The sequence below is a fragment of the Streptomyces sp. NRRL S-1813 genome (assembly GCF_000719605.1).
GTDB classification, from domain to species: Bacteria; Actinomycetota; Actinomycetes; order Streptomycetales; family Streptomycetaceae; genus Streptomyces; species Streptomyces decoyicus.
In genome coordinates this window covers 1-57671 of sequence record NZ_JOHB01000003.1, presented here as the reverse complement: position 1 = coordinate 57671, position 57671 = coordinate 1, and the positions used below count along the sequence as shown (strand labels likewise).

Genomic DNA, 57671 nt, shown 5'->3' with positions numbered 1-57671 from the left:
CAGCGTGCCGTGCCCCAGGTCCAGGGTCTGCCGGTGCTCCGTGAGGTGCGCGTGGTCGGGGGAGAGCCAGGGGCCGGGAGCCGCGTCGGCGGGGCAGATCCGGTAGCGCAGCGGGAGCCAGTTGGGCAGGTTGACCATGTCCTCGTTCTCGACGGGGCGGCCCCCCACGGTGGAGACGAGCCGGTTGTAGCAGCCGGCGGCGTAGGTGCCCGGGTAGTGCGCGGGCCCGGCCGGCACCTCGGACGCCGCGCCGCGGGTGGCGAAGTAGCCGTTGCCGAGCGCGCACAGCGATTCGCGCAGCCGTTCCGTGTCCGGGTCGTACCCCTCGTACGACCAGGTCCACGCCCGCGTCATGCCCCCTCCCCGGACGTCAGCAGCTCGCCCGGGTCGCTCACGACCACATCGGCGCCACGGCGGCGCAGCGCGGTGGCACTGTACGGGCCGGCGGTCCGGTCCACGCCCACCACCAGCCCGAATTCGCCGCGGCGGCCGGCTTCGACACCGGCGAGCGCATCCTCCACCACGGCGGTGTCCTCGGCCGGGACGCCGAGCCGCCGTGCCGCTTCCAGGAAGAGCGCGGGGTCGGGTTTGCCCGGCAGATGCAGCCGGCGCACCTCGTTGCCGTCCACCACGGCCTGGAAGAGCCCGAGCAGATCGGCGGCGGCCAGCAGCTCGGTCGCATGGCGGGACGCCGAGACGGCGGCGCACGGCACCCCGTGGTCCCGCAGTGCCCGCAGCAGGCGCACGGTGCCGGGCCAGGTGGCGACGGCACGGTGGTGCAGACTCGCGGTGAACAGCTCGTCCTTGCGGGCCGCGACGGCGCCGACGGTGTCCGTGCCCGGCGCGTCGTCCGGAGAGCCGAGCGGCAGCTCAAGACCCCGGGAGTGCAGGAATGCCGCTGCCCCGTCCTGCCGGGAGCGGCCGTCGACATACTGGAGATAGTCGTCCACCGGGTCGAAGGGCCGTTGTCCGCCCGCGGCCGACAGACACGCGTCGAAGGCGCTCTTCCAGGCCGCGGCATGCGTCCGGGCGGAGTCGGTGATGACCCCGTCGGTGTCGAGGACCACGGCCCGCATCGAGTGCAGGCAAGGGGCCAGGGACGGCGCGCCGGTCATGGTGACGGTTCCGTTCGTCGGTGTCTCCCTTCCATGGCACCACGGCCTGGGGCGCCGGGCGCGCCGCACGCCCCGGGGCGAGCGCCGCCCCGCCCCCCCGTCCCCTGCGCGCACCGCAACACGGTGCGACGGTGGCAGTACGGACCTCTTCGCCGAGGAGCGGAAGGGAGTGGGGACGATGGAGCATCCGCTGACCGTGGGGACCGACGGATCGGCTTCCGCCCTCCGTTCGCTGGACTGGGCGGTGGACGAGGCGGCACGGCGCGGGCTCCCGCTGCGGATCGTCCACGCCTCCCGGTGGGAGCGCTACGAGGGAACGGCGCCGCAGGGTCCGGAACGTCCCGGTGAGCAGGTGCTCGCGGAGAACATCGTGGCGTCCGCCGTCGAACACGCCCGCAGCCGTCACGCGGACCTCACGATCTCGGCGGAGGTGCTTGCCGACGACCCGGTCACCGCCCTGCTGAACGAGGGCCTCCATGCGACGGCGCTGGTCCTGGGCTCGCGGGGACGCGGGGAGGTCGCCGGACTGCTGCTGGGGTCGGTCGGTCTGACGGTCGCGGCCCGCGCCCGGTGCCCGGTGATCGTGGTGCGCGGCGACGAGGCCGCGCTCGCGGGGACCCACGAGCGCGTCCTCCTCGGCGTCACCGACCCGGCCGACGACCTGCCGGCCGTCCGCTTCGCCTTCCGCGCGGCCGAGGCCCGCGGTTGCACGCTGGAGGCGGTGTGCGCCTGGCACCGCCCCGCCCATGAGCCGCCCGATGCGCCGCCGCTCCCCGCGGATGCCCGCCGCTACCACGAGCAGCAGGCGGCGGAGGTGCTGGCCGACGCGCTGACGGAGGCGGCCGGTGAGCATTCCACGGTGCGGGTGCACCGCGCCCTGGTCGAGGGACCGGCACACAAGGTGCTGGTGCACCGCGCCGCCGCCGCGGATCTGCTGGTGGTCGGAGCGCAGCGCCGCCACGGTCACTTCGGCCTGCGGCCCGGCCGGGTGGCGCACACCGCTCTCTGCCACGCCGCCTGCCCCGTGGCGGTGGTGCCACGGCATGCCTGAGCCGGCCGCCACGTGCCCCGCCCTACTCCTCCAGCTCCGCCGCGTGATCGGGAACGTAGGTCTGGAGATCCCGGGGCGGGCGCTGGTAGCCGGTGGCCGGCGGCCGCGGCGGCAGGGTGAGCTCCGGCGGGGTGATGTCGCGGTAGGGCACCGTCGACAGCAGGTGGGCGATCATGTTCAGCCGGGCCCGGCGTTTGTCGTCGCTCTCGACGACGTACCACGGTGCCTCCGCGATGTCCGTGTGGACGAACATCTCGTCCTTGGCCCGTGAATACTCCTCCCAGCGGGTCAGCGACTCCAGATCCATGGGGGAGAGCTTCCAGCGCCGCGTCGGATCCTTCAGCCGGCGCCGGAACCGCTGTTCCTGCATCTCGTCGCTCACCGAGAACCAGTACTTGCGCAGCAGGATCCCGTCCTCCACCAGCATCCGCTCGAAGACCGGGCACTGCCGCAGAAACCGCTGGTGCTCGGCCGGTGTGCAGAATCCCATGACCCGCTCGACACCGGCCCGGTTGTACCAACTGCGGTCGAACAGCACGATCTCGCCGACGGCGGGAAGGTGCTCCGTATAGCGCTGGAAGTACCACTGGCCGCGTTCCCGCTCGGTGGGCCGGGGCAGCGCCACGATCCGCGCCACCCGGGGATTGAGGTACTGGGTGACGCGTTTGATCGTGCTTCCCTTGCCGGCCGCGTCCCGCCCCTCGAAGACGACGACGAGCCGGGCACCCTCGGTACGCACCCACTCCTGGACCTTCACCAGCTCCGTCTGCAACCGGTACAGCTCCCGCTCGTACAGCGACCGCGGCAGCTTCCCGGGGCCGATGCCGTGCTGCTTGTCCGCCATACGACGACGGTACGGAGAAAAGCCTCCGGTGGCTCAGGCGTGCGAGCCGAACGGAGCCAGGACCTCGCGCTCGATCCGCCGCCGGACATGCTCGGTCAGTGCGGCGAGCCGCTTGGAGACCTTCGCCCGCACGGGGTGCGGCGACCGGATGTGCCGGGCCGCGGCGGGCAGCCCCGCGACATCCGCCGCGACCCGCCGCCGGGCGTCCGCCAGACGGTCGTGCGGGGTGCTGCGCTCGCCGCCGCGCATCAGCGTCTCCAGCAGCGGCGTACTGCCCACCGGGACCGGCTCGTCCGCCAGGCCGAGCACATCGACGCACCCGGGCCGGCGGAAGACCTGCTTGCGCCCCGGGGCGGTCGCCTTCGCCGACGACAGCTTCATCATGGGGCGGCCGTCGTAGGCGACGAGCTTGTAGGCCGAGTCCAGCGCGGGAGCGTCGGCGCTCACCCCGACGAGGGTGCCCACGGCGTAGACGTCGATCGGTGCTCCCGCCCGCGCCAGATCGTGCACCGCGAACTCGTCCAGCCCGCCGCTGGCGACGATGCGCACCTGCGGCAGCCCCGCGTTGTCCAGGATCGAGCGTGCGCGGAAGGCCAGCCCGGCGAGGTCCCCGCTGTCCAGCCGGATGGCCGACCCGTCACCACGGCCCAGCCCGTTGAGCACCCGGGCCGCTGCCGCGACGCCGGATTCGGTGTCGTAGGTGTCCACCAGCAAGGTCACCGGTCCGGGATGGCAGAGCGCGAAAGCGGTGAACGCCGCCTCCTCGTCCCCGAACGCCTCGATGTACGAGTGCGCCATCGTGCCGACCGCCGGCAGATCCTCGGCGTGGGCCGCCGCCACATTGCTGGTGCCCGCGAAACCGGTCATGGCACCCAGCCGCGCCACCTGGTGGGCGGAGGCGGTGCCATGGGTGCGCCGCAGCGAGAAATCCACTACGGAGCGTCCCCGCGCGGCGAGCACGCATCTGACGCACTTGGACGCGATGGTCGTCTGATGACTGAGGTGGTGGAGCACATACGACTCCACGAGCTGCGCCTGCGGCAGCGGGGCGGTGACCTCCAGCAGCGGCTCACCGGCCAGCACCACCCGTCCCTCCGGCACGGCCCGGACCTCCCCGGTGAAGCGCATCCCCAACAGCGGAGCCAGGTCCCTCGCCGGCCGTTGCAGCACCTCCGCGAACACCTCGACATCCTCGCGGTCGACAGCGAAGCCGGAGAGAAAGTCGAGCACCGTCTCGGCCCCGGCGGCGACCAGAAATCCCCGGTCCGGCGGCAGGGCGCGTACGAAGCAGCTGAACGTCGCCGGTTGCGTCATGCCCTCGTGGAGGTACGAGAGGGCCATGGTCACTTCGTACAGGTCGGTGATCGTCGCATCCGACATGGCCGACTCCTTCCGCGGACCGCCGCGCCACCGGCCGGCCGGCGACGGCGTCCGCACCGGACTCACGCCATCGCGCTCGTCCAGCCGTAGGCGGCGCGATGCTCATGCCGGGGCGGTGCGGCTCCGACGCCTTCGAGATCGAGGTCCGCCACCCGCTGCAACTGCCCGGCGAGGTCCCGCATCGCGCGCCCGGCCGCGATCTCGTCCCCGATCTCCGGTACGTCCGGGTCCTCGGGGCTGCACCGGGCCGTCCCGTGCCCGGTCAGCGTGGTCGTTCCGGTCCGGAGCACCACGCGTGCCTTGGTCGTTCCGTCCTCCTCGAAGAGGTACAGACGGACGGGCCACTCGACTGTCGTTGCCATGGCTCACCTCTGCCTTCCTGCCGGGGGCCGCCTCCTCAGGCCGCACACGGGGCCGTCGTGCCCTTGGCAGCCGGTCCCCGCCGCATGAGCCCTCACCGTCATCATCCGCCTTCTCCCGCGGGTCGTCCTGGTGCCGGCCACCGGCCGTCTCAGACCGTGGACGCCCGCTGTCCCACGCTCACTCGTGCGGCACCACGGCCACCGGACACGGCGCGTGGTGGACGACCGCCTGCACGACATGGCCGATACGGCGCGTGGGCAACCGGAGCCGGTGCCGTCGCCCGACGACGAGCAGGCCCGCGTCCGCCGCGCTGTGCAACAGGGCCGGTGCCGGGCTCTCCATCACCACCCGCTCGTCCACCCGCAGGTCCGGATGCTTCTCCCGCCAGGGCTCCAGGGCCGCGGCCAGTTCCTGCCGCGCGTCCCGTGCGGCCTCCTCGGCAGCGATCGGCTCCACGCCGCCGCCCCGGTTGTACGCGTACGCGGGCAGGTGCCTGCCGTGTACGACACGCAGGGTCACGCCCCGCCGTGCGGCGCTGTCGAAGGCGAAGGCGAGCAGTGCCTCGCACGGCTCGTGCAGGCTCAGCCCGACCAGCACCTCCCCGTCCCGCTCGACCGCCGGCGCGCTCTTCCGGGCGCGTACCAGAACCGTGGGGGAGGTGCTGTGGGCCACCAGCTTCAGACCGAGCTCGCCGAGGGCGAAGCGGCCCACCGGGCCCAGGTCCCGGGAGCCGAGGGCCAGCAGGTCCGACTGCTCCGAGGCTTCCTGTAGGGCCTCCAGCGGGTCCTTGGGCACCAGGAGCTCGTCCACCGGAAGGTCCGGGAAGCGGGTGCGCACCGCCGTGCGGGCCTCGCCCATCATCCGATGGGGCCAGTAGTTCTGGTCTCCTTTCTCAGGGGGGTGGCGCTCCGGTTCCGCCGCCAGCATCACCCACGCATGCAGCAGCCGCAGGCGTGCCCGGCGCAGCTGTGCTTCCTGTGCCGCCCACAGGGTCGCGGACAAGGACTCGGGCGTACCGTCCACACCGGCGGTGATGACATCCTTCATGGCCTCGCTCCGTTCCTGGCGCGCTCGGCGCCTTCGCGCCCCTACCTCAAGGGTGCTCGACCTCGCGCGCTCCGGCACGAGCCGATCGGCCCCCACCCGCCGATGCCGGTCAGTGCGGGCCGTGCCCGGTGCCGTCGTCCGTGGTGGGCGTCCGCCGGCCGGCGTGCGGGGTGCCGCCCATCATCCGGAGCATGGCCGGGCCCCCGGTGCGCAGAAAGCGGTGGACCAGCGCGGCGGCAAGGAGGAGGAAGACGATGTTGAGCCAGGTGGTGTAGTCCCAGGAGACCCCGGACATGGGGATCTTCGCGTCGGCCCGGTGGGGGATCAGCCCCAGTGCGCCGAAGCCGAATTCGACCGCATAGCCCGCGACGACGGCGGCCGCATAGAACGTGGCCGGCAGGAACAGGGCCATCCGGGCTCCGTAGTATTTCCGGTAGATGTTCAGGATCGGCAGGATCAGCAGGTCGGCGAAGATGAAGGCGACCACTCCGCCGAAGCTGATACCGCCCTTCCACAGGACCACCGCCAGCGGCACATTGCCGATGGAGCAGACGAACGAGGCGAGCGCCACCAGCGGCCCGATCAGCGGGCCCCAGAGCTTCTCGGCCAGTGGGTGTCCGTCGAAGAAGAAGGCGCGCCAGAAGCTGTCGGGGACCCAGGCGGCGATGGCACCGGCGATCAGCAGGCCGATCACCAGATCCTTGATGATCGCGGCCCATTCCATGACGAAGACGTGCGCGGTCGCGGTGTGGCCCTCGGCGGAGAACAGCCGCCGGGCGAAGGACCCCTCGCGGCGTACGGACATGTCCATCGCGGCATGGCCTTCCATGGAGCCGGCCAGCCCCCGTTCGGCCTGCTCACGGGCCTCGCGCAGCAGCTTGTCCCGCAGGAAGAGGCGGAACAGCACGGCCAGGACCACGATCATGACCGGCCCGCCGATGAACTCGGCGGCCGTGAACTGCCACCCCATCAACACGGCCAGGATGACGCCGAGTTCCACCACCAGGTTCGTGGAGGCGATCTCGAACGCCATGGCCGCGGTGAAGTCCGCGCCCTTGCGGAACAGGGACCGGGCCAGCGCGACCGCGGCGTACGAGCAGGAGGAGGACGCGGCGCCCAGCGCGGAAGCCAGCGCCAGGGTGCGGGGACGGTCGTCGCCGAGCAGACCGGCCACGGTGGACCGGCGTACCACGGCCTGGACGACCGCGGACAGCGCAAAGCCCAGGATCAGCGCCCAGGTGATCTCCCAGGTCATGGATCCGGCGATGGACAGTGCGTGCAGGATCGCGGGCATCGGCTGAGGTGTTCCGTGGCGTACGGCAGCCGAAACGCCCGCCCGCGCGTCGGACCGCCGGCCGTCCCCTCGGCGTCAGCCCGCCGGCCGTCCGCTCAGCCCGTCAGACCCGTCCGTGCGCCTTCTGCGCCCGCCTCGCCAGCGAGTCGATGACCACGGCGATGAGCAGCACACCGCCCGTGATCATGAACTGCACGGCCGTCTGGATGCCCATGAGGGCCACCCCCGAGGCGATCGACTGGATGACCAGGACACCGAGCAGGGCCGACCAGGTCCGGCCGCGTCCGCCGAACAGACTGGTGCCGCCGATCACCGCGGCGGCGATGGCATCCATCAGCAGCAGGCCCGCCCCCGACGTCTGACTGGCCGAGGTGACGCGCGAGGCCAGGAACAGGCCGCCGACCGCGGCCATCGTGCCGGACATCATGAAGACCGAGATCCGGACCAGATCCACATTGAGGCCGGTGCGGCGGGAGGCCTCGACGCTGCCGCCGAGCGCGAAGATCATGCGTCCGTAGCGCGTGCGGCGCAGCACGAAGTCGAGACCGACGAGCACGACGAGGAAGATCAACAGGGCCAGGGGGAGCCCCAGGAACTGGTTGAGCACGGCGGCGGAGGCCATGGTGATCACCGCCAGCACGCCCGTGCGCAGAAGGATCTCGCTCAGCGGAGGGGCGGGCACGCCGGCGGCCCTGCGCCGCCGCGCGTCGTGGTACGAAGCGAGGAAGTACCCGGCGGTGCCGAATGCCGCCAGGCCGTAGGCGGCGGCCACATTGGTGAAGTAGTAGCCGGTCAGCATCGCGAGCAGGCCCTTGTCGTCGAGGTTGATGGTCCCGCTGGAGCCCAGGATGTAGAGCATCAGGCCGTTCCAGCCCAGCAGGCCCGCAAGGGTGACCACGAACGCCGGCACCCCGACCTTGGCGAAGAAGAAACCCTGGATCGCCCCGATCACCATGCCGCCGAGCACCGCGAACAGCAGCGCGAGCCCCTCCGGCACGCCGTGTTGCACGTTCAGCACCGCGAAAGCGGCCGCCGCGAGGCCGCTCACCGAGCCGACCGAGAGGTCGATCTCGCCGAGCAGCAGCACGAAGACGACGCCCACCGAGATCATGCCGGTGCCGACGATGTCCACGCTCAGACCGGACAGATTGCGCGGCGAGAGGAAGTTCTCATTGAGGCTCTCGAAGATGATCCACACCACGACCAGGCCGAGGGCGACCGGGACCGAGCCGAGTTCGCCGCTGTGGAACCTGCGCTTGAACAGGTCGAGGACGTTCCGCGGGCCGAGCCCGGCCTTGAGCCGACGCAGGCCGGCGGCGGCCCCGCTCTCGGGAGTGCCGCCTTGCCCGCCGGCCGGCCTGTGCTTCCTCAGCGCCCATGTTCTGCTCACAGCTCCCCCTCCCGCCCGTGCGCCTTGCGGCGCGTCACGGCGTTGTCCGTGGCTCCGGTGATCGAGGAGATGATCTGTTCGTGGGACGTCGTCGTCACATCGAAGAACCCGTTGTTGCGTCCGAGTCGCAGTACGGCGATCCAGTCCGCGACGGCCTTGACGTCACCCATGTTGTGGCTGATGAGCAGCACGGCGAGACCACGTTCGCGCAGCCGCTCCACCAGGTCGAGCACCTGGGCGGTCTGCTCGATCCCCAGGGCGGCGGTGGGCTCGTCGAGGAGCACCAGCCGGGGTTCGCCCAGCAGCGAGCGGGAGATCGCCACGGTCTGCCGCTGGCCTCCGGAGAGCGAGGCGACCGGGAGGCGCACATTGGGCATCCGGATGGAAAGGGTGTCGAGCAGGCCCAGGGTGAGGCGCTCCATCTCCACCTCGTCGAGGATTCCGGCCCGGTGGATCTCGCGGCCGAGGAAGAGATTGCCGACCACGTCGAGGTTGTCGCACAGCGCGAGGTCCTGATAGACGGTCGCGATTCCCAGGTCCTGGGCCTCATGGGGGCGGGTGATCTGTACGGGACGGCCCTCCCACTCGACCACGCCCTCATCGGCGGGATCGACACCGGCGATCACCTTGATCAGCGTGGACTTGCCTGCGCCGTTGTCGCCCACGAGCGCGACGACCTGACCGGCCCGTACCTCCAGATCGACATCCGCCAGCGCCTGGACGGCGCCGTACCGCTTGAAGATGCCGCGCAGCGCCAGCAGGGGCGGTGCCGGCCTCGGCCGCCGGAGTGTTGCGCCGGACTCCATGGGCACCTGCCTTATCCGGTGAGCCCCGCCGCCCGGCAGGCGGACGCGAACTTGGGGGTGCAGATCTGATCGATCGTGTACATGCCGTCCTTGACCACCGTGTTCCTGATGTTGTGCACGGTCACGGAGACCGGGGTGAGCAGCACGGCCGGGATGCCGCGGGTGGTGGGGCTGTTGACCGTGTGTGTGGTGATGCCGTCCAGCTTCTTGCCGCGTCCCAGCGCGACGGCCATGGCGGCGGCGGTGTCGGCCTCGGGCTCGAAGGGCTTGTAGACGGTCATGTACTGATCGCCCTTGACGATGCTCTGAATGGCGCTGAGTTCGGCATCCTGCCCCGTGATGGGAGGCAGCGGGTCGACCTTGGCGGCCCGCAGGGCGGAGATGACGCCGGCGGCGAGCCCGTCATTGGCGGAGTAGACGCCGTCGATGTGGTCGGCACCGAGCGCCGAGATGGCGGCGGACATGTTGAGGTTGGCATTCTCCGGGCGCCACCCGGCGGTCTCGTAGGCCTTCCCGATCTTCACCCGGCCCTTGAGTACGGCCAGTGCGCCCTGCTCGAACCAGGCGGAGTTGGGGTCCGTCGAAGCGCCGTTCATCATGACGATCTGGGCGCCGTGCGCCTTGTCGCCGAGGGCCTTGAGAAGCGCCTCGCCCTGGAGCCGGCCGACCCTCTCGCCATTGAAGGAGACATAGGACGAGACCGGTCCCTCCACGAGGCGGTCGTAGGCGACGACCGGGATTCCTGCCGCCCGTGCGCTCTCCACCGGAGCGCGGAGCGACTTGGAATCGACGGCGTCGAGGATCAGTACCCGGACCCGCTTGGTGATCATCGCGTCCATCTGCTGCTGCTGGGTGGCCACATCGTGCTCCGCGCTGACGGTCTCCACCGTGCACTCCGGGCACAGCTGGCGGATCTTCTTCTCGATCAGGGGCTTGTCGAAGTGATAGAGGCGCGAGGTGTTGTCCGGGAGCAGCACACCGATCTTCACCTCGCCGCCGGAGGCAGGCCCGCTCGGCTCACGCGCTCCGCCGGCCTGCCCGCAGGCGGCCGGCCCGGCCACCATGCACAGCCCCGCCAGGAGGACGGCAGCGCCACGCGGACGAGCACGCATCATCGGGCCTCCTCACCCTCCGGCCGACCGTCCGGAGCGGCCGGCAATTCCTCGGCGCCTGGCTGCTCGCCCGGCCGCAGCGGGACCTCGCTCCACACCTGCTTGCCGCCGCTGAGCGGCACCGAGCCCCAGGACGCCGACATCGCCTCGACGAGCAGCAGCCCGCGGCCGCCGGTCGCCTCCCAGTCCACGCTGGCCGGTTTGACGGGTGAACGGGGCGAGGCGTCGTTCACCGCGATCCGCAGCCGGTCCGCGGCCAGTGTCAGATCCAGCCGCACCTCCCCCTGGGTGTGCGCAATGGCGTTGGTGACCAGCTCGGACACCACCAGCAGGGCCACGTCCAACTCCTCGGTCACGTTCCAGGAGCGCAGGGTGCGCGCGGTGAAGCGGCGGGCGTGCATGACGGCGTCGGGCAGCCGCCACACCGTCCAGCGCACCCGGGTCGGGCGGACGCGCATCCCGTCGTAGCGCAGCACCAGCACCGCCACATCGTCGTCGCGCCGCTTCGCGTCCCCGAGAAGCTCGTCGGCCAGCCGCCCGGCATCGGCCGGATCGGCCGCGGCGAGCAGCTCGCGCACCCGGCCGATGCCGTCCTCCAGACGGAGCGTGGCCGACTCCACCAGGCCGTCCGTCAGCAGCGCGAGAACCGTGCCGGGGGTCAGACCCACCTCGGTCAGCGGGAACTCACCCTCCGCGGCCACCCCCAGCGGAGGCCCGCCCTCGACCGACAGCGCCTCCGTACTGCCGTCGGGGAACCGCAGCAACGGCGGCAGATGCCCGGCCCGGACGAACCAGGCAATGCCCTCCTCCATGTCCAGATCCACATAACAGCAGGTCGCGAACAGATCGGTCTCCATGCCGAGCAGCAGCCGATTGGCATGGGAGACCACCACATCCGGCGGATGGCCCTCCACCGCGTAGGCCCGGATGGCCGTGCGCATCTGGCCCATGATCGTGGCGGCGCCGGCGCTGTGGCCCTCCACATCGCCGATGACGAGCCCGACATGGCCGTCGGAGAGCGGGATGACGTCGTACCAGTCGCCGCCCACTTCGAGCCCCATCGTGGCGGGCAGATAACGGGCGACGGCCACCCCGCCGGGCAGCGCCGGCAGCTTGCGGGGCAGCAGACTGCGCTGGAGCATCGTGGCGAGTTCATGCCCGGCGTCCAGTGCGTGGGCGCGTACCAGGGCCTGGCCCACCAGCCCCGCGGTCGCCGTCAGCAAGGACCGCTCCTCCGGCCCGAACGGATGCTCCTCCTCCCAGCCGATCAGGCACATCCCGACGATCCGGCCGTCGGCGGGCAGCGGCAGGACGGCGAGACCGCCGGGCCCGATGCCCGCCAGGCCGGGTTCGAGGGCCGCGCCCGGAGGCCACAGGGCCACATGGCCGCCCCGCAGCACGCTCTCCAGCGTGGGCAGGGAGTGGCACGAGGTATCCGGCCACTCGGACCGCCACTCCGACCGCCATGCCGCGGGCCAGGCATCGGGCTCCGGCGGGTCGAGGACGGTCACCACGAACCGGTCGGCCTTCAGCTCGGCCACCGCCACCCGGGTGGCCGCCAGCGGCATCCGCAGGGCGGAGACCACCACCCGGCTGACGTCCCGGATGGTCGTGGCACCGGCCAGCGCGGCGGACAGCCGCTGCACGACGGAGACCTCGTCCGCACCGGGGCGCAGATAGGAGGCGTCGGCAACCACTCCCAGCACACGCTCCGGGGCGCCGTCGGCGTCGACCAGTACCCGGCAGCGCAGGCTCAGCCAGCGCAGTTCGCCGTTGGGCCGGCGGATACGGATCGACAGCTGCTGGCCGGCGGTGGGCAGCCGGCCCGGCTCGACGAGCGACATCAGCGCGGGAACGTCGTCCGGAGCGGTGCGCTCCAGCAGGGTCTCCACCCGCCGGTCGAACTGCTCGGGAGCGATGCCGAACAACTCCATCACCTGGGCATCCGCGTCGATGCGTCCGGTGCCCAGCGTCAGCGTGAACGCGCCGCCCCGGAGGGTGTCCAGCCCCGGCCCCAGCAGCGACCGCCGCTCCGTCCGCGCCATGACCCGGGCCGCGACGGCCTCCAGCCCCGCGGCCACCTGATCGGCGTGCAGCTCCAGCAGATGGCGGCGGTCGGCGTCGAAGGCGTCCGCGGCCTTGTCCATGACCACCAGGCATCCCAGCCGCTTGGCCTCCCCGCCCAGCGGCAGCACACCCATCGAAACGTCGGCCGGCAGCGCCCCGGCACCGTCCCAGGGCTCCGCACCAGGACTGCCGGGGGGACCCGTGACGCCGTACTGCGCCAGCTCCGCCGGGCTCAGCCACAGCGGGACGCCGGTGCGGAAGGCGGCGGCGACCGGTGAGCTGCCGGACATCGCGAAGCCCGTCGGCAGGCCGTAGGGAGCGCCGGAGCCGCCGACCATCTCGGCCAGCTGAAGTTCGCCGCCTCCTGCGGCAGGCACGTAGACGGCGGTCAGCTCAGCCCCGGTGGATCCAGGGACTCGTGCGGTCACTGCCTGTACCGCCTCCGTATGCCGGAAGCCGTCGTCGTAAGCCACGGTCGCCGTGTCCGCCCTCGGGGGCCAGAGCGTCCACCCCGCCACCGCCTCACCGGATATGTCGTCATTCACGGCCTCCTCTCCATGGTGCGGCACGCAGGGAGGCGGGAGCGAGTCGGTGAGCGGATCACGGTGGGTGACCAGGGGAGACCTCCACGGCAGCGGACCGGACGGATCGTCCCCGAGGGGCGGCGCGGTACGGATCAGCGGGTGACCGGCCGGATGGACTGGGCGTGCCGGAACACATTGCGCGGGTCCCAGTAGTCCTTGACCGCCTGTAGGCGTGCGTAGTTGTTGCCGTAGTACAGGCGGTGCGAGGGCTGGCCGGAGCGGTTCCACTCGGGGTCGTCGAGGTCGGTGTCGGGGTAGTTGATGTAGCACCCGTCGGTCACCGGCATCGGCTGCTCCCCGGCCGGGGTGGTGGTCGGCGACAGCACGGGCACCCCGCCGGTGTCCTTGTAGACATCGCGGTAGAACTCGCGGATCCAGCGCAGGTGCGGTGCCGCGATCGAGGGGTCGATGTCGGCGTCCTGGTAGTCGGCGACACCGTCGTCGTTGGAGTCCTTCTGCCAGTTCCAGTACGTCTGGTACTGGAGCTTCAGCACGGAGCTGCGTTGGTAGACCGCGGTGTCGGCGCTGTCGGGGAGGTTGATCGCGGCGCCGTAGGAGTCGACCTGGAGCAGCGCCTGGGGGTTGTTGTAGCCCTTGCCCGACAGGTGGGTGAAGATGGCGTCGAGCTGCGGTTCGGTGAAACCGCGCGTCATATACGCCGACTTGTACTTGCCGCACTGGTTGTCGCCGGAACCGTTGAGCGTCTGGGTGGCGGTGAGCCACGGCAGCCGGGTCGGCACGTGCAGACCGCCCATGGGCGCGTGCTCGCCCATGCGCCGGTCCAGCGGGGTGGGTTCGACGCCCAGGTCCTGGGTGAGCCACTCCAGGAAGGCCTCCAGCCGTTCCACGCTGTCCGGCCTCGTGGCGTCGAGCTGGGTGATCAGCCCGATCTTGCCGTTGGCGCGCTGGTTCAGCTTCAGCAGGGTGAACATGTCGCTGTAGTCGCGGCGGAGGGACGCCGGGAGTTCCGGGGTGTTCTCGTACTCGAAGAACAGCCCGTAGTTCCGCACCAGCGACTTGAAGCGGTCCGGGTGATCCTTGAGGTCATCCCACGGCCAGGCCACGGCATGCAGCAGGACTTCGGACGGGGGCTTGGGCAGCCCCTTGAACCAATACCGGGTGACGATGCCGAAGTTCCCGCCGCCCCCGCCGGTATGGGCCCACCACAGATCCCGCAGTTCCTGCTCGGGCGCATCACGGCGCGCGATCACGACCTCCGCATGCTGTCCGTCACGGACCACGACGACCTCCACCGCGTAGAGGTAGTCCACGGTCAGGCCGTGCTGACGGGAGAGCAGGCCGTAGCCGCCGCCGGCCACATGGCCGCCGGCACCGACGGAGTAGCAGGAGCCGCCGGGCAGCGCCACGCCGAAGGGCGCGTAGAGGTGGGTGGCGACATGCCAGTTGTTCGCCCCGGACTCCACGCAGTACGCGCCCATCTCCTGGTCCAGGTAGGCCCGGTCCATCTGCGCGAGGTCGAGGATCACGCCCACGTCGTCGCCGCAGACGAAGTTCTCGTAGCAGTGGCCGCCCGACCGGACCGTGATCCGCCGATGCAGATCCGCATCGGAACGGTGGCTCGCCAGATACTTGTTGAGCGCGGCGACGGCCTCGCGCGTCGAGCTGACCACTGACACATAGTCAGGTGTCGCGATGAAGCGCTGGTTGAACCCTCTCCGGAGGGCCTCGTAGCGGGCATCGCCCTGGCCCACTTCGGTCCCGCATGCGGCTCCGGCCGCGATCTCGTGGACGGTCATCTGGTCTCCCCTTGTCGACGCAGCGCAACGTAGTCAATTGACTACTATCCGTGACTATGGCGAGGGTTGCGAGTACCTGAAAGGAGTCAGCCGGTGCACCGGGGTTGACTTCCGCACTTCCTGCACTGCCCGCACATCCCGCACTTCCCGCTCGCGGCGTGGCGGCTCGACGGCCACGCCGCCGCGACGGCCGCCGTCGTGCCGGTCAGCCCGGTGTCAGGACGGCGGCCCCCTCGACCCGGTCGGCGGCCAGGTCCGCGAGCGCCTGCGGGGCGCGGCTCAACGGGTAGGGGCTGACGGTGACCCGGATGCCGATCCGCGCCGCGGTGGCCAGGAACTCGCGGCCGTCCTGGCGGGTGTTGGCGGTCACGCTGCGCAGATTCCGCTCGTGGAAGAGGTGGCGCTGATAGTGGAGCGGGGGGATGTCGGTGAGATGGATACCGGCAACGGCGAGTGTGCCCGAGCGGTCGAGGGCCTCCAGCGCCACCGGCACCAGATCGCCCACGGGCGCGAAGAGGATCGCCGAGTCCAGCGGTTCGGGAGGGCGGTCGTAGGCGCCGCCGGCCGAGGATGCGCCCAGATCGAGGGCGAGTTGACGGGCGCGCGAGGATCGCGTCAGCACATGCACGGTCGCGCCTTCTGCCAGTGCGACCTGCGCGGCCAGATGCGCCGAGGCGCCGAACCCGTAGATCCCCAGCCTGCCGCCGGACGGCAGTGCACTGCGGCGCAGCGCGCGGTAGCCGATGATCCCGGCGCACAGCAGCGGCGCCAGCAGGGTGGCGTCCTGGCCGTCCGGAAGCGGGTAGGCGTAGTCCGCGGGGACGAGGGCGGCATCGGCGAATCCGCCGTCGGCGTCCCAGCCGGTGTACAGGGACTCCGGACAGAGGTTCTCGTGGCCCGCACGGCAATACCGGCAGCTGCCGCAGGTGCTGCGCAGCCAGGCCCCGCCGGCCCGGTCGCCGGTGCGGAACGCCGTCACCGCCTCGCCGGTGGCGACCACGCGGCCGACGATCTCATGGCCCGGTACGGTCGCCGGCCGGTGCGGGGGCAGGTCCCCCTCCGCCAGATGCAGATCCGTACGGCACACCCCGCAGGCCTCCACCGTGAGCAACAGGTCATCGGGGCCCGGCTCGGGAGCGGGACGGCGGATAGGGGCCAGCGGCCCGGAAGCCATCGGGCCGGGACGCCGGACGGCCCAGCCGGACACCGGGTCCGGGCCTGCAACGGGGGCCATGTCCCCAGGGTGGCGTCCACCGGAGAGACCCACAAGCGGTGCGGCGGGGCCCGTCGGCGCTCCGGAGGCCGTGCCGTGCGGCGTGCCGTACGGGCGTGCCTCGGGCACGGGCGGGCCGCTGGTGGCCGGGCGGTGCGCAGGGCGCATCCGTCCTACCTGAAGAGCGCGGCCAGCTTCCGGATGATCCTGGAGAACAGGCCCGGCCGGGCGGGGGGCGGGGCCGCGGCGGGGGCGGTGGCCGGCGGCGGCTCGGTCGGCGGCGGATCGGCCGGCGGCGGGGGCGCCGGGATGGCCGGCTGCTGCGGGACGGCCTCGTCGGCGGGTGTGCGCGGGGGCTGCGGCTTGTTGCGTACGAGCTCGGCGCGGACGAGCGCGCCAAGAGCGGCAAAGACGTCGAGGGGCATGCCGAATCTCCTGCGGTGGAAGTGCCGAGAGCTGATGACGGCAGGCCGCGATCGCCCCACGGTCCCGTTACGGGAGGGGGTCGGCGAAGGCGGCCGGGTCGGCTCAGCAGCGCAGGACGGCCATGCGTGGTGGCGATGCGGGGGCGGCGGTCGTGACGGCGGCCCCGGAAGACACGTCCTCGGACGCGGTGATGGTCTGCTCGACGGGGGAGTCCCCCAGAGCCTTGCCACCGGACCCGGTCGGGACCTGATGGCGCAGATGACAGGCCGACGCGTCGCACAGGCGACGGACGCCGCTGCCGGGGTGCTTTCCGCTGCCTCCGGTCGACGCCAGCACCGGACCCGCGGAGAGACAGGGCCCCGCGGCCGGGCCCGGTACGGCGGGAGCGTCGGCCCGGGGCGGGCAGCCGTGGGCATTGGGGCCCGGACCATGGGGGGAGCTCGGGGTGAGTGCGGCGTGCAGCAGGGCCAGCAACGCGACGAACACCAGCACGCGCCAGCCGCCAGTTGCCGCGGCGCGGCCTGTGCTGACGGTGTTGCGCATGCGAATCTCCCAACCTTCTTCGAGGAGGAAATCCCCTGGAAGATGTCGGGACACTCCCGATCCGCCGCAAGAGGCGACAAAACCACCCGTTCCGGCTATCTCATCGCACACACGCTCCGGCCCTCGCACACACGCACCAGGGGCGCGGCCCGTTCGCCGGTCGGCCCGCTCCGGCCGTCAACGCCGCCGGGAAGCGGCACGCCCCGCGCCGCCGTCGTCGGGGTCACCGCTCGCATAACGGCCGTGGAAGTGCGAGTACCGCTCCAGCGGCTCGCCGTCCATGCCCCATGGCCAGGGCGTCGCCACGCCTCCGGTGGCGTGCAGTACGGTCCCGGCCTCGGCCGTCCGGCCGGCCTTGAGCAGGGCGTAGGCCAGCAGATTGAGATCGGCCAGGGCCGCCGCGTGGTGGAGGAACCCCGGGCTCGGCCAGTAGTGCGCGGCCTGGTCGAGTGCCCTGGCGGCGTCGGGGCGCCGCCAGATCTCGCCGGCGCCCAGGGCCGTCATCCCGCCGCCGGCGACCGCTCGCTGATGGCCGTGGACGAGCGCGGTGAGCTCCAGGCCGGCGGCCGGGGCATCGGGCGGCATCAGGGAGCGGACACCGTCGAGCAGATCCAGCACCAGGGCGCTGGAGCCGCACTCGTCCGGTGACAGATAGCCCAGGGCCTGGAGATGCGCCTCGCGGTTCCAGGGGTCGCGGGCCTTGATCTCGCGCCAGATCGCTGCCAGCTCGGTGGAGGGGCTCCGCTCCAGGCGCAGCGTGGCCAGGTACAGGGTCCACGGCGTGGGGTCGGCGGGGAGCAGCTCGGCCGCGAGCCGGCAGGTCTCGCGGGTGGCGTGCAGATCGACGGCGGATTCCTGCTGCCGGGCCTGGATCAGGTCCGACCAGGCGTGCAGCAGCAAGGCGCCGTGGTCCTTGGGGCTGTGCTGCCGCCAGATACCGGGCAGCGACCGCCCGGCGGACCCGGCGAGCACCGCCAGGCGGTGGGCCTTGCGGTCCCAGTCCTGGCCGGCCTCGTCGATCACATCCGCCATCAGGGCCATGACGGCGGTGTCCAGGGAACCGCGGGACCAGCATGTCTCGACCCGTCGCCGGACCCGGCCCAGGGTGACGTCATCGAGCTCGGGGACCAGGCGGGGAAGGCTGCCTTTGCGGCGTCTGAAGACGGGCATGTTGTTCGGCGGCCTTCCGGTGGTGGGCTCGTGGGCGCAGCTGCGGAGCACTGCGCGCTGGTCGGGCGGTGATACTGCCGGTGTGCCGTACGGCCAGCGGTGCAGGGCACACCGCCGACCGTACGGCACACCGTCCGGTGGCCGTACGGCAGGTCCGCCGGCTAGCGGGAGGTGACGGCTGCCTTCTCGGCGGTGCCGCGGCCGAGCCGGTCGCGGACCAGGGAGATCCCGACCACCAGCACGGCGAGGAGCACCGACAGCAGCACCTGGATCCGGCCGCCGCCCTCGCTGTCGTCGGTGAGCATGTAGACCAGCACGAACGAGATCATCGCGATGGTCGCCCAGGTCAGGTACGGGAACAGCCACATCCGGACGACCAGCTTGTCGGGGTTCTCGCGCAGGATGATCCCGCGCATCCGCAGCTGCGAGAAGCAGATGACCAGCCAGACGAAGAGTGCGACCGCGCCCGAGGAGTTCAGCAGGAACTGGAAGACGGTGTCCGGCCACAGGTAGTTGAAGCCGACCGCGACGAAGCCGAAGAGGACCGAGGCGAGGATCGCGGCCTGCGGGACGCCGCGCGAGTTCGTCCGGGCGAAGGCCTTCGGGGCGTCGCCGCGCTGGCCGAGGGAGAAGGCCATCCGGGAGGCGGTGTAGAGGCCGGAGTTCAGGCAGGAGAGCACGGCGGTCAGCACGATGACGTTCATGATCTGGCCGGCGTGCGGGATGCCGATGGAGTCGAGGGCCGCGACGTACGAGCCCTTCTTGGTTATCGAGGGGTCGTTCCACGGCAGCAGGGAGACGATGACGAGGATCGAGCCGAGGTAGAAGATGCCGACTCGCCAGATGACGCTCTTGGTGGCCTTGGTGACCGCGCGCTGCGGGTCCTCGGACTCACCGGCGGCAAGGGTGACGATCTCGCTGCCCATGAAGGAGAAGACGACCATCAGCACACCGGTGAGGATCGCGCTGGGCCCGTTCGGCAGGAACCCGCCATGGGAGGTGAGGTTGGCGAAGCCGGTTGCCGCGTTGTCGGAGCCGGGCAGTACACCGAAGATCGCCAGACCGCCGAGGACGATGAAGGCCGCGATGGCGACGACCTTGATGCCCGCGAACCAGAACTCGAACTCGCCGAACGAGGCGACGGAGGCGAGGTTGGTGGCGGTGAGGACGACCATCACGATCAGCGCCCAGGCCCACTGCGGGACGGCCGGGACCCAGCTGGTGAGGATCGCCGCACCGGCGGTCGCCTCCACGGCGAGCACCACGACCCAGAAGAACCAGTACAGCCAGCCGATGGAGAAACCGGCCCAGCGGCCGAGCGCCCGGTCCGCGTAGGCGGAGAACGAGCCGGAGGTCGGGTTGGCGGCCGCCATCTCACCGAGCATCCGCATCACGAACACGACCAGCGCGCCCACCAGGGCGTACGACAGCAGGATGCCGGGGCCGGCCGCGGTGATACCGGAGGCGGAGCCGACGAAGAGACCGGCGCCGATGACCCCACCCACGGCGATCATGGACAGATGGCGGTTCTTGAGGCCCGACTGAAGCCCTGACTGCTCCGGAGCCTGCCCGTTCCCGGGCGGTGCGGGCGGAGCGGCCACGGGGCTGGGGGGAGGTGTAGTCATCTCGACATCCATTGAGGGTTGGAGGGGTCATGCATGTGGTGACTGCTGGGATCGCCTCGGTGGCCGGACGCACGTGAGGGCCGGAGCCGGCAGGCGGCGATCATGGCCCTGACGACGTGCGAAGGCTCGGCGAGCGGGCCGTTGCCTTCGGATGCCTTTGCGCGGGTGGGGGAGCACTGATCGCGCCTCCGCGCTGTGGCCCGCCCTCCTCGTGAGAGGTGAGCCGCATCACGTCCGGATTGGGATTTGCGTAAGCGTATGTGGCGGTGCGCGGTGGCGTATTTGTGAGAGAGGACAAATTCCCCTCCGAGAGCTGTACGTCCGGCCAATGAAGATTGGCGGAAAAAGGGCTCGCGTTCGGGGAACGTGAGGTGGCGGAGGTCCGGTGGCTGCTCTCCGGGCCCGTTCCGGCAGGCGTCCGGGCGGCTGCTGGTGCGGGCGGACAACGGCGCCGGCGAACCCTTGGTCACCGGCACAGATGCCTCGGGACGTGGGCGCCCTAGCGTGAGTTCGGCCAGTTCACCGGCCGACGAGCAAGGGGACTCCATGGCCACCCTTCCCTCCGCCCGACAGACCCGCACCGCCCCGGGGCACGCTCCGCCGTCCACACCATCGGTGCCGGGCGACGGCACCGGGTCGGGGGAGGCAACACCAGGTGACGGAAGGGGTGACGCCGCGGTGGCGGATCCGCCGGAGTATCCGGTGGACGAGGCCGAAGCGACCGGGCTGGATCCGGCCACGGGCCCGGTGGGCCAGGACGCCGGGATGGTGGTGATCGGGGCGACGACGCTGGCGCGCCGGGTCTGCGCCTCCCTGGGGGAGAGCGGGCATCCGGTCGACCACCTCGCCGCACCGGACGACCAGGACCTCCGCCGGGCCCTCGCCGCGCGGCCGGCCGGTGTGGCCGTCCTGGTGGGCGACGATCTGTCCGCGCTGCGCTATGCCCTTGCGGTCCGGCATGTCTGCGACACCGTCCGGATCGTCGTCACCGTCTTCGACCGCACCGTCGCGCAGCAGCTCCGGCTGCTGCTGCACCACTGTGTGCCGGTCTCGCCCGCCGACCTCCTGGCGCCGACGCTGGCCGGCCTGTGTGTGGACCCCGACGCCCTGGCCGTGTGGCACGACGGGCACGGCGCGGTGGCGGTCCGGCGGCCGGACGGCCGGCTGGAGGAGACGGCGTGGCGGGCGAGTACGGGCGCCCGGCGGCGCGCGCTGCTCGGACGGCTGCGAGGTCAGTTGCAGCCGCATGATGCGGACGCCCGGCTGCTGCTCATCGGACTGCTGGGCATCGTGGCCGTACTGGTGGCGGACTGGGTGTGGCTGGTCGGTGTGTTCCACGAGCCGGTCAGCACCGCCTTCCTGGAAGCCGCCCGGGTCGTCGCCGGGGTGGGACCGGCCGCGCCGCACCCCGGCCACCCCGTGTACGAGGTGGTGTCCGCGGTGGCGATGCTGGTGACGGTGGGATTCACCGCGCTGCTGACCGCGGGCATCGTCGACCGGCTGATCGGCCCTCGGCTGGTAGGCGTCCTGGGACCGCGGGTGCTGCCCCGGTCCGGTCACGTCATCGTGGTGGGGCTGGGGCAGGTGGGGCTGCGGTTGTGCCAGACGCTGCGTCAGCTGGGGGTCCCGGTCGTCGGCGTCGAGCGCGAGCCCGCCGCTCCGAATCTGCGCCTCGCCCGGTCGATGGGGATACCCGTGGTGCTGGCGCACGGTGAGGACCGGGCGGTGCTCGCGCGGCTCGGGCTGGGGCGGGCGCGGGCGCTCGCCGCCGTCGGCTCCCATGAACTGGACAACATCGCCGTCGCGGTCGCCGCCCACGGTGTGGCCCCGGACATCCGGGTGGTGCTGCGCGCCGGGGAGGACGAGGCGATTGCCGGGACCCGCTCGCTGCTTCCCCTCGGGCTGACCCGCGATATCACCCGGACCAGCGCGGCCTATGTGACCGCCCATCTGACGGCCTGCCCGTCCGGTGCGTCACCTCGGCGCGTCGTGGCCGACACCGACTGCGACTATGTCGACCTGCCGGGGCACGGTCTCGTCGGCCGGCCCGTCGCGGCCGGGGACGACTGCGGCCATGTGCCCGGCGGGGGCGAGCGCGACAGCGTCCGGAGCGTCCTCGGGGCGGACTGAGGACGGCGCCCCGGAGGCGTCCGCCCGGTCCGCGTTCGCTCCGCGCTCAGTCCGCTTCGCCGGAGGGGCCGGTGTCGGACGGCATGCTCTGCTCGGTCCAGATGATCTTGCCGACCGGTGTGTAGCGGGTGCCCCACCGCCGGGTGAGCTGCGCGACGATGAACAGCCCGCGCCCGCCCTCGTCGGTGGTCCGGGCGTGGCGCAGCCGCGGCGAGGTGCTGCTGGCGTCGGAGACCTCGCAGATCAGGGCGTCCTGCCGGATCAGGCGCAGGGTGATCGGTCCGGTGCCGTGGCGGATGGCGTTGGTGACCAGTTCGCTGACGATCAGCTCCGTGGTGAACAGCAGCTCGTCCAGGCCCCACTCCGACAGCTGCTGCCCGGCCAGGGCACGGGCGCTGCCGACCACGGCCGGGTCGGTGGACAGGTCCCAGGAGGCGACCTGATGCGCGTCCAGGGCGTGCGTGCGGGCGAGGAGCAGCGCGGCGTCATCGGACGGCGGGCCGGTCATCAGAGCCTTGACCACATTCCCGCCGACCTCCTTGAGCGTCTGGCCGGGCACCGCGAGGGCGCCGCTCAGCCGGGACAGCCCGACGCCGATGTCCCGGTCACAGGTCTCGATCAGCCCGTTGGTGTAGAGCGCGATCAGACTGCCCTCGGCCAGTTCCAGTTCAACGGATTCAAAGGGCAGCGTCCCGAGGCCGAGCGGCGGCCCGGCAGGCACGTCGGGGCACTCCACCGCGCCGTCGGGACCGACGATCAGCGGTGGCAGATGACTGGCCCGCGCCAGACTGCACCGCCTGCTGACCGGGTCGTACACGGCGTACAGGCAGGTGGCCCCCATGAACGTCGAGGCCACGCTCGGATTCCCGGCGTCCGCCGGCGGATCGGTGCGGTGCGTCTTCACCAGGCCGATGACCAGGTCGTCCAGGCGGGCCAGCAGTTCATCGGGCGGCAGATCCAGGTTGGCCAGGGTGCGTACGGCGGTACGCAGCCGCCCCATGGTGGCCGCGGCGTTGATGCCGTGTCCGACCACGTCCCCGACGACCAGGGCGACCCGCGCCCCGGACAGCGGGATCACATCGAACCAGTCGCCGCCCACACCGCTGGGGGCATCCGCCGGGAAGTACCACGACGCCACCTCCAGCGCGGATCCGCCGGTCAGCTCGTGCGGCAGCAGGTTCTGCTGCATGACCCGGGCCGCGGTGTGCTCGCGGGTGAAGCGGCGCGCGTTGTCGACACACACCGCGGCCCTGGCGACGAGCTCCTCGGCGAGCTGGACGTCGTCCGCCACGAAGGGCCCCAGGCGGCGGGAGCGGAAGAAGGTCGCCGCGCCCAGGGTGATGCCCCGGGCCTGCACCGGTGCCACCATCACCGAGCGGAATCCGAAGGCGCGGATCACGGCGGCCCGGACCGGGTCCTCGGTGACCCAGGAGCTGGTGGCGAAGTCCAGGACCGGTTCCACCAGGGACTCGCCCTTGAGCAGACAGCGGGCGATGGGCGACGACGGGGGACGCTGGACGGCTTCCCCGACGGCCAGGCCGGCTTCCGGGCAGCCCTCGTGGACCGACTGCTGACCGGAGCGGCGCATGGTGGGTGTGCTGTCGACCGGCCCGGGGACCGGCTCCGCACCCCTCAGAACCGAATCCAGCAGGTCGACGGCGACGAAGTCGGCGAGCGCCGGCACGGCGACATCGGCCAGCTCCTGGGCGGTGCGGGTGACGTCCAGCGTGCTGCCGATGCGCACGCTGGCGTCGTTCAGCAGGGCCAGGCGCTCCTGGGCCCGCCAGCGTTCGGTGACGTCGATGACCATGTACCAGACGCCGATACGACGGCCCCGGGGGTCCTCCAGCACGAAGAAGGACGCCGAGTAGGCGCGCTCCTGGTGGGGGTCCGCGTAGGTGGGGCTGCGGAATTCGTAGTCCAGCACCGGCGCCCCGCTCTTCAGGACCCGCTGCATCCGCTCCTCGAACGCCTCGGCCTCCAGCTTCGGCAGCACCTCCGTCACCCGTTTCCCCAGCCGCCGGTCGAGGGGGACCAGGCGCTCCAGCACGTCATTCACCCAGACGTAGCGCAGACCGGTGTCCAGCACCGCCATGCCGACCGGTGCATGCGCCAGGAACGGTTCGAGCATCAGCTGGTTCACGCCGCCGCCCGGCATCCGCCACTCCTCCAGGGCGAGGACGGACCACCGTTCCTGGCCGGAGCCGTCGAGCAGGGGCGTGACCTGCACCGCCAGCTGGAGATCCCGGCCGTCCCGGTGGCGCACCGCCACCGATCCGCCCCAGCCGTCCCCCGACCGGCACCACCGGGCCACGGCGGCCACCCGGGCCTCGTCGCCGGGCATCGCCAGCAGCTTCGCCGCGGGCCTGCGGAGGACCTCCTCGGCCGGATAGCCGAGCAGCCGCTCCGCCGCCCGGGTCCAGGCCACGATCAGCCCCTGTCCGTCCACTTCGGCCGTCGCGGACTGCGCCATGTCCCATGCGCGGTCCGACCCGCCCGGGAGGGCATTCTCCGAGGTCATCATCGCCAGCCCGTCAGCTCAATGGAGCAATATCGCCCAGTTTAGGAGAATCGTGGACCAATGGCGGTCCGTGCGGTCCGGGCTGCGGGTGCCGGCTCTACGGGGAGACGGCGGGGGATGCCGTGCATCCTCGGCCAGAGGGCCGATGCGGGCCGCCGACCGCGCCGCCGGGCGCCGCGCTCCGGTTCAGGGGGCGGGCGGCAGCCGCAGCTGGAGCATGGCCAGCAGCCGCTGATCCGGACGGCTGAGGTCGAGACCGGTCAACTCCTCGGCCCGGCGGATCCGGTAGCGCAGCGTGTTGGGGTGCACATGCAGTTCGGCGGCCGCGGCCCGGACATCGCCGAAGGAGTTCAGATAGGCGAGGACGGACTCGGCCAACTGCCCCTGGCTGCGGCTGTCGTGAGTGACCAGAGCGGTCAGCCGGGGGTCGCGCATCTCGGGGTGCGCGGAGAGCAGCGTCAGCACTTCGCTGACGAGCACCTCGGCCTGGATGTCCGGCAGCGCGGCGACCGTGGTGGTGACGCCGGCACCCACCATGGCGTCGAGGATCCGGTCCGCCTCCCGGCGCGATTCGGGAACCTCGCCGAGCCCCGGCACGATGCAGCCGACGGATCCGCGCAACGACAGGCCCAGGTGCCGTCGGGCGGCCTCGGTGATCGCCTGTCCCCAGCCGCGCAGCGTGCCGACGTCGATGCTGCGCGGCAGCTGCGGCAGCAGCACATAGATCCGCGAGTCGATCTGGGTGACCAGGGCGCTGCGGTGCCGTGCGGCGGTGTGCACCGAGATCAGGTTGCTGACCTCGGCGCGGGTCAGCTCCGGCAGGGTGGCCTCGGTGGTGGCCCCGTACGAGAAGCCCAGGACGGCGGCCGGGCGGGCCGCGTCCAGGGCGAGGTGGCCGGCCAGCGGCTGGGGCCCGGTACTGCCTTCCAGCAGCCCGGCCGCGAGCGTGCGGGTCAGCGTCAGATCCGCGGAGAGCTCGCGGCGTCGGCGTACGAGGTGGAGCGCAGCGACCCGGGCCGCGCCCAGCAGCGCCTGGTCCGACTGCTCGGTCAGCGGCGCCGAGCCCTCCTGTACCCAGATGGTGCCCAGCTGCCGTTCGCCGGACCGGATGGCCACCGCGAGCCGGCGGCGGATGCCCAGCTCGGCGTGGGCCTCGATGCGGATCACCTCGTCGGAGGCGCGCAGCCGCTGGAACACGCCCCACTTCCGCAGCCGCGCCAGATAGGCCTCCGGACCCTGCCAGCCCAGGATGGACAGCCGCCGCAGATCGTCGACCTCGTCGGAGTCGGCGGAGCGGGAGTAGGCCAGCACGCGGTTGGCGGTGTCCTCGATGCTGACGATGCCGCCGGTGAGGATCGCGGTGGTCTGGGCCAGCGAGAAGAGATCGCCCTCCTCGGGCGCCTCGCCGGGGCGCCCCTGCGGCAGGCTCTCCAGCGCCGCGCGGGCCAGCGCGTCCACCTGCTCCCAGCGCGCCTCGCTCCGTACGGACAGCAGGGCGATGCCCGCCTCGGCGGCGGTCGCGCTGAGCGCCTCGGCCTGTCCGGGAGTGTCCAGCTTGACCGCGACGGCGGCGGCTCCGTCGCGGCCGCCGGCCCGCAGCGCGGGGAATGCGGCACGGCCACGTGCCCCTATCGCGAGGACCAGCTCACCGGGGTGGGTGATCGGCGGATCCTCCGGGTCCAGCAGCGCGACGCTGCGGATTTCCACGTCCAGTCCGGCGGGTGCGGCCTGGAGTTCCACCAGGGGCTCGCCCAGCGACAACAGCAGCTGGCGCAGGCTGATTCCGGTCGGGGGTGGCGGTGCCGCCGCAGCTGGATCCATGATCGGTGCCTCTGCCGGGTCCGGGTGGCCTGGGCTCATAGGGCTGCTGGCCATCTCGCAGGCACTTCCGATCACGTCACGTCAAGCATCCGATCGGCCCAAGGTGAGCCACCACCGCGCGTATGAGCCGTGCCCACAGTACTGATGCTATCCGGCAGGGCGATCGGGGCCGTGGTGGAAGCGGTGCCGCCGGAAGATGTCTACACGTGGTGTAGACGGTGAGGCAGTGGTGCAGGCATGGGGCTCCCGGTCTCCGGGTGTGCCGAGCCGGGCGGCGGCCGGAGTGCTGCCGCCGCCACGGCAACGGCCACGGTCACCCGGGCCCCGGTGTCGTCATGTCGCACGGCCTCGCGGCGCACCGGGGGAGGGTTCCTCTCTGAAGGCCCACTTCATCTTCGGTTCCATGGCAAAGCGCAGGGCACGTTGGACCGGCGGTGTGCACAGCAGCGTCACGATCGCCCCGGCGAGGAGCGTGATGGCGACGGCACCCCACGGGGTGTGGACCCAGGCGGCGTCGTACCAGTCCCACCAGCGGGAGGCCTTGGCGAGGAAGGCGTGCAGCAGATAGCCGTAGAGCGTGCCGGCGCCGAGTACGGTGCACCACGTCCGGCGGCCCGGCACCCAGGCCAGGAAACAGGCCGTGAGGACCAGCGAGCAGCCGAACATGGCCAGTTGCATCAGCACCCCGCACCACCACGGAACCCCCAGCTTCTGGGCGCTGTCGGTGTGGTAGAACCATGCGTCGTTCATGCGCGGCTCGGCCCAGTACGCGAAGGCCAGCGCGGCCATGAGGACGGGCACCGCGGCAATGCGCGCCGCCCAGCAGCGCACGAGGTTGAAGTGCTCCGCCTTCAGGCACATGCCGAGGACGAAGAACGGCAGGAATTGCAGGACCCGTTGCATGTCCAGGTCGCTGCTGATCTCCGGGGACACGGAGGCCGACAGGGCGATCGCGAGGGCCAGCGGCACCGGCCACCGTACGATCCGCCACAGCGGTGCGGTGAGCCGCCAGATGAACAGGGCGGCCAGGAACCAGGTGACGAACCACGGGTCCAGCAGGTCGACCGTGAAGCTCGGTATGTCGCCGGCCCAGTACCGGAACAGCGCATAGGCCGTCTGGAAGAGGATGAACGGGACGGCGACTCCGGTGACCAGCCGCTGTAGCCGGTCGCGGCGCATATCGAAACTGCGGGAGAAATAGCCGGATATGACGATGAAGGCCGGCATGTGGAACGCGTAGACGAAGATGTAGAGCGCGGCCGCACTGCGGCTGCCCGCGTAGAGCGGCTCCCAGGCGTGGCCCAGTGCCACCAGCACGATCGCCAGGTATTTGGCGTTGTCGAAGAACGCGTCGCGGGGCTTTCCCGGGGCCGGCGGCCCCGACTTGGCCACGGTGGCGGGGGAGCGCGCGGCGACGGCGGGCCGTTCGGCGGAGGGCGGCCGAGCGGTGTCCTGCGGGGAGGCGGAGCGGAGAGGAGGTGTCACGACACGGCCTCCCAGCGGTCGGTGGGCCGCCGGGACCTTCTCCCTGTGGTGGTGGGGGCAACAACCGTGACAGGCATGGCAAGCGGCATCCTGGCTCCTTATGTGGATGGGGTGCGGGACGAGTGAAGGACCCTACAAGGCGTGGGGTTGACGACATGGTCCGGTGTCCAGGTGTCCGCACCCTGTTCGTCTATACGTCGCCGGTCACGGGCACTGTTCAGCCGTGTTCATCCGTACCGAATCCCGGCGGCTCTCCGCCACCCGGGCCCGCGGCAGTTGCCGTCTCCCCGGCCCGGCTCGCCGGGCCGAGCGTCCCGCGACGGTCCCCCTCCGACCGGCCGGGCCGGTGCTGCGGCGGCCCGCGAGGCCGCTTCGGCCGGCCGGCGTACCCCCAGTACAGTCGCTGCACCGACCTGTGTGCCGAGGCATACGCACCACGGCGCACCCGCGCCGCACGCCACACCGTCCGCAGAAATGGAATCCATGAGCGCGATCAGCATCGGCCAAGCCGTCGTCCTCGGAGCCGTCGAGGGGGTGACGGAGTTCCTTCCGGTGTCCTCCACCGGACATCTCAAGATTGCCGAAGGCCTGATGGGGATCCCCGTCGACGACAAGACCGTGGTCGGCTTCTCGGCCGTCATCCAGGTCGGCGCGATCGCCGCGGCGCTCGCCTACTTCTTCAAGGACATCGTGCGCATCGTCGGCGCGTGGTTCCGTGGACTGCGCGATCGCGAGGAGCGCTACCACCACGACTACAAGTTCGCCTGGTGGGTGATCTACGCCACCATCCCGATCGTCGTCGTCGGCCTGGCCGCCAAGCCGCTGATCGAAGGCCCCCTCGCCTCCCTCTGGGTGGTGGCCGGTTCGCTGATCATCGGCAGTGGCGCGATGTGGGCGGCCGACCGGATGGGCCGCCACAAGCGCGGTGAGGACGACACCTCGCTCAAGGACGCCATGTGGGTCGGCTGCTCCCAGATCCTCGCCCTCCTCTTCCCCGGCTTCTCCCGCTCCGGCGCGACGATGTCCACCGCCCTCATCCTGGACCTGGAGCGCGTCGCGGCCACCCGCCTCTCCTTCTTCCTCGGCATCCCGGCCCTCACCGGAGCCGGTATCTACGAGCTGAAGGACGCCGTCGGCAGCGGTGCCGCCGTCGCGCCGCTGGCCATCGGCACCGTCGTCTCCTTCGCCGTCGCCTACGCCTCGATCTCCTGGCTGCTGAAGTTCGTGGCCAAGCACTCCTTCAACTCCTTTGTGATCTACCGGATCCTCGTCGGCGCACTTCTCTTCGGCCTGCTGGGCATGGGCGTACTCAGCTGACCTCCGCGGGAGGGTGCCGACGGGCCGTGGCCTCCGCCGCACGGAGGACCGGCGCCCCGGCCGCGGCGGGCCGTGGGGCCGCCCGGGGCCGGGGCGGCGGATCATGGCCGGGGCCGCACCGGAAGCGGGCCGCAGCGCCCTGGAGGTGACCTTGTCGAACCGGGATGGCTCGGATGCGGATCCGGAAGCCGATCATGACCGCCTACTGGCCCGTCTGCGCGCGACGGAGGAAGCCGCCGAGCAGATCGGCACCACTTCGGACGAGCAGACCACGTGCGCCGAACTGTCCCGCTTCATGTGCCGGCACCTGTGTGACGCCGCCGCGGTGGACCTGCTCACCGAGGGCAGCGGGACCCGTCCCCGCTCCCCGGCGGCGCTGCGACGGGTGGCGACGGCGGGCCTGGTCAAGGTGCTGGAAGCACGGTTCCCGGACGAGGGTCCGGGCGGGCCGGAGGGCGGGTCCGCCGCCCTGCGGGCGCTGGACGAGGGGCACCCCGTCACCTCGGCGGCCACCTTGCCGGGCGGCCGCTCCGCCGGGGCACTGTCGGTGCCGCTCGTCGCGCACGACCGCCACTACGGTGTGCTGCTGGCCCTGCGCGCGGGCGGCAGCTTCACCGCGCATGAGACCGCCACCGCGCAGTACCTGGCACGTCTCGCCGCCGTCCAGCTCGCCCAGGCCCGCCGCTATGCCGCCGTACAGCGCACGGCGATGGACCTGCAACGGGCGCTCCTCGCGGAGCCCGGCCGGCCGCACCCCAACCTCGAACTCGCCACCCGCTATCTGCCCTCCGGCGGCCACGCCCTGGTCGGCGGCGACTGGTTCGAGACGGTGCGGCTCCACTACGGGCGCACCCTGCTCGTCATGGGCGACGTCATGGGACACGGGCTCGACGCGGCGGTCGACATGAACGCCTACCGCTCCCACCTCCGCTATATCGCCTCGACCGATCTGCCGCCGCACCGAGTGCTGCGCCAACTCGACGCCGCCGTGGCCGGGGACGAGTCCCGGCGTCCGGCGACCTGTCTGCTGGCCCGGGTCGATCCGGCGCGCGGGATCGCCGCCTTCGCCAGCGCGGGCCACCTCCCTCCGGCGGTGTTCAGCCGTGAGGGCGTCGCCGGCCTCGTCCACGTCCCCGTCGGCCCGCCCCTGGGCACCGGGGCCGGGGGCTACGAACTCGTCTCCCGCGCCCTCACCCCCGCCGACACTCTGCTGATGTTCACCGACGGTCTCGTCGAGCGGCGCGGTGAAGACATCGACGCCTCGCTGGCCCGGCTGGCCGGGGTGCGGATGCCTGCCGGGGCGGGCGTGACAGAGGTGCTCGACGAGGTCCTGCTCCGCCTCGACGGTCTGCACGCCGAGGACGATGTCGCCGTCCTCGCCGCGCGTCTGCGCCACCATCCGGGGGCGGGGCCGGCCGAGCCCGGCGCGGTCTGACGCGTCGGCGCACCGTGCTCCGACGAATCCGGAAGCCGGTTGAATCATTCCGGGGCGTGGTCCGTATATAGGGGTGTGCCGCGGGATTTTCCCCGATTCCCGGCCTGGCCCGGCCTTCCTGTGGACCTGGGCCCGCGGTTGCTCCGCCGGCGCTTCCCCTGGCCCGGCGGAGCGACCGCCGCACTGCCGTGAGGGCGAGGTGTACGGGCCCGCGCCACCGGGACGCGGCCGAAGAGGGCACGGCCCCCGGGCGGGTGGCGGACCGCCTCGGGCACGGTCCCGGCCGACGGCGTTCCGGCACCGTCGAGGTGACGGCACGTCAGTTGCTTCGCGGATCTGCGGATCCGCACAAGGGGTGTGTGTCCAGGTCAGCGGCGCGATCGGTACGATTTTTCCGGCCGCTGCCGGCGAGCGCCGGCCCGAGCCGGTCCACGCCGACGTCTTACGGGGGTTTCACATGTTCGGGATCGTCAGGCCATGCACGCATCGCCTGTCCCAAGGACTCAAAGCGGAGTGGATGGCCCATCTGTGCGGTCTCTGTCTCGCGCTGCGCGGCGATCACGGGCAGTTCGCCCGCGTCGTCACGAACTACGACGGGTTGATCATCTCCGTGCTGACGGAGGCGCAGTCCGGCCCCGCGCAGGCCAGCCGCCGCACCGCGGGGCCCTGCCCGCTGCGGGGTATGCGCACCGCCTCGGTGGCGAAGGGGGAGGGCGCACGCCTCGCGGCATCGGTGTCCCTCGTGCTCGCCTCGGCGAAGATACGCGACCATGTCGCCGACGGGAACGGAGCGCTGCGCCGCCGCCCCGTGGCCGCCGCCGCGCGCAAGGTCGCCGCGGGATGGGACCGGGCCGGGGCGCGCACCGGCGCCACCGTCGGCTTCGACACCGCCGTACTCGTCGACGCGGTCGACCGGCAGCTGGGCATCGAGGAGCTGGCCGGCCCCGGCACACCGCTGACGGTCATCACCGAACCGACCGAGACGGCGACCGCCGCGGCCTTCGCCCACACCGCGGTGCTGGCGGGCCGGCCGGGCAACGCCGTGCCGCTGGCCGAGGCCGGGCGGCTCTTCGGACGGCTGGCCCATCTCCTCGACGCCGTGGAGGACCGTGCGGCGGACGCCGCCGAGGGTGCCTGGAATCCGCTCGCCGCCACAGGTGCCACCCCCGCGCAGGCCCGCCGGCTGTGTGACGACGCACTGCACGGCATCCGCCTCGCGCTGCGCGAGGCGGAGTTCGCCGACTCCACCCTGGTGCATGTGCTGCTGGTGCACGAACTGCGCCGGTCGGTGGACCGCGCCTTCGGTACGGCCGCCTGCTCCCACCAGGGGCACGGAGCGCCGGGCCCGTACGACGGCCAGGGCGGTAACCCGTACGGGAACGGGTACGGGCAGCCTTCCCCGTACGGCCAGGCTTCCCAGCCCGGCCAAACGCCCGCCGGTGGCCCGTACGCCCAAGGCGGGCAGTATCTGAACGGGCTCCAGAACCCTTACAGCGGCGGTCCGATGGGTCCGGGTGGCGGCCATGGCGGCGGCCACGGTGGCGGCTCCGGCGGTGACAACGGCGGGATGCCGCAGTTCCCGCACCAGCCGAAGAAGCCTCGTAATTTCCTCGCCGGCTGCGCGGTCGCCATCGGGCTGTGCTGCACCTGCCAACTCTGCTGCGCGGAGGAGTACGAGGGCCCGTGGTCGCGCAAGAAGCGCGAAGGCTGCTGTCGGGACTGCGATTGCTGCGACTGTTGCGACAGTTGCAGCTGCTGTGATGGTTGCGACTGCTGTGACGGTTGTAGCTGCTGCGACTGCTGACCGCTGACCACGGGGCCGTCCCGCCGGGGAGCAGGGCCGGACGTAGCCTGGGCCGCGGACCGACCGCGCCGAGAGGAGCTCGACCCATGGCCGACAGCACCCCGTTCGCCCTGGTGGATGTCTTCACCGAGCAGCCGCTGGAAGGCAATCCGCTGGCCCTCGTTCCCGACGCCGATGCGCTGCCCGAAGGGCTGCTGCCCCGCATCGCCCGCGAGTTCCACCAGGCGGAGACGACGTTTCTGCTGCGGCCTGCACAGCCCGGCGCCACCTGGCGGCTGCGCTCCTTCACCGCGGCGGGCATCGAGGTGTTCGGGGCCGGCCACAACGCCCTCGGTGCCTGGTGGTGGCTGGCGTCCACGGGCCGTCTGGGCCCCCACGGCGGCGCGGGGCGTTGGCACCAGCAGCTGGGTTCCACGGTGCTGCCGGTCGAGATCACCGCGGACGGGAACCGCCGCATCGAGGTCACCCTGGAGCAGCGGGCGGCCGAATACGGGGCCGAGTTGACCGACCGGGCCGCCCTTGCCGAGGCGCTCGGGGTCGACGGCGACGGACTGGGGGCAGCTGCCGGACTGCCCGTCGCGCAAGTCGTCTCCACGGGCGCCGCGCATCTGATGGTCGGGCTCCGAAGCCGTCGCGACGTCGAGGCCGCGCGCCCGGATGCCGCCCGGCTGCGGGCGCTGCTGCCCGATGTCGGCGGCCAGGGTGTGTACCTGTACGCCCTCGATCCGGCCGAGCCCGACGCCGGGGTGTATGCCCGCTTCGTCAACCCGGTCGCCGGTATCACCGAGGACCCGGCCACCGGTAGCGCCGCGGGCCCGCTCGCCTGCCTCCTGCGCCGTCACGGCCGGGCAGGTGACCAACTGGCCATCGTGCAGGGGCATGCGCTCGGCCGGCCCTCCCACATCAGGGTCACCGTCACCGGCCACACCCCGCGAGTCACCGGCCGCGCCGCCCTGGCCGCGACCGGTGAACTCAACCTGCCGAGATGAGAACTCGACCTGCCGAGACGAGAGATGAGGAACGGAGATGGCGGCCCCGGGCGGGGCGGCCACGGCCCGTGCCATGGCCGCCCCGGCCGTTCAGGCGCCCGGTGGCACCTGTGACGGGCGGCCGGAGCCCCGGGTGAAGCGGTAGCCGGCGAGGCCGGCCAGGGCCGCGAGCAGCCCGCCCGCCGCGGTCCAGAGCCAGCGGTCGGACCACCCGCCGGAGGACCAGCCGCCGTCCGGCTCGCCCAGGGCCGCAGGCTCCCCGGGGGTGGTGCTCTCCTCGGCCTGCGGTGTGGCGGTGGAGGCGCCGGGCACCAGGGGCGCGGCGAGTGTGCCGTCCACCGCGTGGGCGCCGCCGGTGTCGGCCGTGGTGGCGTCGACCTCGGCGTGCACCGGCAGGCCGAGGTCGTCCTTGGGCAGATCGACGACCGTCAGGCGCACGTAGTAGCTGCCGGGCAGCGGATCGTTCGACCACGGCTCCGCCCAGGCGCGGACCGTGCGCAGGGTGCAGGACAGCTCGACGGATCCCGTGTCCTGGGCCGCGGTCCTGGTCCGGGCGCCGTACATGCACGCCTGATGGCGGCGCAGCCCGTCGTAGACATCGAGCTGCCAGGTCGCCGCGCCGTGCCGGGCACTCTGCGGGAGCGTCACCTTGGCCTTGACGGTGGCGCGCTGTCCCGCGTCCACGGGCAGCACCCAGTAGAGGTAGTCGCCGGTGGACGCGTCCGCCGTGGCCCGCTGATCCGGCTTGATGGCGGCCGCCGTACGGAAGGAGGTACCGGCCTCGGTCGGAGCGGCGGACTCCGCATCCGTGCTGGTGCTGGGCCCGGGGGACGGGCTGTCGGCGACGGCGGTTCCCGCCATGCCGAAGAGACCGGCGCCGGCCAGCACCACGGTCATCAGTGTGCGCAGGGTGCGCATCAGTTGGTCCTCCAGACGGTGACGCGCCAACGGGATATCCAGCCCCACAGCAGACCGGCGACGAGCCCGCTGAGCACCAGTGAGACCAGCAGCCACCAGCCGTGTCCGAGGCCGAAGAAGGCCGCGTCGGAGGCGTCATCGGGGCCGTCCACCAGGTCGACGGTCAGCTCGACGGGCAGGCCCGGGTCGGTTTTGACCGAGGCGGGTGCCGAGAAGGAGTTGCTGACCTGGAGGCAGACGGTCTCCGCCGCCGGTTTGTCGTCGTCCCCGGAGGCGACTGGCGCCTTCGGGTAGCGCAGCCCGGAGGAGATCACATCCGTGCGGCCGTCGCCGGCCTCCGACCCGCGGACGATCTCCCGGCCGTGCACGGTCGAGGCCCGCAGCAGCACGCCGTAGTCGTTGTTCACGGCACGGTCCGCGGCGAGGCTCACCGAAGCACGCAGTTCCTGGCCGGGCCGGACGTTCACCCGGTACCAGCGGTGCTCGGCGAACTTCTCCCGGTCGCTGTAGAGACCGGCCTTGAGCTCGGGGGCGTCGGCGCACTGCTGTGCGCCCTCGGCCGCCACCGGAGTGGCCACGGGATGGGCGGCGCGGTCCACCAACTGGTGCACCCGGTCCCGGAGTTGCTTGGTGTGCTGTACGGAGGTGTAGGTTCCGCCGGTCGCCTCGGCGATACAGCTCAGCTGGTTGCGGGTCTTGGCGTCCGGCAGCAGCCCGAGGGTGTCGACGGTGAGATGGATGCCCTTGGCGGCGATGTCCCGCGCCACCTGGCAGGGGTCGAGCGGGGCGCAGGTGTCCTCGCCGTCCGTGATGAGGACGATCCGGCGGGTCGCGTCGCCGCCCTTGAGGTCGTCGGCCGCGCCCAGCAGGGCCGGACCGATGGGCGTCCAGCCGGTGGGGGCGAGCGTGGCCACCGCGGTCTTCGCCTCGGTCCGGTTCAGCGGGCCGACCGGGTAGAGCTGCCGGGTGTCCTTGCAGCCGACTTTCCGGTCCTCGCCACGGTAGTTGGCGCCGAGGGTGCGTATGCCGAGCTGGACCTCGTCCGGCACCGCGTCCAGTACTTCGTTGAACGCCTGCTTCGCGGCGGCCATCCGGCTCTGTCCGTCGATGTCACGCGCCCGCATCGAGCCGCTGACATCGAGCGTCAGCTCGACCTTGGGGGAAGACTTCGCATCCGGTTCACCGGCGGCGGCAGGTGTGGGGGCCAACGCGACGGTCATCGCGGCCAGCAGGCCGCACACCCCGGCCGCCAGCCGTTTTCTTGTGATCATCGCCGGATCGTATGGAGAAACTCCCCGCAATCCAAAAACGGTCCTCTCAACTGCGGTGTGGAGGAGGGCCGGTGGTGGGGTGGCCGGTGCCCGCTCCGGTGGTTCCTTCCCCTGGCGGGGAAGGAAGCCGCGGGGCCGGGTGTCCTGGTCAGGTCAGCGCGGCGGCCATGCGCCGTACGGCCTCGGTGAGCAGCTCGGGCGAGGTCGCCAGGTTGAGCCGGACGTGACCGGCGCCGCCGGTGCCGAAGCTGGTACCGGGGCTGAGGGCGACCCTGCCGCGTTCGAGGAAGGCCGCGGCGGGGTCGTCACCGAGGCCGAGCGGGCGGCAGTCGAGCCAGGCGAGATACGTCCCGGCGGCGGGGCGGTAGCGGACCTCGGGGAGTCGCTCGGCCAGCAGGCCGGCGAGCAGCCGGCGGTTGTCGTCGACGCCGGCGCGCACCGCGTCGAGCCAGTCACCGCCGTCCCGCAGGGCGGCGGTGTGGGCGATGATGCCGAGGTGACTGGGGCCGTGGCTGACCTCCTCCGGGATGCGGGCCAGCTCGTCGGCCGCGGCGGGCCCGGCGACGGCGAGCGCCGCCTTGAGACCGGCCAGGTTCCACGCCTTCGACGCCGACATCAGCGACAGACCGCTCTCCGCCCCGGGCACGCTCAAGTAGGGCACGAATCCGGCGTCCAGGGCCACCACGGGCGCGTGGATCTCGTCGGCGACGACCCGTACGCCATATCTGTCCGCGAGTGCCGCGACCGCGGCCAGTTCGTCGGCGTCGTGCACGGTGCCGGTGGGGTTGTGCGGGCTGCACAGCAGGTAAGCGGCCCGGCCCCCGTCCGCGACCGCGTGCCGGAACGCCCGCTCCAGCGAGGCGAAATCGATCCGCCCCGCCGCTCCCAGCGGCGCTTCCACCACGCGCCGGTCCATATGCGTCACGAACTGGTAGAACGGCGGATAGACGGGGCAGTTGACGACCACCGCGTCTCCCGGGCCGGTCAGCAGCTTGAGCACCTCGACGATGCCCAGCATCACATCGGGCACGATCGCCGTGCGCTCCACGACGAGGCCTTCCCAGTCCCATCGCGCCCGTGCGAAGCCGGCCAGGGCCCGGGCGTACGCCGTCCCTGCCGGATAGCCCGTGTCGCCGAGCGCCACCGCATCCGTGATCGCCTCGGCGACCGGTACGGCGAGCGGCACATCCATCTCCGCCACCCACAGCGGCAGCACATCGTCCGGGTAGGTGCGCCACTTCATGCTCGTACGCAGCCGCAGGTCGTCGAGGGAGAGCCGGCGCAGCGGGTTGGTGTCGTCGGGGGTGGCACGCGGCACGGGGTCCATGAAGCCAAAATAGGCACGTTGCCAGGGGAAGGGCAGGGGGAGCGCGGCCTTCGTCACCGCCGGGGTCGTGTGCGCCGGGCCGGGACCCGTGGCCGGGCGGGTGTGCGGACGGGGCCGGAGCGGTGCCCACTGGTGCGCGCCGGGTCGGCTGTCAGGTGGCGGTGAGGACCAGAGCGGCCTGGTCATCGGGGGTGGAACGGCCCGCGAAGGCGGTCACCGAGGTATGGATGGCCTCGACGAGAGCGGACGCGCCGGAGAACGGGGTCGGGAGGGCGAGGAGGGCCTCGGCCAGACGGTGTTCGTCGAAGAACTCGCCGGCGGCGGAGCGGGCCTCGGTGATGCCGTCGGTGACCAGCACCAGACTGTCGCCCGGGTAGAGGTCGAGCCGGCAGGCGGCGCCGTCGAAGTCGGGGGCGATCCCCAGGAGCAGGCCCGACTGGACGAGTTGTTCGACCGTCCCGTCGGTGCGGCGCACGAGCGGCGGGACGTGGCCGGCGCGGATGAGCTCCAGTGCGAGGTGGGACGGGGTGTGCCGCAGCTCGCCGTAGACGAGCGAGACGAAGTAGTCCTCGTCGAGAGCGTTTCCGGTCAGTGCGGTGTTGATGGCGGCGACCACGGCAGCCGGGTCGTGCAGCAGCCGCGCGGCGGCGCGTGCGGTGTGGCGGACCATGCCGGTAGTGGTCGCGGCCAGGGCACCGCGCCCGCACACATCGCCGATCATGAACGCCCAGCGGTCGTCCGGGAGCGGGAAGACGTCGTAGAAGTCGCCGCCGACCTCGAGCCCTTCCCCGGCGGGGTAGTACGACGCCGCCAGATCGGCGCCGGGAATCCTGGGCAGCTCCGGAGGCAGCAGCCCGGCCTGGAGGTCGCGGGCCAGCTGGACGCGGTCGCTGAACTGGTGGGCGTTGTCGGCGCTGGAAGCGGCCCGGCGGGCCAGTTCCTCGGCAAGGGCGATGACATGGCCGTCCAGGGGCCGGTCGGTGGCCAGCAGGGTCAGGGCGCCGAAGGTGCGGCCGCGGGTGGCCAGCGGGGTACAGACGTAACCGGTGACACCGGGCAGCCGCACGGGGCCGTCGCCGGGCGAGGTGCCGGCGTGGTCCGTCTCCGTGGTGCCCGAGGCCAGGACGCGGGCCACCGCCTTGTCGACCTGGTCCCGCAGGACGGGGGAGGCGAGCAGGTCCTCCTCGGCCCGGGAGGCGGCGGCCACGGCGATCCGCCGGGTCCGCCCGTCCTCGACGACATGGACGCTGCACAGCGGGGCCAAGGTCGGCACGGTCAGCCGGGCCAGGCACTGGAGACAGTCGGCGTAGTGCAGCTCGCGGGTGATGGCCGTGCTGGCGTCCAGGACGAAAGCCAGGTCCTCACGGGCCTCCTTCTCCCGCTCCTGGGCGGCGCGGCGCGCCTCCGTGGCCTGATGACGCTCGATGGCCAGCGCGGCGATACGGGCGAACGCGGCGCTGAGGGCCAGGTCCTTGTCCTCGGGGGCCTTGGGGGCGCGGTGATACATCGCGAAGGTGCCCAGCAGCCGGCCGTCCGTCGCCAGGATCGGAGTGGACCAGCACGCCGCGACCCCGGCCCGCGCGGCCAGGTCGTGGTAGCCGTCCCACCGGTGATCGGTGGCGATATCGGTGACGATCACCGGCACGCGCAGATACGCGGCGGTGCCGCACGAGCCGATGTCCGGGCCGATGGCTATCCCGTCGATCGCCTCGTTGTAGAAGTCCGGCAGGCCGGGGCCGGTGCCGTGCCACAGATGCCGGCCCTCGGGATCGGCCAGCAGTACCGAGACGATCAGTTCCGGCGACAGCTCCTCGATGGCCCGCGCCATGCCGGTCAGGATGTCGCCCAGCGGGGCGTCGCGGGCGATCTGCTCCAGCAGGATGCGCTGTTCGGCCGCGAGCAGCTGGGCGTGGTGGTACACGGTGGTCTCCACCGCGATCACGACCACCCCGTCGATTTCGCCGACCGTGTCCCGGCGGGGCTCGTAGGTGAAGTCGAAGAACCCCTCCCGCTCCGCCCCCGGCGCACCGAGCACCAGCCGCCCGCCGCGGGCACGGTACGGAGTGCCGGTGCGGTACACCGCATCGAGCCGGTCGATGACGCCCTGTGGCGTCAGCTCCGGAATCAGGTCCGCGAGCGGCGCGCCGGTCCCGCCGCGGTCGCCGCCGAATACCTCGAAGAACGCCGGATTCGCCGCCTCCAGCAGATGCGACGGGCCGCCCAGCGCAGCGAAGATCACCGGAGCCTGATCGAACAGGTCCTCGTACTCCGCGCTCCGCCGGGGCGTGGACCTGGGATATGTGGTGATCGCGCCGGGGCGATCCGACTGTAGGGACATGACAGGCCGCCCTCTCTCACACGCATCGACCGCGCCGCCCGTCACCTCCCACTCTGGCACACCACCACAAGGTTTCCGGGCCACGGCCCTGCGTGCTCACCGAGCGGATCCGCTCGGCAACACGCTGAACTCTTCGGCCGTCCTTGTGCCGCGGTACGTCGCCGGGACGTGACGGGTCCGTTCGGCGTACCCGTTCCCCTCCCCGGAAGGGATAACACCAGACTCGCCCGTTTCCTCCCGTACTGTCCTCGTGGCCGGTGGGTCTCCGGCACCGGCCACCGGTCCGCCCGGCGGCTCGCCGAGCGTGGCGCCACCGCCCTGGCGCACCGCCGCACCGGCGCCGAGGCGGCAGGCCGCGACCACCCGAGGAACCCTTGTGATCGAACTCGCCCCGGACCAACTCCCCCCGCTCACCCGCTGGTTCGCCGCCGGATCCCCCGGGACGGCGGCGCTGGCCGAACACGTACGGGCCGGTGGCACCGGCCTTTGGTGGGCCGACCGCGCCGCCGACCCACGTGCCCTGGCCGTGGCGTGCGCGGACCATGTACTCCTCCGCGGCGACCCGGGCGCCCTGGCCACGGACGCCCTCGCCGTCTTCGGCGCGCACTATGTGCAGGCCCCCGCCCGCTTCCTGCCGGCGCTGGGCAGCGCCTTCGACCTGGTAGTGCCGTGCGAGCGGATGCTGTATCTGCACCGGGAGCCCGTTCCGGCACCGCGCACCCCGGACGGTGTGACGGTGCGTCGGCTGGCACCCGGGGACTCCCCGGCGCTGGCCGCCCTCCCTCCGGACGCGGCGTGGGTCCACGCCAGCTGGGGCGGCGCGGCCGGTCTCGCCGCGTCCGGACTCGGCTGGGCCGCCGTCCGGACGGACGAGGTCCTCGCCGTGGCCTGCACCTACTTCCGCGGCACCCGATACGAGGACATCGCCTGCTTCACCGTCCCCGGACACCGTCGTCAGCACCTGGCCCTGGCCTGTGTGACCGCCCTGTGCCGGGACATCGCCGCCCGCGGACGCACCCCGAGCTGGACCTGCTCCCGCGACAACCGCCCCAGCAGGCTCCTCGCCTGGACCGCGGGATTCCGTCTGGAGGACGAGTACGTGCACCACCTCACCGGAAAACCGGCCCGCCGGGGCGCGGGGCTCCCCGTCTGAACACCCGGCTGCCGCCGCGGCCCCGGGACACGAACGCGCCACAGGACCGAGCACCACGGTCACGACGTCCGCACTACGTACGCTGACGTGGCCGTCTCGCCGATGGCCGGATGCTTTCGCGGTACGACAGGAGCACACGATGGCCGCCTCCGCCGGATCTCCTCCCGGGGACGCAGCACGGCATCGCCTGCGCGCGTGGATGCTGGAGGGCCTGGCCGACATGGCCAAGCACCACCCGGGGCCGCACGCCGCGCCCGAAGGTGCCCGCCGCGGCCAGCGGTGGTGGCGGGTGATGTGCCTGACCGGAGTGGACTACTTCTCGACACTCGGCTATCAGCCGGGCATCGCCGCGCTGGCCGCGGGCGCGTTGTCGCCGATCGCCACCTTGGTCCTCGTCCTGGTGACGCTGGCCGGTGCGCTGCCGGTGTACCGGCGGGTGGCGCGGGAGAGCCCGCACGGACAGGGCTCGATCGCGATGCTGGAGCGGCTGCTGTCCTTCTGGCAGGGCAAGCTGTTCGTGCTGACCCTGCTGGGTTTCGCCGCCACCGACTTCCTCATCACCATCACCCTGTCGGCGGCCGACGCCGCCACCCACCTGGTGGAGAACCCCCACCTGACCAGCGCCCTGCACAACGGTCAGCTGGTCATCACGCTGATCCTGGTCGCCCTGCTCGGAGCGGTGTTCCTCAAGGGTTTCCTGGAGGCCATCGGGGTGGCGATCGTGCTGGTGGGCCTCTACCTGGCACTCAATGCCGTCGTGGTCGTCGTCGGACTGTGGCATGTGGCCACCACCACGCATGTCGTCGCCGACTGGTCCCATGCGCTGACCGCCGAGCACGGCAGCGTGCCGGCGATGATCGGGGTGGCGCTGCTCGTCTTCCCGAAGCTGGCACTGGGCCTGTCCGGGTTCGAGACCGGTGTGGCCGTCATGCCCCATATCGAAGGCGACCCCGATGACACCGAGGAGCGCCCCACAGGCCGGATCCGGGGCGCGAAGAATCTGCTCACCACCGCCGCCGTGATCATGAGCGTCTTCCTCATCATCACCAGCTTCATCACGACCCTGCTCATCCCCGAGGACGCGTTCAAGCCAGGCGGACCGGCCAACGGGCGCGCCCTGGCCTATCTGGCCCACGAGTACCTGGGCTCCCTCTTCGGCACGGTCTACGACGTCTCCACCATCGCCATTCTCTGGTTCGCCGGTGCCTCGGCCATGGCCGGTCTGCTGAATCTGATGCCGCAATATCTGCCGCGCTACGGGATGGCGCCCCACTGGGCGCGGGCGGTCCGCCCGATGGTGCTGGTCTTCACCCTGGTCGCCTTCCTCGTGACCTGGCTCTTCGACGCCGATGTGGACGCCCAGGGCGGCGCCTACGCCACCGGCGTCCTGGTCCTCATCAGCTCCGCCGCGATCGCCGTGACCATCACCGCCCGGCGCGCCCGCGAGCACGGCTGGACGATCGGCTTCGGCGTCATCGCCGTGGTGTTCCTCTACACCACGGTGGCGAATGTGATCGAGCGCCCCGACGGCGTGAAGATCGGTGCCTGCTTCATCGCCGGCATCATCCTCGTCTCGTTCCTCTCCCGCCTCGCCCGCGCCTTCGAACTGCGGGTGACCAGCGTCGTGCTCGACGAGAAGGCCGAGCGGTTCATCCGCGACACCGCCCACCGCAAGATCCGCTTCATCGCCAACGAGCCCGACCAGCGCGATCTGTCCGAGTACCGCGACAAGCTCCAGCAGATCCGTACGGACAACGACCTCCCGGTCGACGACGACTTCATCTTCGTCGAGGTCACCGTCGGCGACCCGTCCGAATTCGAGAGCGAACTCCGCGTACGCGGCGAGGTGCTGCACGGCCGTTTCCGGGTGCTCGTCATGGACAGCTCCACCGTCTCCAATGCGCTGGCCGCTCTGCTGCTGCACGCACGCGATCTCACCGGGGCGCGGCCGCACATCTACTTCGAGTGGACCGAGGGCAACCCGTTCGCCCAGTTCCTCCGCTTCTTCCTCTTCGGCCAGGGCGAAGTCGCCCCTGTCACCCGAGAGGTCCTGCGCGAGGCCGAACCCGACCGCGACCGCCGCCCCCGCGTCCACGTCGGCTGAGCGGGCGCCACCGCGCACGCCCTATCGGCGTACGAGGACGCAGTCGCCGCACACGGCGCCCGCGGCATCCGGTGCGGCCCGGTAGATCAGACAACAACTCCTGCGCCGGAAGCGCCCGTTGCGTGGATCCAGGGCGTGGGCGTCGCGGAGCTGCGGTTGGCGCAGCATCAGCAGGGCCGCGGTGCGGGCGGGCCGCGCCAGGGCCGGTGCTGCCGACACGATGCCCGCGGCCGCGCCGTTCACGGCCGATGCCACATTGCCCCACAGAATGCGCCGGGACACCGAGAAGGCCGCGCCGGCGTCCACCAGATCGCGGACCGGCCCCTCCAGCAGGGCTCCGGCAGCACCGGCACCGGCGACGGATCCGGCGTCACCCGTGGCGACGGCGGCCACCGTCTCCCGCGGCAGCGACAGGGCGAACGCGCCACCGAGGCCGGAGTGCCACCGCAGATCGTCGAGCATGGGAGGCCGCGACGGCAGGCGGTGCAGAGCGGCCAGCCCGAGCAGCGGTGAGACGACCCGCGCCATCAGCCCCAGATGCGCCACCGACGCGGCCACGCGCAGCTCGACGGCCTCGGCAGGTCGCCCACCGCCGGCGGCGAGAGCGGCCCGCACCGAGGCGACCCGCTCCTCCAGGACCCCGCTCTCCGCCCGCGCCACCTCGCTCAATTTCCGCCAAGGCGCGATGAGTTCCGACCCCGTGGCGTGCGTCTCGAAAGTGAAGAACGGTCCGAGGGCCGAGACCTGTTCCTGCAACTCGGTGGTGGGTTCCGTCATGATGTGCCTGTCCGTTTCCGGTGGTGCGGGGGAGAGGAGGCGGCGGGAGGTCCTGCCGATCGGCACCGGACGCTGCCGGGGGAGTGGTACGAGGCCGGGCGCAGTCCGTCACTTCCGCTGTCCGTAGAGGTCGGTGAGCAGCGCGACGGCAGCGTGGGTCGCCGGATGCGGGTCATGGCGTCGCCAGATGAGGTGGACCGCGATGGGCGCCGCGTCCCGCAGCCGCCGGAAGACGATCCCGTCACGCCGGTACTGGTTGACGGTGCTCTCCGGCGTGATGCCGACGGTGCGGCCGGTGGCGATCAGCGCGAGCCAGTCGTCGATGTCCTGGGTGTGTTCGACGGCGGGACGCGCTGATTCGGGCCACAGGTCGGCCGTGGTGGTGCCGGTGCGCCGGTCGATGAGCAACGTGCGTTCGCGGATGTCGCACAGGGCGATGGAACGGCGCCTGGCCCAGGGGTCGTCGGCGGCCATGGCGCAGTAGCGGCGTTCATGGCCGACGACGGCGCTGGCGAAGCGCGCGTCATCGAAGGCGGTGCGCACCACGGCGAGGTCGCACAGGCCCTCCGCCAGGCCGCCGGTGGCGGAGTTGGTGCGGATCAGGTGCAGCTCGACGTCGGGGTAGCGGGCGGCCCAGCGGCGCTGGTACTCGGCGGTGTGCCGGCCCATGGCCGACCATGCGTGGCCGATGCGCAGCCGCGTATGACCGGTGGTGGCCTCCCGGATGAGGTTGTCGGCCTCGGCCAGCACCTTCCGGGCGCGCGCCAGCACCTGAACACCCGCGGTGGTGGGGATGACGCTCCGGCTCGTACGGTGCAACAGCCGTACCCCCAGGGCGTCTTCGAGCGCACCCAGGGTGCGGGACACCGCCGCCTGCGAGATGCCGAGATCGATGGCGGCATCGGTGAAGCCACCGGCATCGACGATCGCCACCAGACAGCGCAGATGCCGCAGTTCCATAGGCAGAGTCATATGAAGATCCATAACCACAGCGCATCGATGAGTACGTGCATGCATTTTACGTATGGATCTGCGCGGAGGGATGCTGCCCTGCATGCGAAGGAGCACTCAAGGCCGGCTGTACCCCGAGGCCGCTCAGGGGGGATCGGCGACCTATCCGGGCCGTGCGGCAGGCGTGGCGATGATGTGCGGCAGCGGACTCTCCAACCAGATCGGTGCCGCCACCGGAGCACTGGCGTTTCCGGTGATCGGGCCGGCCGGTGTGGTGGCCGTACGGCAGTGGGTGGCCGGCCTCGTCCTCCTGGCGGTGGGCCGGCCGCGGCTGCGCTCGTTCACCTGGCGGCAGTGGTGGCCGGTGCTGTGCCTGGCGGCGGTGTTCGCCACGATGAACCTGTCCCTCTACACGGCGATCGACCGCATCGGCCTCGGCCTGGCGGTGACCCTGGAGTTCCTCGGGCCGCTGGCCGTGGCCCTGGCCGCCTCCCGTCGCCTGGCCGACCTGCTGTGCGCCCTCGTCGCAGGGGCGGCGGTCGTCCTGCTGGCCCGCCCGCAGCCGAGCACCGACTACGCCGGCATCGCGCTGGGCCTGCTCGCCGCCGTGTGCTGGGCGTCCTACATCCTGCTCAACCGCCTCGTCGGTGCCCGTCTGCCGGGCACCGAAGGGTCGGCCGCCGCTGCCGGCGTCTCCGCCCTGCTGTACCTACCCGTCGGCATCACCGTGCTCGCCCACCACCCGCCGACCGCGAGCGCCGTGGGCTGTGCGGCGGCCGCCGGCATCCTCTCCTCGGCCGTCCCGTTCCTCGCCGACCTGCTCGCCCTGCGCCGGGTCCCCGCTCGCTTCTTCGGCGTCTTCATGAGCGTCAACCCCGTCCTCGCGGCACTGGTCGGCCTCGTCGTCCTGGACCAGGCCCTGCACGCGATCGACTGGCTGGCCATCGCGGCCATCGTGACGGCCAACACCGTCAGCATCCTGGCCGCCGGCTCCCGCACCGCGGCCCCGCCCGGCGGACGGGGCACGACGCTCCCTGTCGCCTCGGGGGGTCCGGTCACGGCGACGGCTCCCGTGGCGGCTGATCCGGTCGCGTCGCACGAGCGGCAGACCGACCCGATGCCGCGGTGTGAAGCCCCACGCGAAACCTCCGCCAACGGGTTCTAACCTGGGGGAATGGGCAGTGACTTGCTCACCCTGTTCCTCTGCGGCGATGTCATGCTCGGCCGTGGCGTCGACCAGATCCTTCCGTGCCCCGGAGACCCGGCGCTGCGGGAGGGCTACGTGCGGGACGCCCGGTCCTATGTCGAGCTGGCGGAGGCGGTGAACGGCCCCATTCCCCGTCCGGTCGGCTTCGCCTGGCCCTGGGGGGACGCACTGCGGGTGCTGGATGACGCCGCGCCCGCCGCCCGGGTGCTCAATCTGGAAACCGGCGTCACGGAGGACGGCGATTTCGCCCCCGGCAAGGGAATCCACTACCGGATGCATCCCGCGAACCTTCCGTGCCTGACCGCGGCCCGCCCCGACGTCTGCGTCCTGGCCAACAACCACGTCCTGGACTTCGGCCGCCAAGGGCTGGCGGACACCCTCGACGCCTTGGCGGGGGCGGGGCTGCGGACGGCCGGGGCGGGCGCGGACGCCGACGCGGCGCGCCGACCGGCGGTCATCCCCCTCGAAGGCGGCCGCCGCATCCTGGTCTTCTCCTTCGGCATGCCGTCCAGCGGCGTCCCCGGATCATGGGCCGCGACCGGCGACCGCGCCGGCGTCGACTTCGTGGCCAGGCCCTCGTCGGCCGCCGCGGCCGGGATCGTCGGCCGGGTACGGCAGGTGAAGCGGCCGGGCGATGTCGCGGTGGTCTCCGTCCACTGGGGTGCCAACTGGGGCTACCACGTGCCCCGTGACGAGGCCGCCTTCGCGCACGCACTTCTCGACGGCGGCGTGGATGTCGTCCACGGACACTCCTCGCACCATCCCCGCGCCGTGGAGGCGTACCGGGGGAAGCTCGTGATCTACGGGTGCGGCGACTTCATCGACGACTACGAGGGCATCACCGGCTACGAGCGGTATCGGGACGACCTGCGGCTGCTCTGTCTCGTCTCGGTGGACCCGGACACGGGCAGACTGCACGAGGTGCGGATCATCCCTTTTCAGGCCCGGCGCATGCGGCTGTGGCATGCCTCGCGCCAGGACACCCGATGGCTGCGGGCGCTCCTCGACCGGATAGGTTCCGGCTTCCGCCCCTGCGTCCACTCCGCCCCGGAGGGCACGCTCACCCTCCGTCCTTCCGGGACTTCGTGACCGTCGTGACGGCTTCGCCGGCCGTGCCAGGGTGAGGCGGGGAGGACGGCTTTCACCGGCCGCCCTCTTCCGCCGAACTGCCGTCCGGGAACGGGATCTCCCGGAACCGCGGCGTACCGGGTTCCGGGGTGAGCCTGGTGGCGCGGGCGGTGAAGCTGATGGCGTGGTACCAGCCGCACAGCATCAGCAGGTCGAGGAGTTCTTCCGGAGTGAACTCGGAGTCGAGCCGGGCCCAGAGCGTGTCATCGATGTCGTGGCGGGTGTGCAGGGCATCGGCTGCGTCGAGGAGAAGCCGGTCGCGCTCGGTCGTCCAGCAGGGGTCGGCACGTGTTCCGTGGGTGAGTGAACTGATCTGTGCGGCGGTCAGGCCGGCGCGGGTGGCGAAACGGGCTACGTGCACGCCCCATTCGTACTCGCAGCCGCATCGTGCACAGGTGCGGTCGATGATGATCTCCCGGTCCCGCAGGCCGAGGCCGAGCCGGCGGCTGAGCTCGTACGAGCCCCAGCCGTGCAGCGCCTCGGCCAGCGGTACCTTGCGCGCGTACAACCGGAACAGGGCGAGCGGCGCTTCGCCGTCCGGCATCATGCGGCGCAGTACCGCGGTGGCCTCGGGGGAGTAGGGGGCTTCGACGGGCGGGATGCGCGCACTCATGACCACTCTGACTACTCCCTTCATCGCTTCGGATTTCGAAGCGATGAAGGGAGTGTAGTGGTTCGGAATTCGAAACGCTGCTCCCCTCGGGAAAGATGCCTGCGACGAGATGCGGGGCCTGGTCGAGGCTCCGCTCAGGGCAGCAGAGTGTCGAGGAAGGCGTTGGAGAACACCCGTGCCGGGTCATAGCGGTTCAGCGTGTCCCGGGCGGTGCGCCAGTCCTCGAACGCGGCCGGGACGGCGCCGCCCACGGTGGCAGGATCCGTCCACGGCCCGCCGTCCGTGTAGGCCCAGCCTTTGGACCACTCGGGGCGCACGGCCGCATACGAGCCGGTGTAGGTCTGCCAGATCCACTGTTCCAGCTCGCGGAAGAAGGGGGCCGCACCGGGCGTGCCGGGATAGGTGGCGAAGTCGAGCCACACGACGGTGTCCCACTCGGGGTGGTCGGCGCGGGCCCGCGCCGGGGACAGCAGCGGGCCGTCGAGAGGGTCCGTGCCGGTGATGCGCAGCTCGATCGGGCCGTTGACCGGGTACGAGCCACGGTCCTGATGAGCCGTCAGCACGCGCTGGTAGCGGGAGTGGAAGTCACCCACCACGCGCTGCACATTCGCCCGGGACGTCAGTACCGCCCACCCCGCTTCGGCGATCCGCAGTGTCGACGGCTCCACGTACAGCAGGCTGTTCCTCGACCAGCCCCAGACGTCCCAGGTGCCGGTGACGATCAGCCCGGACCCGACGATGGACATGGCGAGCTTGGTGAACGCGGGCGTCTTGTCGCCGCCGCCCGCGGCGATCTCCCCGAGCAGCCCCGACATCTCCTCGGTGACACGGTTGGCAAAGGTGTAGGCGTACGGAACGTCGATCTGCTTGGCGAGCAGCGGCTTGGACGGTGCCAGGCTCCACACCTTCAGCCAGGGCACATCGGTGAACGGGAACCAGATCGCTTCGATGCGTCCGGTGCGCTCCAGGTAGGAGCTGATCGTGCGGCCGCCTGTACCGGGCGGACCGAAGACGGTGCCCACGTTCACGTCGAACCAATTCTGGCACCGCAGCCGGGTATTGGCCGCCGCGGTCATCGTCACCTCGGTGAGGAACGCGCGGCCCAGATGGACCAGGAACGCGCGGATGTCCGGGTCGGAGCGGGTGAAGGTCTTGAGCACATAGCGGCCCGCCGCCGCGCTCCACACCACGGCGGTGAGGGAGGTGACCAGGGAGCTCAGGGTGCCGAAGCCGGATCCCGCGGGCGGGCGTTCGGTGGCGGTGGGCAGCCCCGTGCCGTGGCCGCCGATGGCGAGCACCCCGCCGATGGTGAGGTCGCCGGGCGCGGTGGTGGTGGCGAGCCCGAGCCCTGCCTCCTCCAGGCGGGCGAGGATGGTGTCGAGCGTTGCCCCCGTCTGCGCGGTGACACTCCCGGGGCCGCCGCCCTGCACACTGACCGCGGTGAGGTGGGAAGTGGTGTCGACGATGACCGTACGGCTGGTGTCGGCCCCGGCGGGCAGCACCAGCGGCGACCAGGTGTGCCCCTTGCCCCGGGCCCGTAGCCGGTAGCCGTGCTCATGGGCCCAGTTGGCGAGAGTGACCACGTCGTCGGGGGTGCGCGCCGAGGCGGTCCAGACCCCCTCGACGATGATCTCCAACGACCAGTTGCGGAAGGCCTGCTGGGAGAGCGGGATGCCCGCGGGAAAGCCGGGCGGCGGGGCGAGGGTGGTTGCGGCACTGCCCGCGGGAATGCGATGAGCGGGCTGTAATCCGGCTGCCGCGGCGAGCCCCGCGGCGGCGGCCCCGGTCAGCAGCGTGCGGCGGGTGAAGGATGCTCCTCGAGCGCTGTCGTCGGACATGACTGTCCCTCCGGCGCGCGGCGCGCCGGCCCCGCGGCACCGCGCACGGATCGTAGGGGTGAGACCGTACGAGCGCCCCGGTGCGGTGGGGGTGTGCCGGAAGAGTAGGGTGACGGGCCATCAGTTGCAATGGCCGCCGGAAAATACCGTTCCCCGGCAGGCCGAAGGGGATCGGCCCGCCGGGGACATCGAGTGGATCGGGACCGGGTTCTACCAGCGGTACCAGCGGCCGCGCCGGCCGGCGGCGCCGGTCGAACGCATGAGGAAGCCGAGCAGCCAGAATGCCAGCACGACCACGGCGACGATCCACAGCGCCTTGAGCGCGAATCCCGCGCCGAAGAGAAGCAGCGCGAGAAGCAGAACCAGAAGCAGCGGAACCATAACCCTGCACCTCCGTGTAGGTAGGACGGGAGAGCGCATGGAAGAAACCATGACGCCGATCTGATGACGAGTGCGGGACCGACGACCTCGCTCCGCCCGGCACCGGCCGGGCGTCGACTGCACGCCTGCATCCTTTGCGGCGGTCCGGACGGTGTCCGGTTGCTCCGCAGCGGCCCTTGCCAACGCGCTACGGATTACCGCGGGGGAGCGAAAACCTGGTGTGCTCTGGAGCGAAAATACCTGGTGTGCTCTGCGGCCCTGGTAGTGCGTGTTGCCGTTCAACCGCCGTTGAAACATCTGCGGGGGGCGATACCGGTATCGGGAATCCGGCACCGATCAGGAATTCGGCGGGGACGCACGGCGACGGGGGTTTCGCTGAGCCGTTCAGCCGGCGTCATTGCGTGGCAACAGGGAGCCAAGGGGACCGAGATCGAGATTGAGGTCCTCCATCGTGAGCCCGTAGCGCTCACAGAGTTCCGTCATACGGTCCTGGAGAATCATGAGCGTCATCCCGACCCGTTCTTCCTGATCCTCACTCAGATCGCCCTGGTCGACGCGGTGCAGTGCGGTGCGCTCCATGAGCTGCCGCAAAAGCTCCACGATGGTCAGCACCAATTTCATGAGATCGCGTTCGACCGTCTCCGGGTCGGTCTTCAGCCGTTGGGCGATACTGCTGCCCTGCCCCTGCCGATGTTCCTCGGCCCCGGCCGGCACCAGGCCGAATGCCCGTGCCGCCGCCTGCGCCACCTCCGCGAAGGCGGGCTTCACGGGCGCGGCCGGATTCACCGGTTCCTCCGTCATGCTGTATCCCTCGTCACTTGGCAGATCCTCCTCACGGGCCTTCACCACGGTGCCGGGCTGTCGGGCGTGATCGAGCGGATCACCGCGCGCAGATTGATATGGACAAGATCCACCTCGGCAATGGACAGCACCACATCTCCGGTAAGGACCGCGCCGCCGTTCAGGAGACGGTCCAAGAGATCGATCAGAGCAATCTGCCGCCCGGCGAGAGATTCCTCCTCGGTGCGGTCCGCCACGAACGAGGCATCCGTGAACGCGGCCTCAAGGTCGTTTCCCTTCACGGGTTCCCGCTTTCCGCGGGCGGCGTCGCGAAGGAGTACGGGGCCCACGGGCCGGTGATCTCGACACGTACGCCGGGGACACCATCGGCCAGTCCCTTCAGGGCCCGGTGGAACTCCCCGATGCGGTCCGTGGGGACCAGATACGCCTCATTGGCGATGTTCTCGCCGGTACCGGACGCCAGTTCACCTTGCTGCGGGCGGTGCGCGACCATGTCCCGTGCCACGTCGGCCACCCGGACCCGCACGTCGGCGGCGACGGCTCCCGCCGCGCGGTAGGCATCACGATGCGTACGCCGTTGGGCCCGCCGCTGCTGCAAGTAGGCCCGGCCGGGGCTGGCCGGGGACGTGGCGGGGGCCGGGCTGTCGGGCGCGGGAGATCCCGAGGCGCCGGCCGCGGGGGCTTCGGCCGCGGCCGCCGCGCGTGCGTCCGCGTACACCTTCACCCCCATTTCGGCATGGCCTTCGAGCCGGGAGAGCAGCGCGTCGAACTCGGTGCCGCGCTCGTCCAGCATCGACCGCACCCGGGCATCGTCCAGATACACCGTGGCCAGGCGCATGGGCAGCACCATGGCGCCGGCATAGGCGGCCTCGACGACGGCGTGGTGTGTCCGGGCGATCGTCTCCAGCTCCGTCAGGTCCTCCAGCTGCGCCTTCATGCCCTCCGCGCTGAAGGCGTCGGCAGGGACGGAGGAGACCAGGGCCGTGAGGCGGCCGGAGACGACCGTTCGGAGAGGGCCGTCCCGCAGTCCGGTCAGCAAAGGAGCCGATGCCTCGAGGGCGGTGCCGGTGCGGCCGATGGCGTAGACGTACGAGATCCGGGAGCGGTCGGATTCTTGCCGCTCAGCGGGCTGCTCAGCGGGCCGCTCAGCGGGCCGGCCGACGGGGCGCGGCGCGGCGGCAGTCTCCTCGGCTCCTGGTGTGGGGCGGTTCACTGCTCCTCCTTGCGGTCTGCCTGGTGTGCACCGGAGCCCCCGGGGGAGCCGATGGCCGCGCGCAGTTCGGCGAGTTCGGCGCGCAGCTGCCGGTTCTCCTCGGCCAGCGGCTCGCTGCCGACGGCCGGCGTGCGCCCGTCGGGGACCTGCTGCGGCGCGCGGGCGCGGGACGAAAGGGAGGGGTCGTGTTCCCACCAGTCGATGCCCATCTCCTTGGCCTTGTCGACGGAGGCGACGAGCAGCCGGAGCTTGATGGTCAGCAGCTCGATGTCGAGCAGATTGATCTGGATGTCGCCCGCGATGACGACGCCCTTGTCGAGGACGCGCTCCAGGATGTCGGCCAGGTTGGCGGAAGCCCCCTGCCGGCCGTACGGGGACGGACCGGAGGAAGGCCCCATACGGCCGGCGAGTGAATCGGACATGATCAGCCTCGTCTGTGCGGTCGGGACGGGTCAGCGGGCAACGGCGGCACGGCGGCCCCGGCGGGGTGCCGGCGGCTCGTCCTCGTCGTACGGGTCCCGTTCGTCCGCCGGGTCGTCGCCCTCGTCGAGCGGCTCCCCACGGTCGTCGTCCTCGTCGACGGGCTCCTCCAGGTCGTCCTCGTCGGCATCGGCTTCCGCCGCGAGGTCGTCGTGGTCGTCCACGTCCTGGTCGTCGACGTCGTGATCGTCCACGTCGTGGTGGCCCTCGTCCTCGGCGTCCTCAACGTCCTCGGCGTCTTCCTCGTCATCGAGGTCCTCGTCTTCAGCGCCGGCATCCTCGTCGGCCTCATCGTCTCCGGGGTGCACCTCGTCGGAGCCGCGCTCGACGTCCTCCCGGTCCTCCTCCTCCGCCGCGACGGCGTCGTCATGCTCGACCACGACCTCGCCGTCCTGGATCTCACCGCGCCAGCCATCGGTGGCCTCGCCGCGCATCATGATGAATTTGCGGTAGAGCTTGAGGTCCAGCCGGGCCCGGCGGCCCTGGGCGCGCCAGATGTTGCCCGTCTTCTCGAACAGACCCTTGGGGAAGTACTCGAGAACCAGCAGCACCCGCGTCAGGTTGTCGGTGAGGCGGTGGAAGGTCACCACACCCTTGACCGTGCCCTTCGCACCTTCGGTGGTCCAGGTGATCCGCTCGTCGGGCACCTGCTCGGTGACATTGGCCCGCCAACTGCGGGTGGACTTGGCGACCTTCACCTTCCAGTTGCTGCTGGTGTCATCGGATTTCTCGACACTGACGACGCCCTTGGCGAAGGTGCTGAATTCCTGGAACTGCGTCCACTGGTCGTACGCCTCGCGTACGGGGACACCCACATCGATGTCCTCGACGATCGTCACGCTCTTGGACTTGCCGCCGCCGCCCTTGCGGCCCTTGCCGAACAGGCTCTTCACCTTGTCCTTGACGGTGTCCTTGAGGTGGGAGGCGCCCACGGTCAGCGCCGCCTGCTGCGGCGACTTGCCCTCGCCGAGGCCCTTGCCGCCCTTCGCCAGACTGCTCACCAGGCCGCCGGGCCCCTGGCCGGGTTCGGCGAGCTTGCCGACGCTCTCGCCCAGCTTGTGGCCGAGTTGGGTGACCGCGTGTTCCGCCCGGGCCTGGAGGTAGTGCTGAAGTTCTTCCTTGAGCTGGTCGGCCGCCGGGCTCTTGGTCACCTCGTCCTTGATCTTGCTGAAGGTGGACTCAGCCATTGCTGCCCCCACGGTCGGCAACCGTGCGCGCCGCGCCGGAAGCCTTGCTCGATGCCTTGTTGCGGGCACCGGAGGCGGCCTTCCGCCCCGGGGCGGTGGAGGTGCGTCCGCGGGAGGACGCCGCGGCCTTACCCGAAGTCTTGGAGGTGCTCGATGCCGAGCGCCGCGGCGTGGACGACCGGTCGGTGGGGGTCGACTTCTTGGCCGACGCCGACTTCGTGGCGGTCTTCGTGGCGGTCTTCGTGGCCGTTTTCGTGGCCGAGTTCGCGGACGGCTCGGCAGGTGTCTTACGGCGCGGGGCGGGCTTCTCGCTCTCCGCGTCCGGGGCGTCCGAGGCGTCGTCGGTGTCCTCGGCGTCGTCCCGTGGCTCGTCCTCGGCCTCCGGATCCGCATCATCCGCCGCGCGTGCCGCACCGTCGGTCCCGCCCTCGTCGAGGGCCAGGGTCCGCTCGTGCAGGGAGTCGGCGAGACCGTTCATCCGCTGGGTGAGCGCGGCGCCGGCGGCCGACTTCGTGGCGTCCACCAGCTCCTTGCGCACCTGGTCGTTGAGGGAACCGAGAACCGGTGAGTTGGCCACCAGTGTGCCCAGTTGCCTGGGGTCCAGGTTCAGTTTCTTGCCGGCCAGGAACATGCCCAGGCCGATGGCCAGCTTGGCTTTCTTGGTGCGCCCCAGGAGGTAGCCCCCTACGAGGGCCACACCTATCTTGGCGTTGTTCATCATCTCTCGTACACCTCGTTCTCCCCGTGATCAGGAGTCGGTACGTAGTCGGCGCTGCTGGGCCTCCAGCCATTCGAGCCGGTCCAGGAGCTCGTCCTCGCGGGAGTCGAACTCGTCGGCTCCGATGGTGCCGTCCAGCAACTGCTGTTCCAGCGCGGCCAGTTCCTCGTGGACCGGTGCCGGGTCGTAGTACTCGCGCTCGGCGGTGAGCACCACTTGGTCAAGGACCCAGACCGTGCCCCGTACCGGTGCCAGCGGCAGGGTCAGGAGCTGTGTGATGAGGCCCATGACAACGGATCTCCGCTCGCGGTCAGACGAAGCTGTACGGCGGCAACGGGCCGTGCAGATCGAAGGTGTAGGCGTCACCGCGCTTCTCGGCCTCCGCGTGGACCGCTTCGGAGAAGGCCGCGGCCTTCTCCCGCTCCACGAGGAACGACACGCTGAGGAAGTGACGCTTCGTCGGTTCGACGGCCGCGGTGCGTACCGCGGCCGGAGTCAGAACGGCCACGATGTCCGTACGCGCACGGTCCTGGCGGGCCTGGACCTCCTGCGAGATCAGCTCGCCCAGGGCCACCTTGTCGTCGTACGCGTCCGGGTTCTGCCGGGTGCGCTCGTTGAGCCGTCGTACCTCGGCGGATTCCTGGACGATCTCCCGCAGCAGATCGTCCTCGCCGCGTGCGACCTTGAGGTGGTACTCGCGGCAGCCGGCGATCTCTGCGAGGCGCTGGGTGTAGGTGTCGCGGTGTTCCTCCAGTGCGGAGACCACCTGTTCGTCGTCGGGGCCGACCAGCCCGAAGCGCATCGGCAGGGCCGCACCGTCGGCCAGCAGACGTTCCTGAACGCCCTGGTGGGCCACCACATCGCGGCGCTTGGCCCGTAGCTCTGCCGGCGCGTCGCTGACCACGGCACACAGGTCCTTCGTCTTGACGGTGCGCAGTGGCGCTGCCGGGCTGCCGACCCCGGCGACGTCGTTCAGTCGCAAGGGATGGTCGGCACCGGTGATGGCGTAGAGGTAGGTTGCCATGGTTCAGTCCTCCCGGCGGCGGGCCGTGCGACGGTTGGTGGAGCCGGCAGACTTACGTGCCGGACGCTCCTCCGCCTCCTCCTCGGATCCCTCCTGGCCCTTCTGCAGGGATTCGCTGAATGCCTCAACGGCTCCTGTCAGCGCGCCTTTCGACTTTCCTTTGGCGCCGCTTTCCGTTGCCTCCCCGACCAGGTCGGTGAGCTGACTCGGCGCCTTACGGCCCGATTCCAGGTCCAGACGGTTGCACGCCTCGGCGAAGCGCAGATAGGTATCCACGCTCGCCACGACGACGCGTACGTCAATCTTGAGAATTTCGATGCCGACGAGGGAGACCCGCACAAAGGCGTCAATGACAAGCCCTCGGTCGAGTATCAGCTCGAGGACATCGTAGAGATTTCCCGAACCACTTCCGCTGGTCGATGCGTTGGATTGCTGAATGGCAGTCACGATCGATCATCCCTTCCAGTTGACTGGAGCGGGTCATGGGGGTGCGTGATGTCGTGAGCGGCCGAGCCCGGACCGAATCATCTGTCGATCTGGCCGCGCCCATATCGGCGCGTGCGCTCATAGCCCATCAGCTGGCCCTGTTCATCGAGGTAAACGCGGTAGGAAGCCATCACGCTCGCGGTGTCCGGGACCCTTTCGATCTCCACCACTTCCACATCCGCCAGCCAACCGTCATCGGTGGCCTTGAGCGCCGACACCGAGCCGGGCTCGCATTGGAGCATCTGTGCAAGTTGCCCGGAGGCGTGGCGCATTGCCGTGGGCGCGGCGACCCGTTCCGGCCGTCCGTTGTGCGCTTCCTTGTGATCCGTGTTTTCCTCGGTCGCCATGATCCCGCCTGTCGTGCGTCGTAGGGTTTTTGTCGAAGTACGGTGGATGTCCGGTGGCGATAGAGGACCGCGTGCCCCCGGGACTCGAACGTATGCGTAGTCGCACGTATGAGCAGTGATTCCGCCTTACGGAAGGCGGTCTCCGTAGTTCAACTCACCGGTCAGCTCGCCGATCAGGCTCGTCGGTCGACTCAGTGATCAGCTCAACGATCGGCTCACGGCCAACTCGCGAATCACTGATGTGTCCGTCAGCGCAGGGGATTCAGGAGTGCAATTGCCCAGGACGGGCCGAGCCCCGACAGCAGGACGTCACCCTTCACCGTGACAAGGACCGCGAAAGGACCGTGAAAGGACCGTGACAAGAAAAGCCGGCCGCGGAGCCGCGACGCTTTGAAAAGCGGCACGGCTACGGCAGCCGGCGACACGAAGTTGCGTACGACGGAATCAGGGCGCCCGGGCCCGGGGGATTGTTACGGGCCGGCGGGCGGTTAAGGGCTGTCCCGTAATCCCTGGCGGGCGCACGACGACAGTTACGGCACTCCCCCAGCTAACGCTGGGAGGTGCCCCCACGCCGCGTTGTCGGAACATCCGGATACGCCCAGTATCCGGACGCTCCTCCGCCTTGCGATGCACCGCATCTGACGCCGTGCGCTGATCCGCCAGGGATTACGGGACAGCCCTTTAGCCGGCGACGATCACCTGAGCGGGGCGCAGCAGACGGTCGCCGACGCGGTAGCCCTGGCGGAGGACGGCGATGCAGGTGGCATGCTCCAACCGGTCGTCGGGGGTGTAGGTGATGGCCTCTTGGATCAGTGGGTCGAAGGGGGCACCCACCGTGCCGAAGGGCTGGAGGCCCAGCGCCCCCAGTTCGTTGTGCAGAGCCTCGGCGACGCGCTGGAAACCACCGGTGACCTCGCCCTGTTCCCTGGCCTCGGCGAGGGAGTCGAGCACGGGCAGCAGCCGGCTCAGCACATTGGCCACGGCGATCTCGCCGACCGCCAGGCGGTCGCGGTGGACCCGCTTGCGGTAGTTGTCGTACTCGGCCTTCAGCCGCTGAAGATCGGCCGTACGCTCCCGGAGCTGGGCGCGCAGAGCCGCTTCCTGCGGGGCCGACCGCTCCGGGGCCCGGTCGTCACCGGAGGGCCGTCCCGTGTGCTGCTCGCTGCCCTCCTCCGCCGGGGTGGCGCGGGGCGGGACCGCGGCGGGGCTTTCCCCCGGCCCGTGTCCGACGAGGGCCAGCGGCGGCTGAGCGGGGCCACGGACGTTGGTCGGACGGTTCATCGTGCGCCTCCCTCCTGCTTGTCGTCATCGACGATCTCCGCATCGACGACATCGTCCTGATCGCCGGCAGCCGTGTCCGATGCGCCCTCGCCGGAGCCGCCGGCGGCCCCGTCGGAGCCCTGGGCCTGAGCCTGCGACTGGGCGTCGGCGTACATGGCCTGGCCCAGCTTCTGGGAGACGGTCGCCAGCTTCTCGGTGGCGGTACGGAGCTCCGTGGTGTTGCCGCCGTCGCCGGAGTCGGCCTTGAGCTTCTCCTTCACCTCGCCGATGGCGGTCTCGACCTCGCTTTTGATGTCACCGGGGACCTTCTCCTCGTTGTCCTTGAGGAACTTCTCGGTCTGGTAGACGAGCTGCTCGGCCTGGTTGCGGGTCTCCGCGGTCTCCCGCCTGCGGCGGTCCTCCTCGGCGTGGTGCTCGGCGTCGCGGACCATCCGGTCGATGTCGTCCTTCGGCAGCGAGGAGCCGCCGGTGACGGTCATCTTCTGCTCCTTGCCGGTGCCCAGGTCCTTGGCGGTGACGTGCATGATGCCGTTGGCGTCGATGTCGAAGGAGACCTCGATCTGCGGGACCCCGCGCGGGGCCGGCGGCAGACCGGTCAGCTGGAACATTCCGAGCTTCTTGTTGTACGCCGCGATCTCGCGCTCGCCCTGGTAGACCTGGATCTGCACGGACGACTGGTTGTCCTCGGCCGTCGTGAAGATCTCGGAGCGCTTGGTCGGGATCGTGGTGTTGCGTTCGAGGAGCTTGGTCATGATGCCGCCCTTGGTCTCGATACCGAGGGACAGCGGGGTGACGTCCAGCAGGAGGACGTCCTTGACCTCACCCTTGAGCACACCGGC

Annotated in this window: 50 protein-coding genes and 1 pseudogene (1 of these 51 running past the window's edge); 10 read left to right on the top strand and 41 right to left on the bottom strand. The window is 71.4% G+C overall.

The features are described from left to right. On the bottom strand, positions 1–354 hold the start of the coding sequence (locus IF67_RS0107380) for a glycoside hydrolase family 65 protein (RefSeq protein WP_030983322.1). The gene continues 2049 nt to the left of window position 1, outside the view; 354 of the gene's 2403 nt are visible here — the first part of the coding sequence; the start codon lies at positions 352–354; the stop codon falls past the left edge of the window. After that, positions 351–1115 carry an HAD family hydrolase gene (locus IF67_RS0107375; RefSeq protein ID WP_030983320.1) on the bottom strand — a complete coding sequence of 255 codons (765 nt, stop codon included), beginning with the start codon at positions 1113–1115 and terminating at the stop codon, positions 351–353. The genes IF67_RS0107380 and IF67_RS0107375 overlap by 4 nt, the downstream gene beginning before the upstream one ends. A gap of 178 nt (positions 1116–1293) precedes the next feature. Here IF67_RS0107375 and IF67_RS0107370 point away from each other — a divergent pair, with 178 nt between their 5' ends. Further along, a complete protein-coding gene (locus IF67_RS0107370) occupies positions 1294–2166 on the top strand; it encodes a universal stress protein (RefSeq protein ID WP_030983318.1) in 873 nt (290 codons plus the stop codon). Positions 2167–2188: 22 nt separating this feature from the next. Here IF67_RS0107370 and ppk2 read toward each other — a convergent pair whose 3' ends face one another. The 15 genes from ppk2 to IF67_RS0107295 form a co-directional block, all read right to left on the bottom strand. Continuing rightward, positions 2189–3010, bottom strand: a complete 822-nt coding sequence (gene ppk2 / locus IF67_RS0107365) for a polyphosphate kinase 2 (protein ID WP_030983316.1) — start codon at positions 3008–3010, stop codon at positions 2189–2191. 33 nt (positions 3011–3043) lie between these two features. Next, positions 3044–4390: a nicotinate phosphoribosyltransferase gene (locus IF67_RS0107360; RefSeq protein WP_030983313.1), complete on the bottom strand. Its 1347-nt coding sequence runs from the start codon at positions 4388–4390 to the stop codon at positions 3044–3046. 62 nt (positions 4391–4452) lie between these two features. Beyond that, positions 4453–4752, bottom strand: a complete 300-nt coding sequence (locus IF67_RS0107355) for a dsRBD fold-containing protein (protein ID WP_030983311.1) — start codon at positions 4750–4752, stop codon at positions 4453–4455. Positions 4753–4930: 178 nt separating this feature from the next. Then, positions 4931–5800: a universal stress protein gene (locus IF67_RS0107350; protein WP_030983310.1), complete on the bottom strand. Its 870-nt coding sequence runs from the start codon at positions 5798–5800 to the stop codon at positions 4931–4933. 109 nt (positions 5801–5909) lie between these two features. Beyond that, the gene (locus tag IF67_RS0107345) at positions 5910–7094 is read right to left on the bottom strand and encodes a permease (RefSeq protein ID WP_030983308.1); all 1185 of its coding nucleotides are present in this window, start codon (positions 7092–7094) and stop codon (positions 5910–5912) included. Between the two features lie 103 nt (positions 7095–7197). Beyond that, entirely contained in the window at positions 7198–8484 is a 1287-nt protein-coding gene (locus IF67_RS0107340) for an ABC transporter permease subunit (RefSeq protein WP_030983305.1), read from the bottom strand. Continuing rightward, on the bottom strand, positions 8481–9290 hold the full coding sequence (locus tag IF67_RS0107335) for an ATP-binding cassette domain-containing protein (protein ID WP_051817752.1): 810 nt from the start codon (positions 9288–9290) through the stop codon (positions 8481–8483). The genes IF67_RS0107340 and IF67_RS0107335 overlap by 4 nt, the downstream gene beginning before the upstream one ends. Positions 9291–9301: 11 nt before the next feature. Beyond that, on the bottom strand, positions 9302–10402 hold the full coding sequence (locus IF67_RS0107330; RefSeq protein WP_030983300.1) for a sugar ABC transporter substrate-binding protein: 1101 nt from the start codon (positions 10400–10402) through the stop codon (positions 9302–9304). Beyond that, positions 10402–12807, bottom strand: a complete 2406-nt coding sequence (locus IF67_RS0107325) for a SpoIIE family protein phosphatase (protein WP_234341023.1) — start codon at positions 12805–12807, stop codon at positions 10402–10404. The genes IF67_RS0107330 and IF67_RS0107325 overlap by 1 nt, the downstream gene beginning before the upstream one ends. Positions 12808–13145: 338 nt before the next feature. Then, positions 13146–14810, bottom strand: a complete 1665-nt coding sequence (locus tag IF67_RS0107320; RefSeq protein WP_051817750.1) for an FAD-dependent oxidoreductase — start codon at positions 14808–14810, stop codon at positions 13146–13148. A 205-nt stretch (positions 14811–15015) separates the two neighbouring features. Further along, positions 15016–16044 (bottom strand): zinc-dependent alcohol dehydrogenase family protein, encoded by a 1029-nt coding sequence (locus IF67_RS0107315; RefSeq protein WP_037838970.1) that lies wholly within the window; start codon positions 16042–16044, stop codon positions 15016–15018. 152 nt (positions 16045–16196) lie between these two features. Further along, the gene (locus IF67_RS0107310) at positions 16197–16448 is read right to left on the bottom strand and encodes a hypothetical protein (RefSeq protein WP_030983293.1); all 252 of its coding nucleotides are present in this window, start codon (positions 16446–16448) and stop codon (positions 16197–16199) included. 103 nt (positions 16449–16551) lie between these two features. Continuing rightward, positions 16552–16992: a hypothetical protein gene (locus tag IF67_RS0107305; protein WP_030983291.1), complete on the bottom strand. Its 441-nt coding sequence runs from the start codon at positions 16990–16992 to the stop codon at positions 16552–16554. A gap of 177 nt (positions 16993–17169) precedes the next feature. Then, positions 17170–18162 (bottom strand): hypothetical protein, encoded by a 993-nt coding sequence (locus tag IF67_RS0107300; RefSeq protein WP_037838968.1) that lies wholly within the window; start codon positions 18160–18162, stop codon positions 17170–17172. A gap of 161 nt (positions 18163–18323) precedes the next feature. Next, the gene (locus tag IF67_RS0107295; RefSeq protein ID WP_037839001.1) at positions 18324–19787 is read right to left on the bottom strand and encodes an amino acid permease; all 1464 of its coding nucleotides are present in this window, start codon (positions 19785–19787) and stop codon (positions 18324–18326) included. Positions 19788–20465: 678 nt separating this feature from the next. Between IF67_RS0107295 and IF67_RS0107290 the strand changes: the two genes are divergently transcribed. Beyond that, complete coding sequence (locus IF67_RS0107290) at positions 20466–21917, top strand: NAD-binding protein (protein ID WP_234341007.1); 1452 nt, start codon at positions 20466–20468, stop codon at positions 21915–21917. Between the two features lie 46 nt (positions 21918–21963). On the opposite strand, the gene IF67_RS0107285 is transcribed toward IF67_RS0107290, so the two are convergent. The 3 genes from IF67_RS0107285 to IF67_RS0107275 form a co-directional block, all read right to left on the bottom strand. Further along, the gene (locus IF67_RS0107285) at positions 21964–24441 is read right to left on the bottom strand and encodes a SpoIIE family protein phosphatase (protein WP_030983285.1); all 2478 of its coding nucleotides are present in this window, start codon (positions 24439–24441) and stop codon (positions 21964–21966) included. Positions 24442–24624: 183 nt separating this feature from the next. After that, on the bottom strand, positions 24625–26259 hold the full coding sequence (locus tag IF67_RS0107280; RefSeq protein ID WP_051817748.1) for a helix-turn-helix domain-containing protein: 1635 nt from the start codon (positions 26257–26259) through the stop codon (positions 24625–24627). A gap of 333 nt (positions 26260–26592) precedes the next feature. Then, positions 26593–27744 carry an acyltransferase family protein gene (locus IF67_RS0107275; protein WP_030983281.1) on the bottom strand — a complete coding sequence of 384 codons (1152 nt, stop codon included), beginning with the start codon at positions 27742–27744 and terminating at the stop codon, positions 26593–26595. A 483-nt stretch (positions 27745–28227) separates the two neighbouring features. Between IF67_RS0107275 and IF67_RS0107270 the strand changes: the two genes are divergently transcribed. The 4 genes from IF67_RS0107270 to IF67_RS0107255 all read left to right on the top strand — a co-directional run bounded on the left by IF67_RS0107270 (position 28228) and on the right by IF67_RS0107255 (position 33289). Continuing rightward, complete coding sequence (locus IF67_RS0107270) at positions 28228–29061, top strand: undecaprenyl-diphosphate phosphatase (protein WP_030983279.1); 834 nt, start codon at positions 28228–28230, stop codon at positions 29059–29061. A 151-nt stretch (positions 29062–29212) separates the two neighbouring features. Continuing rightward, entirely contained in the window at positions 29213–30496 is a 1284-nt protein-coding gene (locus IF67_RS0107265) for a PP2C family protein-serine/threonine phosphatase (protein WP_051817802.1), read from the top strand. Between the two features lie 457 nt (positions 30497–30953). After that, positions 30954–32300 (top strand): DUF5685 family protein, encoded by a 1347-nt coding sequence (locus tag IF67_RS0107260; protein ID WP_030983276.1) that lies wholly within the window; start codon positions 30954–30956, stop codon positions 32298–32300. 86 nt (positions 32301–32386) lie between these two features. Then, the gene (locus IF67_RS0107255; RefSeq protein WP_030983274.1) at positions 32387–33289 is read left to right on the top strand and encodes a PhzF family phenazine biosynthesis protein; all 903 of its coding nucleotides are present in this window, start codon (positions 32387–32389) and stop codon (positions 33287–33289) included. Between the two features lie 90 nt (positions 33290–33379). Here the strand turns inward: IF67_RS0107255 and IF67_RS0107250 are convergent, their stop codons facing one another. The 4 genes from IF67_RS0107250 to IF67_RS0107235 all read right to left on the bottom strand — a co-directional run bounded on the left by IF67_RS0107250 (position 33380) and on the right by IF67_RS0107235 (position 39143). Then, positions 33380–34207 (bottom strand): hypothetical protein, encoded by an 828-nt coding sequence (locus IF67_RS0107250; protein WP_030983272.1) that lies wholly within the window; start codon positions 34205–34207, stop codon positions 33380–33382. Then, positions 34207–35478: a VWA domain-containing protein gene (locus IF67_RS0107245; protein ID WP_030983270.1), complete on the bottom strand. Its 1272-nt coding sequence runs from the start codon at positions 35476–35478 to the stop codon at positions 34207–34209. Before IF67_RS0107245 ends, IF67_RS0107250 begins: the two co-directional genes overlap by 1 nt. Before the next feature lie 148 nt (positions 35479–35626). After that, complete coding sequence (locus IF67_RS0107240; protein WP_030983268.1) at positions 35627–36805, bottom strand: MalY/PatB family protein; 1179 nt, start codon at positions 36803–36805, stop codon at positions 35627–35629. A 151-nt stretch (positions 36806–36956) separates the two neighbouring features. Beyond that, entirely contained in the window at positions 36957–39143 is a 2187-nt protein-coding gene (locus IF67_RS0107235) for a SpoIIE family protein phosphatase (RefSeq protein ID WP_030983266.1), read from the bottom strand. A 376-nt stretch (positions 39144–39519) separates the two neighbouring features. Between IF67_RS0107235 and IF67_RS0107230 the strand changes: the two genes are divergently transcribed. Together IF67_RS0107230 and IF67_RS0107225 are read left to right on the top strand one after the other, a co-directional pair. Next, positions 39520–40296, top strand: a complete 777-nt coding sequence (locus IF67_RS0107230; RefSeq protein WP_030983264.1) for a GNAT family N-acetyltransferase — start codon at positions 39520–39522, stop codon at positions 40294–40296. Positions 40297–40435: 139 nt separating this feature from the next. After that, a complete protein-coding gene (locus IF67_RS0107225; RefSeq protein WP_030983262.1) occupies positions 40436–42400 on the top strand; it encodes an APC family permease in 1965 nt (654 codons plus the stop codon). Positions 42401–42421: 21 nt separating this feature from the next. Here IF67_RS0107225 and IF67_RS0107220 read toward each other — a convergent pair whose 3' ends face one another. After that, positions 42422–43177 (bottom strand): (2Fe-2S)-binding protein, encoded by a 756-nt coding sequence (locus tag IF67_RS0107220; protein ID WP_030983260.1) that lies wholly within the window; start codon positions 43175–43177, stop codon positions 42422–42424. Between the two features lie 108 nt (positions 43178–43285). Then, entirely contained in the window at positions 43286–44149 is an 864-nt protein-coding gene (locus IF67_RS0107215; RefSeq protein ID WP_199812698.1) for a LysR family transcriptional regulator, read from the bottom strand. A 70-nt stretch (positions 44150–44219) separates the two neighbouring features. Here IF67_RS0107215 and IF67_RS0107210 point away from each other — a divergent pair. Both IF67_RS0107210 and IF67_RS0107205 read left to right on the top strand, forming a co-directional pair. Beyond that, a pseudogene (locus tag IF67_RS0107210) lies at positions 44220–45116 on the top strand (EamA family transporter); the annotation flags it as partial. 186 nt (positions 45117–45302) lie between these two features. Beyond that, positions 45303–46424 carry a CapA family protein gene (locus tag IF67_RS0107205; RefSeq protein ID WP_030983254.1) on the top strand — a complete coding sequence of 374 codons (1122 nt, stop codon included), beginning with the start codon at positions 45303–45305 and terminating at the stop codon, positions 46422–46424. A gap of 52 nt (positions 46425–46476) precedes the next feature. Here the strand turns inward: IF67_RS0107205 and IF67_RS0107200 are convergent, their stop codons facing one another. From IF67_RS0107200 to IF67_RS0107130, 15 genes are all read right to left on the bottom strand, one after another. Beyond that, on the bottom strand, positions 46477–47076 hold the full coding sequence (locus IF67_RS0107200) for a carboxymuconolactone decarboxylase family protein (protein WP_051817746.1): 600 nt from the start codon (positions 47074–47076) through the stop codon (positions 46477–46479). 134 nt (positions 47077–47210) lie between these two features. Further along, positions 47211–48914, bottom strand: a complete 1704-nt coding sequence (locus tag IF67_RS0107195; RefSeq protein ID WP_030983250.1) for a cholesterol oxidase substrate-binding domain-containing protein — start codon at positions 48912–48914, stop codon at positions 47211–47213. A 210-nt stretch (positions 48915–49124) separates the two neighbouring features. Then, positions 49125–49295 carry a hypothetical protein gene (locus IF67_RS0107190; protein ID WP_030983248.1) on the bottom strand — a complete coding sequence of 57 codons (171 nt, stop codon included), beginning with the start codon at positions 49293–49295 and terminating at the stop codon, positions 49125–49127. Positions 49296–49679: 384 nt separating this feature from the next. Then, complete coding sequence (locus tag IF67_RS0107185) at positions 49680–50096, bottom strand: gas vesicle protein K (RefSeq protein ID WP_030983246.1); 417 nt, start codon at positions 50094–50096, stop codon at positions 49680–49682. A 41-nt stretch (positions 50097–50137) separates the two neighbouring features. After that, positions 50138–50377 carry a gas vesicle protein gene (locus tag IF67_RS0107180; protein WP_250050631.1) on the bottom strand — a complete coding sequence of 80 codons (240 nt, stop codon included), beginning with the start codon at positions 50375–50377 and terminating at the stop codon, positions 50138–50140. Next, positions 50374–51309: a GvpL/GvpF family gas vesicle protein gene (locus IF67_RS0107175; RefSeq protein ID WP_234341006.1), complete on the bottom strand. Its 936-nt coding sequence runs from the start codon at positions 51307–51309 to the stop codon at positions 50374–50376. The genes IF67_RS0107180 and IF67_RS0107175 overlap by 4 nt, the downstream gene beginning before the upstream one ends. Further along, a complete protein-coding gene (gene gvpJ / locus IF67_RS0107170) occupies positions 51306–51731 on the bottom strand; it encodes a gas vesicle protein (protein WP_030983243.1) in 426 nt (141 codons plus the stop codon). Before gvpJ ends, IF67_RS0107175 begins: the two co-directional genes overlap by 4 nt. A gap of 30 nt (positions 51732–51761) precedes the next feature. Further along, positions 51762–52976, bottom strand: a complete 1215-nt coding sequence (locus IF67_RS0107165; protein WP_030983242.1) for an SRPBCC family protein — start codon at positions 52974–52976, stop codon at positions 51762–51764. After that, positions 52969–53697, bottom strand: coding sequence for a hypothetical protein (locus IF67_RS38875; protein WP_051817744.1), 729 nt, complete (start codon positions 53695–53697; stop codon positions 52969–52971). Before IF67_RS38875 ends, IF67_RS0107165 begins: the two co-directional genes overlap by 8 nt. Positions 53698–53724: 27 nt before the next feature. Further along, a complete protein-coding gene (locus IF67_RS0107155; RefSeq protein ID WP_030983240.1) occupies positions 53725–53982 on the bottom strand; it encodes a gas vesicle protein GvpG in 258 nt (85 codons plus the stop codon). Positions 53983–54004: 22 nt separating this feature from the next. Beyond that, positions 54005–54718 (bottom strand): GvpL/GvpF family gas vesicle protein, encoded by a 714-nt coding sequence (locus tag IF67_RS0107150; RefSeq protein WP_030983239.1) that lies wholly within the window; start codon positions 54716–54718, stop codon positions 54005–54007. Between the two features lie 3 nt (positions 54719–54721). Next, on the bottom strand, positions 54722–55165 hold the full coding sequence (locus IF67_RS0107145; RefSeq protein WP_051817742.1) for a gas vesicle structural protein GvpA: 444 nt from the start codon (positions 55163–55165) through the stop codon (positions 54722–54724). A gap of 77 nt (positions 55166–55242) precedes the next feature. Continuing rightward, positions 55243–55551: a gas vesicle protein gene (locus IF67_RS0107140; RefSeq protein WP_078889320.1), complete on the bottom strand. Its 309-nt coding sequence runs from the start codon at positions 55549–55551 to the stop codon at positions 55243–55245. 681 nt (positions 55552–56232) lie between these two features. Continuing rightward, positions 56233–56832: a nucleotide exchange factor GrpE gene (gene grpE, locus IF67_RS0107135; RefSeq protein WP_030983234.1), complete on the bottom strand. Its 600-nt coding sequence runs from the start codon at positions 56830–56832 to the stop codon at positions 56233–56235. Continuing rightward, the coding region (locus tag IF67_RS0107130) for an Hsp70 family protein (RefSeq protein WP_030983232.1) at positions 56829–57671 on the bottom strand (843 nt) is incomplete at its 5' end. The genes IF67_RS0107130 and grpE, both read right to left, overlap by 4 nt.

Coding starts and splice junctions, on each gene's coding strand:
- IF67_RS0107255 (WP_030983274.1), top strand. CDS start 32,387: ATGGCCGACAGCACCCCGTTCGCCCTGGTGGATGTCTTCACCGAGCAG.
- IF67_RS0107140 (WP_078889320.1), bottom strand. CDS start 55,551: ATGGCGACCGAGGAAAACACGGATCACAAGGAAGCGCACAACGGACGG.
- IF67_RS0107360 (WP_030983313.1), bottom strand. CDS start 4,390: ATGTCGGATGCGACGATCACCGACCTGTACGAAGTGACCATGGCCCTC.
- IF67_RS0107370 (WP_030983318.1), top strand. CDS start 1,294: ATGGAGCATCCGCTGACCGTGGGGACCGACGGATCGGCTTCCGCCCTC.
- IF67_RS0107320 (WP_051817750.1), bottom strand. CDS start 14,810: ATGACCGTCCACGAGATCGCGGCCGGAGCCGCATGCGGGACCGAAGTG.
- IF67_RS0107345 (WP_030983308.1), bottom strand. CDS start 7,094: ATGCCCGCGATCCTGCACGCACTGTCCATCGCCGGATCCATGACCTGG.
- IF67_RS0107190 (WP_030983248.1), bottom strand. CDS start 49,295: ATGGTTCCGCTGCTTCTGGTTCTGCTTCTCGCGCTGCTTCTCTTCGGC.
- IF67_RS0107200 (WP_051817746.1), bottom strand. CDS start 47,076: ATGAGTGCGCGCATCCCGCCCGTCGAAGCCCCCTACTCCCCCGAGGCC.
- IF67_RS0107350 (WP_030983310.1), bottom strand. CDS start 5,800: ATGAAGGATGTCATCACCGCCGGTGTGGACGGTACGCCCGAGTCCTTG.
- IF67_RS0107270 (WP_030983279.1), top strand. CDS start 28,228: ATGAGCGCGATCAGCATCGGCCAAGCCGTCGTCCTCGGAGCCGTCGAG.
- IF67_RS0107295 (WP_037839001.1), bottom strand. CDS start 19,787: ATGACTACACCTCCCCCCAGCCCCGTGGCCGCTCCGCCCGCACCGCCC.
- IF67_RS0107305 (WP_030983291.1), bottom strand. CDS start 16,992: ATGCGCAACACCGTCAGCACAGGCCGCGCCGCGGCAACTGGCGGCTGG.
- IF67_RS0107225 (WP_030983262.1), top strand. CDS start 40,436: ATGGCCGCCTCCGCCGGATCTCCTCCCGGGGACGCAGCACGGCATCGC.
- IF67_RS0107165 (WP_030983242.1), bottom strand. CDS start 52,976: ATGGCTGAGTCCACCTTCAGCAAGATCAAGGACGAGGTGACCAAGAGC.
- IF67_RS0107220 (WP_030983260.1), bottom strand. CDS start 43,177: ATGACGGAACCCACCACCGAGTTGCAGGAACAGGTCTCGGCCCTCGGA.
- IF67_RS0107260 (WP_030983276.1), top strand. CDS start 30,954: ATGTTCGGGATCGTCAGGCCATGCACGCATCGCCTGTCCCAAGGACTC.
- IF67_RS0107375 (WP_030983320.1), bottom strand. CDS start 1,115: ATGACCGGCGCGCCGTCCCTGGCCCCTTGCCTGCACTCGATGCGGGCC.
- IF67_RS0107215 (WP_199812698.1), bottom strand. CDS start 44,149: ATGACTCTGCCTATGGAACTGCGGCATCTGCGCTGTCTGGTGGCGATC.
- IF67_RS0107310 (WP_030983293.1), bottom strand. CDS start 16,448: ATGCCCCTCGACGTCTTTGCCGCTCTTGGCGCGCTCGTCCGCGCCGAG.
- ppk2 (WP_030983316.1), bottom strand. CDS start 3,010: ATGGCGGACAAGCAGCACGGCATCGGCCCCGGGAAGCTGCCGCGGTCG.
- gvpJ (WP_030983243.1), bottom strand. CDS start 51,731: ATGTCCGATTCACTCGCCGGCCGTATGGGGCCTTCCTCCGGTCCGTCC.
- IF67_RS0107335 (WP_051817752.1), bottom strand. CDS start 9,290: ATGGAGTCCGGCGCAACACTCCGGCGGCCGAGGCCGGCACCGCCCCTG.
- IF67_RS0107205 (WP_030983254.1), top strand. CDS start 45,303: ATGGGCAGTGACTTGCTCACCCTGTTCCTCTGCGGCGATGTCATGCTC.
- IF67_RS38875 (WP_051817744.1), bottom strand. CDS start 53,697: ATGATGAACAACGCCAAGATAGGTGTGGCCCTCGTAGGGGGCTACCTC.
- IF67_RS0107300 (WP_037838968.1), bottom strand. CDS start 18,162: ATGCCCGTCTTCAGACGCCGCAAAGGCAGCCTTCCCCGCCTGGTCCCC.
- IF67_RS0107245 (WP_030983270.1), bottom strand. CDS start 35,478: ATGATCACAAGAAAACGGCTGGCGGCCGGGGTGTGCGGCCTGCTGGCC.
- IF67_RS0107325 (WP_234341023.1), bottom strand. CDS start 12,807: ATGGTCGGCGGCTCCGGCGCTCCCTACGGCCTGCCGACGGGCTTCGCG.
- IF67_RS0107355 (WP_030983311.1), bottom strand. CDS start 4,752: ATGGCAACGACAGTCGAGTGGCCCGTCCGTCTGTACCTCTTCGAGGAG.
- grpE (WP_030983234.1), bottom strand. CDS start 56,832: ATGAACCGTCCGACCAACGTCCGTGGCCCCGCTCAGCCGCCGCTGGCC.
- IF67_RS0107330 (WP_030983300.1), bottom strand. CDS start 10,402: ATGCGTGCTCGTCCGCGTGGCGCTGCCGTCCTCCTGGCGGGGCTGTGC.
- IF67_RS0107285 (WP_030983285.1), bottom strand. CDS start 24,441: ATGATGACCTCGGAGAATGCCCTCCCGGGCGGGTCGGACCGCGCATGG.
- IF67_RS0107240 (WP_030983268.1), bottom strand. CDS start 36,805: ATGGACCCCGTGCCGCGTGCCACCCCCGACGACACCAACCCGCTGCGC.
- IF67_RS0107155 (WP_030983240.1), bottom strand. CDS start 53,982: ATGGGCCTCATCACACAGCTCCTGACCCTGCCGCTGGCACCGGTACGG.
- IF67_RS0107195 (WP_030983250.1), bottom strand. CDS start 48,914: ATGTCCGACGACAGCGCTCGAGGAGCATCCTTCACCCGCCGCACGCTG.
- IF67_RS0107150 (WP_030983239.1), bottom strand. CDS start 54,718: ATGGCAACCTACCTCTACGCCATCACCGGTGCCGACCATCCCTTGCGA.
- IF67_RS0107280 (WP_051817748.1), bottom strand. CDS start 26,259: ATGGATCCAGCTGCGGCGGCACCGCCACCCCCGACCGGAATCAGCCTG.
- IF67_RS0107235 (WP_030983266.1), bottom strand. CDS start 39,143: ATGTCCCTACAGTCGGATCGCCCCGGCGCGATCACCACATATCCCAGG.
- IF67_RS0107315 (WP_037838970.1), bottom strand. CDS start 16,044: ATGGCCCCCGTTGCAGGCCCGGACCCGGTGTCCGGCTGGGCCGTCCGG.
- IF67_RS0107250 (WP_030983272.1), bottom strand. CDS start 34,207: ATGCGCACCCTGCGCACACTGATGACCGTGGTGCTGGCCGGCGCCGGT.
- IF67_RS0107185 (WP_030983246.1), bottom strand. CDS start 50,096: ATGACGGAGGAACCGGTGAATCCGGCCGCGCCCGTGAAGCCCGCCTTC.